Origin of the sequence: Teredinibacter haidensis (genome assembly GCF_014211975.1) — a bacterium.
GTDB lineage: Bacteria > Pseudomonadota > Gammaproteobacteria > Pseudomonadales > Cellvibrionaceae > Teredinibacter > Teredinibacter haidensis.
Map to the genome: position 1 here is coordinate 3,307,056 of NZ_CP060084.1, position 57,671 is coordinate 3,364,726.

Sequence of the window (57,671 nt, forward strand, 5' to 3'; positions counted from 1 at the left end):
GTGTAAACCCCAGCTCAGGTCGTTTTGTCCAACGGCGAACGTCTTGAATATCCACCGGCCCCTTAAAATGAATCACTGTATTGCGCCGACTATCGCCCGGCCCAAGCAGCGGGCTTTCAACGCGGGCGGCGATCGGTTTACCCCACAGCTCTCCCTCCAAATGGGCTGCACTGAGGCCTTTATCCGACTGATAACTGAGCTTGCCCTTAACCTTATTAACCGACAGGTCGATATCACGCATATCTACCCGAGCCCCCGAAAAATCAACATTGATATTTTGGTGGGCCCCTTTCGCTTTATCCTTTAACGGTAACTGCAATTGGATCGCAGCTGAAACCGCTCCCGAGAAATCCCAGGAATCGAAGGCAGAGCCCAATAGCTCTCTCACGGGGCTCTGCTGTAACAGCGCCATCGCCGCACCAGCATCGCTTTGCAGCTGGCCGTCGATCGCGAGCGCATGACCGTCATCCTCCGGATTACTAATAAGCGTGACGTCGGCCTGGTTAATCCGATTTCCCAGCAGGCTTGCCTGCTGGATATAAATATCCAGAGTATCGTTGCCCAGGCTGAGGTCGCCTTCAATATTTTTCAGCGGCGGCCACTGAGGGTCGAAATCCAAATCGGCATTATGGACGTCGCCAGATAGTAATATCGAGGGTCGAACAAGTGGTTTTTTAGAAATAGAACCGTGAAAAAGAAAGGCGAGGTCACTTACCGTTCCGCGACCAATACTGCGATCCAACCATTCCTTCAGGCTTTTCCGGACAACTTTGGGCACAAATTTTTGCTGCAGGCTAAGTGGCCCTTTTTCCAAGCCAACCGCCAGCGTCATAGTAGGCTCCCGCCCATCTCTTACTGTCGGCAACATCAGATGCAGGTATGCGTTGGCAGTTTCTTCCCCCTCAACCAGCTGAAGGCGATTGGAGTTCACATAGGCCAACTTTTCCTGGTTATCGACCAACCAACCAACCCGTCCCACAGCGGTATCGAAAAGCATAGGCTGTTCATAAACGTTGGGGAATGCAATGCTGAATCCATCCTGACTGTCGATATCCACGTAGCCATCAAAGGCGCTGGCAGAAACAAAACCATTAAGCTTTTCAATAATGGGAGAGCCGCGAAAACTCTGGACCCCCACTTCACCCAAGTCCGCCTTTAAGCGAAAATAACCCTCTTCGGCGGGCGCCAGCGTCACCTCTATATTATTCAGCAACCCCGTGGGAGAAAGCGTGTTCAGTATTTCGTCTGCTTGGCCCTGAATATAGCCAACTTTCTTCGCCAGATCGTGCCAGAGCTGTAAATCCAGATGATCAACGCCTATGGTAACGGGGCGATCCAGCCCACCGGAGAGCTGTACATTAAGAGGAGGGGACTGAAATTCAGGCCAGTCGACCGCCAACTGTTGCAACATCAGTCTCCACCCGTCTTTGGGGTGCCAACGACCACTAATATCTGACGCTAGGCCCTTCGGTAAAATCACACTTTCGGGGACTTCCAGCGGTAAACCATCTGAACGCACACGGCCGCTTAGAGACATACCCTTGCGCGTCGTCCCGTTGAACCACAGCTCCAAATCAAGCCGGTGGCCCTCTCCCCACTGCTGCTGATCCATGTTTTGCCAGTGCCTATCGGCAAACGCCGCAACGACCCTCTCCATAGGAAATTGCCTTAGAGCCAGATAGCCAACGGAATTGAAGTTTTCTGCATCCCGAGGATCACCCGTCCCCTCCATCGTTAACTGAAAATGCTGCCTCCCCTGCCCTTCAGTATCCAGCACACCAGCGGAGGCCGTCGCACGGTGAAAATTTTTGTCGTTCTCCAGAGTAATAGTTGGAATACTCAGCACCGAAGTATGGCCCGTACGAAACTCCAGGTTGAAATTGGCGTTTTCAAGTTCAATCCTGCGGCCGAACAGGAAAATATCGAGAGGATCATCGATAGTGAAACTAGCGTTACCCCGGTTTGTTATAGGTAGATGTTTCACTAGCCAGGTTCCACTCTCGGCTTGAATCAAGGTGGTTTCAAGCTGGTGAAAGGAGAGGTGTCGCCACTGAAAACTGAAACTCAGCAGGGAATCGACCAGACCCAGCTCTGCAACGGCCAAGTCGATTTTAAAAATCTTTTGCTGCTCTTTACTCGTAACAACGACATCCCGCAGTTCGATTTGGGGACGCAGGCCAGACCAATCCGCCGATAGACCGCCGACGGTAAGGTTCACTCCCAGACGCTTCCCCAGCAATTGGCTGATATCGTCGCGGTAATCATCCAGCAACGGAAAGGCTTCCCGCCCAAGCTGCACAAAGACAGCTAAAGCGATAACCAGGGTAAACAGTGCCCCCCAAAATCGTCGGGCCAGGCGCCGTAAAGTTCGTTGGCTGAGTATTACCACGGTTTCATCTCTTCTGGCCTCTAAACCAGAATAATGTCGTATTGTTCTTGATTGTAGAGTGACTCCACCTGAAACTTGATTGGCCGACCAATAAAAGCTTCTAGGTTGGCGATACTATCGGACTCTTCATCCAATACACGGTCAATCACCGCCTGGGAAACCAGCACAAGAAATCGCTCATTATCGTAAGTGCGTGCTTCACGTAGAATCTCCCGAAAAATTTCATAGCAAATCGTTTCTGCCGATTTAAGCGATCCGCGCCCCGCACATACAGGACAGGACTCGCACAGTATTTGCCCCAACGATTCGCGCGTGCGCTTGCGCGTCATCTCGACCAATCCCAATTCCGATACTCCGGTAATACTGGTTTTGGCACGATCCTTTTCCAGGTTTTTTTCCAGTGTGCGATGTACCTGGCGCTGATGCTCCAAGTCTTTCATATCAATAAAATCGATAATGATAATGCCGCCCAGGTTACGCAACCGTAATTGCCGAGCAATAGCACTGGCAGCTTCCAGGTTAGTTTTGAAAATCGTCTCTTCCAAATTGCGATGACCGACAAAAGCACCCGTATTCACATCAATAGTACTCATCGCCTCGGTCTGTTCGACAATTAGGTAACCGCCCGATTTAAGTACAACTTTGTTATCCAGCGCCTTTTGAATTTCGTCTTCCACCCCGTAGAGCTCAAACAAGGGACGCTCACCGGGATAGTGCTCGATCCGGCCACCGATTTCCGGCGCGTAATGTTTGGCAAACTTCTCCATCTTGGCGAAAGATTCGCGCGAGTCGATACGAACCCGTTCAATATTGGAACGCATCAAGTCGCGAATGGTACGCATATAAAGCGGTAAATCTTCGTAAACAATACTCGGAGCTTTGCAATGCTTAATGGTGTCTGCCAGATCATGCCAAAGCCGGTAAACAAAGGGGATATCTGCACGTAAATCCTCTTCCGTTGCACCCTCAGCCACTGTTCGCACAATAAAGCCCCCACCCTTGTAGGTGTCTGCGTGCTCCGCAGCCAGCTTTTCGACAACGCCCTTTAACCGCTCTCGCTCGCCTTCATCTTCAATGCGGTTGGAGATACCGATATGGTCGCTATTAGGCATATATACCAAATAGCGAGCAGACACAGAAAGCTGTGTAGTCAGACGAGCACCCTTGGTGCTAATGGGATCTTTAATGACCTGCACCAACAGATCCTGTCCTTCGCGCAGGTGCTCGCGAATATCAGCCTCAGCACTGGCCCGCTCTTCGATACCGTTTTCGTTGATCGGGGATATATCGGAGACATGGATAAAGCCGGCGCGTGCCTGACCGATATCCACAAACGCCGCCTGCATTCCCGGCAATACACGCACAACTTTGCCCTTATAAATATTGCCGACAAAGCCCTTAGTGCGCGCACGCTCGACAAAAACCTCCTGTAATACGCCGTTTTCAACCAACGCCGCCCGCGTTTCCGTCGGGCCAAAATTAACCAGTATTTCTTCACTCATAGCTAAAAGCATTATTCCTTAAGCTGCCAGATGGGCACATTGAACAGGCTCAACAACTGACAGGTTTCAAATAGAGGCAAGCCAACAACACCCGTGTAGCTACCGGTAATCTGTTCGACAAAAACGGCACCCAAGCCCTGAATACCATAGCCACCAGCCTTATCCCAAGGCTCACCGGTCCGCCAGTAACGCTCAGCTTCCGATTGACCAATATCGCGAAAACGAACACTTGTCGTATTAACACGGGTCTCGCTGCGCTCGGCGGTACACAGAGAAATGGCCGTCAACACCCGGTGCTCCCTGCCCGCTAAGGCCAGTAGCATCTCCACTCCCTGCTGTTGATCTTCCGGTTTTTCCAACACCTGATCACAACAAACCACAACGGTGTCGGAACCCAGCACCGGAATATGACTATCGGCCACTAAAGCCGCTCCCGCCTGAGCTTTGCTTTGCGCCAACCGGCAAACATAGTCCTGCGGTTTTTCATCGAGCTCACGTTCTTCAGGTACATCAACACTTATACACTGATATCGGACGCCGATCTGCGTTAACAGTTCACGCCTGCGGGGAGACTTGGAGGCTAGGTAGAGATTAATCGGCTCTTTGGGGGAGTCGTTCAAAAGTGGTTTCCTTTTACTCGGCGACTTTATTTTTTTAAAACACCAAAAGAAAACAGTTTATCACTCAAGCGAGACGATAGCGTACGCGAATCCGGTGAAAGATAAAAACTATCAACGGCCAGCAGAGAGCGCTCATTATCGTTGGCAGCAACAATAGCTGGGTCGGCGAGCGGTAACCGGCAATTCCTTGCACCCAATTCACGACAACCTGATGCGTACCCACCAAAATAAATATCCACATCGACTGGTGCCAGACTGAGTAGTTGCGAATACGCTGATAAGACATCAAGCAAATGTACGCCAGCAGCGTAAGCGCCAAAGCATGCGCCCCCCAGACGGTGGCCTCCACAATATCCTGCACCAATCCCACACTCCAGGCGAAGAACATGCCCAGATGCTGAGGAGATTGCATCACCCAGTAGGCCACCAGCATGCACACAACTTCAGGCCTTAAGTAAGCGATATCCGTCGGCAGTGGAAACACCGCGATCAATAGGCCGATCAGCAAACTGATCACCAACACCACGACCGGGTGCTTACGCTCCATAACCACTAGTTTTCCCCCTCCGAGGGCGGCTGATCGAAGACCAGTAAAACATGACGGCTTTTGTTCATTTCCGCCATTGGCCGGGCGAGCACCTGAGCAAAGGGTTTACCCGGATTAAAATGCACATCTACAACCTCTGCAACTGGATAGCCCACGGGAAAGCGCTGCCCTAGACCGGAACTGACCAGCAGATCACCAACCTTAATGTCCACGGTATTAGAGACATGGCGAATAGCCAGCTGATATAGACTTCCTACGCCTTCAGCCACTAGGCGCACACCGTTGCGATTGATCTGAACGGGTAATGCATGCGTTGTATCGGTAATCAACAGCACCTGACTGCTGCGCGCGCCCACTTGCACTACCTGCCCCATCAGACCGTTGGCATCTACCATGGCCTGACCAATATAGACGCCATCATTGCTGCCTTTACTGACAATCACTTTATGGATTGTCGGATCCGGCGCGATACCGATAAGCTCTGCAATAATCACCCGGTCTTCGAGCATATCCGCGGAATTGAGCAGCTGACGCAGGCGTACATTTTCTGCCGCCAGCGACGCCATCTGCTGCAGCTTGCGCTTATGAACAAGCAACTCGGTACGCAACGCTTCGTTTTCCTGAATCAGTCGACCGCGCGACATCAACCGATTGTCGGCCCAGTCGCTTGCGCGTGATGGCAAGTCGGAAACCCAGTAGAAAGGTGCGGAGAAATCGCTGGCCTGATCCTTAAGCGAGTCAAACCAGTCGGTATAGAGATAGGCGAAAGCGATGCCCAACGATGCGAACGTCAGCACCGTAACACGAACAGAAAGTGAAGGACCTTGGCGAAACAGAGGTTTAATAATGAACTCCGGTTTTTATTTTAGTTACGCCGAATCGTTAAATATGTAATCACAGCAACCCGCTTACAGACTCCGCAATAACCCCGAGCAGAGTGCATGCAGGTGTGCCGACCATTAAAGGTATAAATACGCGTTGTTACAAACCAGCAGAATCACGCTCCGAACACCAACGGCTGAGCACACCCTGTAAGCACCCACTTTTTGATCGTGACCTTAGATGCTTGCTCAAACATCTAAGGGACCTCAAACAGCGTCTAAATTAGTACACGAGATCAATGGTATGCTGATCCATCAACTCCATTGCCCGACCGCCACCGCGTGCCACGCAAGTCAGCGGATCTTCCGCAACCACTACCGGCAGGCCCGTTTCTTCTGTCAGCAAGCGATCGAGATCTCGCAGTAGAGCGCCGCCGCCGGTTAAGACCAGACCACTCTCAGCGATATCCGAAGCCAATTCGGGCGGGGTCTGCTCAAGCGCACTTTTTACAGACTGTACAATGCCGGAAAGTGGCTCCTGCAGGGCCTCCAGCACTTCATCACTGTTCAGCGTAAAGCTCTTGGGTACGCCTTCAGCGAGGTTGCGACCGCGCACATCGATTTCCAGCACTTCGCTGCCTGCGTAGGCACAGCCGATTTCTTTCTTAATACGCTCAGCGGTAGCGTCACCAATCACGCTGCCATATTTACGACGCACGTAATTTACAATCGCCTCGTCGAAGCGATCACCACCAATGCGAACCGAATCGGACAGCACGACACCATTCAGAGAAATAATGGCGATTTCGGTCGTGCCACCACCGATATCCACCACCATGGAACCCGTTGCCTCATCGACCCTCAGACCCGCTCCAATGGCGGCAGCCATCGGCTCTTCGATCAAACGTACTTCGCGAGCACCCGCCCCCAAAGCGGATTCGCGGATTGCGCGCTTTTCCACTTCCGTCGATAGGCAGGGTACACAGACCAGCACACGAGGACTCGGCTGGAACCAACTGTTCTCATGCACTTTTTTGATAAAGTGCTGCAGCATCTTTTCGGTTACCTGAAAGTCGGCGATCACACCGTCCTTCAAAGGCCGGATAGCCGTGATATTACCGGGCGTTCGACCGAGCATCCGCTTGGCGGCCATACCAACGGCTTCCACCGACTTTTGACCGTTTTGATTTCGAATGGCAACCACGGAAGGTTCGTCTAGAACAATGCCGCGCTCGCGGACGTAGATAAGAGTATTGGCAGTACCTAAATCAATAGATAGATCGTTGGAAAAAACACCGCGTAAACGCTTGAACATATTGTTTAAAACCCTATTTTTCAGCCGGAGCACTTTTGCGCAAACTCAATTACTGTCAAACGCCCGTCACTCCTGAATTGTGTGGCACTCTATCAACGCCGGGGATTTTGGGCAAGGCGCAAATATGGTAACGTAGCGCGTTTATTATAAATTGCCCCAGGGCAAACCCCCCAACGCTTTCAGGAGCTCAGTGTGAACCCCTCGGAAATTGAAAAACTGGCCAACCTGGCCCGTCTGAAAATCAGCGAAGAAACCATTGAAGAAACCGCTAACAGTATTACCGAAGTGCTTGCGCTGGTAGACCAATTACAAGCAGTGGACACTCTGGGAGCAAGCCCCATGGCCCACCCGCTGGACGCTGTTCAACGCTTGCGCGCCGATACGGTTAGTGAACCCAACTTGCGCGAAAAGTTTCAATCCATAGCGCCGGCCACAGAAAACGGGCTCTATCTCGTACCCAAGGTTATCGAATAACCAACAACATTATCATATTTAAATAAAACAACTTTCACCCCCTTATTTCAGGACTAAGCAATGCACAACCTGACCATTGCCGACATTATTCGCAAACTAGGTGCGAAAGAATTTTCCAGCGAGGAAATTACCCGCTATCTACTCGACCGCATTAAACAGTTGGATAACACATACAACTGTTTTATAACCGTTACCGAGGATCTGGCCATCGCACAAGCCAAGGCGGCTGACCAGCAACTTGCCAGCGGCAGCGCACCAACGCTTTGCGGCGTTCCTTTTGCGCATAAAGATATCTTCTGCACCGATGGTATTAGAACCAGTTGTGGCTCAAAAATGCTCGATAACTTCGTACCGCCCTACAACGCCACCGTTGTACAGAACTATCTGGATGCTGGCGCGGTTATGCTGGGCAAGACCAATATGGACGAGTTCGCCATGGGCTCATCCAACGAAACCAGCTACTACGGCCCGGTTAAAAATCCCTGGAACACCGATTGTGTTCCGGGAGGCTCCTCTGGAGGCTCTGCCGCTGCCGTTGCCGCACGACTGACGCCAGCAGCCACCGCTACCGACACCGGCGGTTCCATCCGCCAACCCGCTGCACTGTGTGGCATTACCGGCATTAAGCCCACCTATGGCCGCGTGTCCCGCTGGGGCATGATCGCCTTTGCCTCTAGCCTGGACCAAGGCGGCGTTATGGCCCGCAGCGCAGAAGACGCTGCACTGATGCTGAATGTTATGGCCAGCTTTGACAGCAAGGATTCCACCTGCGTCGATGAGCCCCTCAGCGACTACACCGCCACGCTGAATGAGTCATTGGCAGGCATCACTATCGGCGTCCCAGAGGAATATTTTGGCGAAGGCTTAGATGCCGGTACCCAGGCGGCCGTTGAGGCCGCGATTAAAGAGTACGAAAAAGCCGGGGCGACCATTAAAACAATCTCCCTACCCCATACCCATCTGGCCGTTCCCGCCTACTACGTGATTGCTCCAGCGGAGTGTTCAGCCAACCTATCGCGCTTCGATGGCGTTCGCTATGGCTATCGCTGTGACAACCCGAAAGACCTAGAAGACCTTTACAAACGCTCTAGGGGCGAAGGTTTTGGCGACGAAGTAAAACGTCGTATCCTAGTGGGAACCTACTGCCTCTCAGCCGGTTATTACGATGCTTACTACGGTAAAGCTCAGCAAGTGCGCCGTCTGATCAAGCAGGATTTTGTCGATGCATTTAAAGACGTAGACGTCATTCTCGGGCCAACCTCCCCATCACCCGCCTTTGAATTCGGCGCAAAAAGTGACGACCCGGTCGCCATGTACCTGGAGGATATCTATACCATCGCCACCAACCTGGCCGGCTTACCCGGTATGTCGATCCCCTGTGGGCTGGTCGACAACAAACCCGTGGGTCTGCAACTAATCGGCAATTATTTTGCCGAAGGCAAGCTGCTTAACCTAGCGCATCAATTCCAGCAGGCAACGGACTTCCACACCCTTGCCCCAGCATCCATCGCATAAGAGGAATAACATTATGGAATGGGAAACGGTAATCGGGCTGGAAATTCATGTTCAGCTGGCCACCAACACCAAAATTTTTTCCGGTTCGAGTATCGCCTTTGGCGCCGAGCCCAACACCCAGGCCTGCGCTATTGACTTGGCGATGCCCGGCACTCTGCCGGTCGCCAACGAACAGGCCTTCCGCTACGCCACCATGTTTGGCCTAGCGGTAGATGCTGAAATTGGCAAACGCTCGGTGTTCGAACGCAAAAACTATTTTTACCCTGATTTGCCCAAAGGCTACCAAACGACCCAGCTGGAGAAGCCAATCGTCGGCCCCGGCCATATCGATATCCAACTCGAAGACGGTACAGAAAAGCGTGTACGCATCCACCACGCCCACCTGGAAGAAGATGCCGGAAAATCCCTGCATGAAGACTTTCATGGGATGACGGGGATCGACCTGAATCGCGCGGGTACCCCGCTGATCGAAGTGGTAACCGAACCGGATATGCGCAACTCGGAAGAAGCCGTCGCCTTTGCCCGCAAACTGCACGCCCTCGTTACCTCTCTGGGTATCTGTGATGGTGAGATGTCCCAAGGCTCCATGCGTTTCGACGTTAACATTTCCGTTCGTTTAAAAGGCCAAGAAGAGCTCGGCACCCGCACAGAAACCAAAAACCTTAACTCCTTCCGTTTTATGGAACGCTGCATTCATCAGGAAGTCGAGCGCCAGATCGAAGTGTTGGAAGATGGCGGCAAAATCACTCAAGAAACACGCCTGTACGATGGCGATACCCACACGGCCAGAGCGATGCGATCAAAAGAAGAAGCTAACGATTACCGCTACTTCCCCTGCCCTGACCTACTCCCGGTTATCATCGACGACGATTATATTGAAGCACTGCGCAAGGCGTTACCGGAACTGCCGGATGCCCGCCAGAGCCGCTTCGAAGACACCTACGGCCTGTCTGCCTACGATGCAGGCAGTCTTAGCGGTGATTCGGCCACAGCGGCATTCTTCGAAAAGACCACCGCCACCTGCGGCGATGCCAAGCTGGCCGCGAACTGGATTATGGGCGAAGTATCGGCACGCCTTAATGCCGACGAGATCAGTATTGCCGATGGCAAGATCGCGGCCGAAAACCTCGGCGGCTTGATTACTCGTATTAAAGATCAGACCATCTCCAACAAAATCGCCAAGCAGGTTTTTGAAGCCATGTGGAACGGTGAAGGCGATGCGGACACAATTATTGAAGCCAAAGGGCTAAAGCAGGTCTCCGATTCGGGCGCACTGGAGAAAATGGTCGACGAAGCGATAAGCAATCATCCGCAGCAGACCGAAAACTACCGCAAAGCGGACGAAGACAAGCGACCCAAAATGCTTGGATTCTTTGTGGGGCAAATTATGAAAGCGTCCAAAGGTCAGGCAAATCCGCAACAACTGAATGCTATTTTGAAACAGAAGCTGAAAGGTTAATATCCCGAGCGGTATATAGAGAAAGACGCTTTAAGCGGCTATCTTTACACCGCCCGAGCAATGTTAACAAAGAACAACGTTAGGCTTCGGCAAAGTCGACGGCTAACAAGCACCACTGGAACAGACAAATGTCATTAAAAAAAGATAAACAAAAAGTACTCGGCGAAGTCTTCGACGATGAGCGCGTGCGCAGCTTCCTTACGGTCGAAAGTCACGATGAAATGGATGTGGACTATATTGCACTGGAGCGCGCCTACCGCGGCATGAAAAGCGAAAACTTTTCCACTTTCGTCAAATTTTTCGTCGAAGAAGGCCGTAATATCAATGCAAAAAACCCTCAAGGCAAAACCCTGTTGCAAGTCATTAGCGATCACCGTTTAGGCCGAGACTATATAAAAACGCTGGAAGCTGCAGGCGCCAAGTTCTAATGATAAACCCAATGCCCAGAAATAATTTAATCACTGGTGCCAACTATTTTTTTGAAGGCGTTAAATTACTCTGGCACCCCCAATTGAGAGCCTACACATTGGTGCCCCTGGTGGTGAATATTATTTTATTCGCCATCCTTACCAGTGTGCTTATTTCCTACCTTGGAATGTTTTCCGATGGTTTTGCCATTGAGGTTACCGACTGGTTGCGACCGGCAGTCGATTTTTTACTGGCGCTATTGGGCGTTATTCTGGTGGCGCTTATTCTTATTATCTACGCCTACAGCTTTAACGTCATCACCAACTTGATCGCAGCCCCCTTTTACGGACTGCTAGCAGAAAAGGCCGAAGAAATTTTAAGTGGTAAAAAACCACCACCAGAACCTCTTAGCCATATGATTCCCCGGGTCCTAAAGCGCGAAATCAAAAAACTGCTCTATTTTATTTTTCGCGGCCTTTTGGTCATGCTGATTATGCTGCTGATAGGACTGGTTATCCCTTTTGGCGGGTTTCTCGCACCACTTATAGGCCTGGGTTGGAGCGCCTGGTGCATGACCATTCAATACGCCGACTATCCTGCAGACAACAACCGCTGCTCTTTTACACGGGTGCGAACCAAATTGTCCAGCTCGCTGTACAGCAGCTTTGGCTTTGGCGGCATGATTACCGCCTGTAGTGTCATTCCCATTTTGAATATTTTTGCTATGCCTGCAGCGGTAACGGGCGGAACGATTTTTTGGCTTAATGAGCTGAGCGACGAAAGCGCCGAATAGCTCCACGGGGGCGCTCTGACCTAATCATCCCCCATCACAATATCACCACCAGCATCTTTCGCCCTGTGCAGACAGACACTGGCCTGGGAGAGCATTTCATCAATATCTTCTGCCAACTCACTGGTAACACCGGCGCTAAAGGTAATGCTTACACTCTCATCACCAAAACATTCCGGCTGCTCTTCCACCAACTCTCGCACCCGATCAACAAAGGCCATGGCCCTTTCATTCCCCAACCCCGGCAGCAACGCAAAAAACTCCTGCCCTCCCGCACGAGCTAATAAAAAGCGCTCAAACGATTGGTTCAAATTGCCCGCTACTCGCTGCATGACCAAATTGCCAAAATCGTGACCGTAGCGCTCATTAATCGATTTGAAGTTATCTAAATCGATTACCGCAACAGAAATAGGTGCTCCGCTCTGCACGGCCTTGTCACGTAGAATCGCACCCTGCTCAAAAAAGTACTTCCGGTTGTAACAGCCCGTCAGCTCATCGCGGCAGGCGGCATCTCGAACCTGTTCGATAAGCTCTATAAACTCGACGTGATGGGAGAGACGACAAACAAATTCTTCGTGATTAAATGGTTTGCGCAGAAAGTCGTTGGCGCCAATTTTAATAAACTTGGCAGACAAACTGCCTTCACCTTCGGAAGACAGTCCAATAATAATTAAATTCGATTTTTCGTACTTCCCTCGAATGGTTTTAATCAGCTCAAAGCCATCCATGCGAGGCATATGATAATCCGTGATTAAAATTTTGGTATCCGGGTTAGCGAGCAGTACCTTTATCGCATCGACGCCATTCTCAGCTTCAACCACTTGGTATAACTGCAACCGCAATAGCCCGCTTATAAACTTTCTCTGGGTGCTGGAATCTTCAACGACCAGAACCTTGACTTTCTGATTCTTAATCAAGCGATGAAGGACTGCCAGAGCATATTCGTAGGAGAAACGCCCTTCTTTGGTAACGTAGTCGACGATACCTTTTGCCAGCAACGTTTCACGCGTGCGCTCGTCAAGGCTTCCCGTGAAGACAACCGTGGGTAGCTTTTGGCTCAACGTATAATCGACTACTTCGCCGCCTGGGGCGTCCGGCAAACTTAAATCAACCAGGGCTGCAAAAAATTGATAATCGCCACTTCCAACCAATTTTTGTGCTTCTGCCAAACTGGCGGCGTAAACCGGCTGAATCATAGTGCTGCGCGCCAAAATATGGCGCAGCACCTTCACCACAATTGCGCTGTCTTCAATAACAAGAACGGTCTTCATATCGGAGGAGCCAGAGTAATTAAAAGGAGCGCCATCTAGCTGATGCCGCATCACCCTGAAGTGTAGACAATGGCGGGCAATCCCGGTGAACTAACTCAATTACTGAGCAGGGGGATTGGCTTTGCTGATCTAATCCAGCAAGTGTTCAGGCGGCTGCTCACAATGGAGCTTACGGCCGAGAAGCTCTTCAATTGCCGGCAGGCGGAACGCATCGTCCTCACAGGCGAAGCTGATCGATTTTCCGCTTTTACCCGCCCGACCAGTACGACCAATACGGTGTACATAATCCTCCGGCTCGTCGGGCAGAGTGTAATTCACGACATGGCTGATACCCTCAATGTGAATACCACGCCCAGCGACATCCGTTGCCACCAGCGCCTGCAGGCGGCCATTTTTGAAATCATCCAGCGTTCGCACGCGCTTGCCCTGTGGAATTTCGCCAGAGAGCAGGCCAACCTTAAAGCCTTTGTTGCGCAGACGTTCGTGTAAAACCCGACACTGATCGCGGCGGTTGGCAAAGATCATCAGATTATGGACATCTGGCTGGGTGATCAGATTCATAAGCAGGGGCAACTTTTCGTCACCCGAAACCAGATATACAATCTGCTCAACGGTATCGGTAGCAATTGATTCGGGCTCTATTTCTACAGTGATAGGCTCGTACACCCACTGCTCCGCTAGGCGTAGGACATCATCTGAAAAGGTGGCAGAAAAGAGCAGGGTCTGACGGTGAGTTTTCTGGGGCGCCATACGCACAATGCGTTTTACCTGGGGAATAAAGCCCATATCCAGCATGCGATCAGCTTCGTCGATCACCATGACTTCCACTTGGTCCAGGTACACTTCCCGTCGCTCACACATATCTAGCAAGCGGCCCGGTGTTGCCACCAACAGATCCACATGACGCGAATGCAACGATTGCAGCTGCTTACCGAAATCCATCCCACCCACTAGAGCGTGTACCTGCAAACCGGTATATTTGCCAATTTCGGTAGCATCTTTGGCAATCTGCATGACCAATTCACGCGTAGGCGCAATCACCAACGCGCGAGCCTCGCCAGCAAAGCGTTCTTCCGGTGCTGGCTGCCGCAATAAGTCTTCAAACACGGCAATTAGAAACGCCGCCGTTTTACCAGTGCCCGTCTGAGCCTTACCCAACACATCGTGGCCACTCAAGCTATAGGGCAGGGATTTGGCCTGAATGGGAGAGCAGTGGGTAAACCCTAGATCGCTCAAGGCACGATTAATCTGCTCCGTCAGCTCCAGCTCTTTGAAACCGACCTTTTCTTCCTTTTCGGTTTTTTTGGCATTGTCTTCAGCGCTTGCGGAAGGATTAGAATCGTCATTCATTGGCAGGGGATATCCCACAGGTTTTTAAAGGAGGTACGCTTTGTACACAGTCGCGACGGCATCTGCAAGTTTTTTGACCACTATCACTGGCTTGAATGGCCGCCCCCTGGCACTAACAACGCTGACAAAACGCCCTGTTCAATAATTCGCGTAGTTTTCCCAAGTCCTTATTGTTATCATGTTCCCGTCTTTTATAGCGACAATAATAACTATGCCACACGACAGTGATAACTTGCATTCGGAACCCGTTTACAAAGGTTGCTAGCGCGACCAAAACGGCGGCCATCGTTCAACTCAGGTAAGAGTCCATTCTTATGCACAATCGAATAATCTCCGTCATCGGTTTAGGCTATGTTGGCCTACCCGTAGCCGTTGCTTTTGGAAAAAACAAAGAAACGATAGGGTTTGATATTAATTCTGCTCGTATCGACGAACTTAAGAGCGGGGAAGACCGCACTCTGGAAGTCGAACCAGAAGACCTTGTTACCACGAATATTTTTTATACCTGTAATGCCGCAGACTTATCCAAAGCAGACTTCCATATTATTGCCGTCCCCACTCCTATCAACGATTCGCGTCAGCCAGATCTGAGTCCTCTAATCGGTGCATCAAAGACCATCGGCCCCCACCTAAAAAAAGGCGATATCGTAGTTTACGAATCCACCGTTTACCCCGGGGCAACAGAGGAAGATTGCGTACCCATTTTAGAGGCAGAATCCGGACTAAAATGCGGCGAAGATTTCTTCGTCGGTTACTCGCCAGAACGTATTAACCCCGGCGACAAAGAGCATACATTCACCAACATTAAAAAAATTGTGTCGGGGCAGACACCAGAGATTCTGGAAATTGTTGCCGACGTCTACAGCAGTGTTGTTACCGCTGGAGTATTTAAAGCCTCGACTATAAAAGTTGCAGAAGCCGCCAAGGTTATCGAAAACACTCAACGCGATCTCAATATTGCGTTGATGAATGAACTTTCACTAATTTTCGAGCGTTTGGATATTGATACGCTGGACGTGCTGGAAGCCGCTGGGACGAAGTGGAACTTCCTGCCTTTCCGCCCAGGCCTTGTTGGTGGCCACTGCATTGGTGTAGATCCCTACTACCTGACCCATAAAGCCGAAAAAATGGGCTACCACCCCGATGTTATCCTAGCCGGACGTATGATTAACGATGGCATGGGCGAGTTCATCGCAAACCAAGCGATTAAATATCTAATCCATGCGGGCAAAGTCATAAAAGGCGCTCGAGTCGCCGTTATGGGGCTCACATTCAAGGAAGACTGTCCTGACTTGCGCAACTCTAAGGTTATCGACGTTATCAAAGCGTTTAAAAGTTATGGTGTCGAACTGCTGATTCACGACCCTATGGCCGATGCGGCAGAAGCCTTTGAAGAATACGGTGTTGAACTTGTCGATGACAGCTCCATCAACAACATAGATGCGCTGGTCTTCACCGTTGCCCACCAACAATATAAAGCTATGTCATTCGATAATATTAAGGCAAGGCTAAACGACGACGCCGGAGTGTTCGACATCAAAGGCATTTTCGATCGCAAGACCTTTGCCGACGCAAAAGTCCATTTGTGGCGACTTTAATACTGCTATAATCCGCGCCCAAACCCACTTGCCAACCCACAGCAATACAATATGAAAATACTGGTTACCGGCGCGGCTGGATTTATAGGCCAAGCACTATCCGAAGCCCTGCTTAAGCGTGGAGATCATGTTGTCGGCATCGACAACATGAACGACTACTACGCAGTAGAACTAAAAACCTCCCGCTTGGCTCTGCTGGACAAATACGACAATTTCCAGTTCCAACAACTGGACCTCGCTGACAGAGAGGGAATTGACGCGCTCTTTGCCACCCATCAATTTGAACGGGTTATCAATCTCGCCGCTCAAGCCGGCGTGCGCTACTCCATCGAAAACCCGCGCGCCTATATCGATTCCAATATTGTTGGCTTCCTCAATATTCTCGAAGGCTGCCGCCACCACGAAGTTCCTCACCTCGTATATGCATCTTCCAGCTCTGTTTATGGCGCAAACACACTGCAGCCGTTCTCTGAACAACACAACGTAGATCACCCGGTTTCCCTGTACGCCGCCAGTAAAAAATCCAATGAGTTGATGGCTCACGCCTACAGCAACCTCTATAAGCTGCCCACCACAGGGCTGCGGTTTTTTACGGTGTACGGTCCCTGGGGTCGTCCTGATATGGCGCCAATACTATTTACCAAAGGTATTCTGGACAATAAACCCATCAATATTTTTAACAATGGCGAGATGGAGCGCGACTTCACCTATATCGACGACATTGTCGAAGGCGTGGTACGTGTGACCGATAAAATTCCCACTGCGGCTCCCGACTGGAATAGCGACGGACAAGATCCTTCCTCCAGCTATTGCCCTTTTAAAGTCTACAACATCGGCAACAACACACCGGTAAAACTGATGGATTTCGTGGGAGCCATCGAAAAAGCCCTCGGCAAAAAAGCCATCAAAAACATGATGCCCATGCAACCCGGAGATGTGCCCTCCACGTGCGCCGATGTCAGTGCGCTGGAACGGGATGTTGGTTTTAAACCCGCCACTAGCATACAAGATGGTATCGACCGATTTGTCGCCTGGTATCGTGAATACTACAACGCCTAATATCCTTGCAACGCACACCAACACGGCGATGTTTGTAAGAGCATCGCCGTTTCTGTATTAATTCGGGGTACATTTTTAGTGGTGGTTTATCCTATACTCCCGTCACACGCGAGAAAATAATAAAAAGACAGAAACACCGGAGGAACCATGAGCAGCCCATCCCATAAACAGCACACATTTTCACGTCGCCCCCTTGCCGTTGCCTTAAGCCTGGTGGCCGCTCAGTTTTCTGCCAGCGCATTGGCACAGGAAGGCACCCACCACAGGGCCCTCGAAGAAATTATCGTAACGGCGCAAAAGCGCACGGAAAACCTGCAGGAAGTCCCCCTATCCGTCGCCACAATCAGTGGTGAAAAACTTGAATCGGCTGGCATTGAAAACCTCAGTGATCTCACCGCACATATGCCCAGTATCCACTTTACCGAAACAGGCCTGAGCACACAGGTACGCGTGCGCGGCATCGGCTCGGATAACAGTCAGGGTTTTGAACAGTCGGTCGGCATGTATGTCGACGGCATCTACTATGGCCGCGCACAACTGTTTCGCGCACCGATGATGGATATGGAAAGGGCAGAGTTACTGCGCGGTCCACAGAGCACCCTGTTTGGTAAAAACAGCATTGCCGGCGCGCTCAACTTAACCACCGCGCGCCCCACAACCAATACTGAAGCACGAGTATCCCTGTCCCACGAGTTGGAATATAACACCACCGAAATCAACGGCATGCTTTCCGGCGCCTTAAGCGATACCGTGCAGGCCCGCTTGGCCGTTCGGAATCTGACAGACGATGGTTATATGTATAACTCACACCTGGACACGGACCAACCCGCCCGGGAAGAAACCAGTGCCCGGCTTACCCTGGCCTGGCAGGCAACGGATAATCTCGACCTGTCCCTCAAAGCTGAGCAGAACCAGTTCGAGACCACCGGCCGTGCCATTGAAATAACACAAGATGTCGCTGTAGTAGCGGGCAACCCGAATTATTACGAATACCTGCAAATCCTTAATAGGGAGCCATTCGACAGCGAATTGGACTATGTACGCCAAGCCGATACGGAAGAAGTCAGCGACAACACCATTAACAACCTGACCTTAAAAGCCGACTACGCTCTGGGCGATCACACCGTCACCTGGATTAGCGGGTTATTAAACTTCGACTACGAAGAACTTTGCGACTGCGACTTTGTTGCTGCCGAAATTGTACCGCTGCACCTCTCCGAAGATTACGAGCAGACCAGCCACGAAATCCGCATAGCCTCCCCCATGGGTAACACAGTCGAATGGCTGGCGGGCGCCTTCTACCAGGACTACAACCAGACCTTCTCTGACCAAATCGATATCGAAGCCGACAATCTTCTCGCAAGCACCAATCCCATACTGGCCGATACGGGCATTCGCCGCGACTTTGAGCAATCCTCATCCGCCTGGGCACTATTTGGACGCGCCACCTGGAACGTAAACGATGCGCTGCATATTACTCTCGGCGCCCGCTATACCGAAGAAAGCAAAGATGCCAGTAAGATTATAAATGCTGTAACCCTGGCAGACGGAATGCCTACTTACAACCCGGCACTCGGAGCCACCTATCAAGGTGTATTTCTGACGGAGAACGAAGCCGCCGTTGTCTCCGCCGATGGCACCCCCCTGCTACACCGAGGCTATAACGTTAAAGGCAGCCGAGACAAATCCGCCTTTACCCCACTACTAAATATCGAATACGACGTTAATGCCGATATGATGGTATACGGTGCTTTTACAACCGGTTTTAAAGCCGGCGGCTTCGACCCCCGCTCCAACCGTATTGGCCTCTTCGATTTCCGCGCCCGCAACCCAGAGCTACCAGCGCCTCCCGCAGAAGAAGCCAACCCGCTACTGCACTTCGAATTTGAAAACGAAACCGTAATCGCCTCAGAGTTGGGCATGAAAAACACCCTGTTCGACGGCCTGGCGGAACTGAACTTCGCGCTCTACCACACCAAATATAAAGACCTACAAATAAGCCAGTTCGATGGTGGCGTAGGTTTTAATGTCGGCAATGCGGAAGAAACCGTCGTAAAAGGCCTGGAAGTCGATGGCCGATGGCTGGTCATGGATAACCTCACAGCCTCCTACGGATTGTCGCTACTGGATTTTGAATATACCGATTTTAAAAACGGCAACTGCTATGTTGGGCAGACACCTGATGCCGACCTGGATGGCGATGGCACTGACGACACCTGTAACTACACCGGCAAGCGCGGCGTCTACACGCCCGATATGACACTCAATTTGTCGCTGGACTATTTCCACCCACTGACCAACGAGCTTGGGTTAGTGGCCATCTGGGATTGGCAGCATGTCAGCAGCCACCAGACTCACGTCAACCTCGACCCGGCGGGTGAGATCGACGCTTACGATATGATGGGCCTGCGCCTGGGTATTGAAGGGGAAAACTGGAGCCTTGGTGTACTGGCCAAAAACCTACTTGATGAGCACGTTATCAGCTATAGCGGCAACGCGCCGCTCTCCGACAGTCAGTTCGGCACCAACACCCACTACAGTTTTATTCGCCGCCCGCGAACAATTTCACTGGAAGCGGCCTACAATTTTTAATCGCTTAAATAAAGCCCATAAAAAAAGCCCCGCAATAGTTTCTATCGCGGGGCTTTTTTATAAGAGCAGCCGGAACTAACGACCGCAACAATTACAGCCAGTATCTTTTGCAATAGTGAGATAACGCCATTGATTCGCGCTGCCATCAAAAAGGCCCAACTGCCCGACCAGAGGCTTGCCAAAATCAGCGACCAGTTTCAGCACCTCCAGCGACTGGGAGCAGCCAACAATCCCGACAACAGGGGACAGCACGCCGTTTTGTGAACAGCTCAAATCCTCATCGCCGGTTAATTGATATAGGCATTCGTAACACGGGCTTTCTTTACTGCGAAAGTCAAACACCGTCAACTGCCCTTCCAATCGAATAGCCGCACCGGAAACCAAAGGAGTCTGCAACTTATAACAAGCTTCGTTTACCTGCTTTCGGGTTGCAAAATTATCGCAGCAATCCACCACAACCGTTGCCAACCCCACCTGATACAGCAACTCCTGCCGGCTTAATCTTTTATCAAAGGCGGTAACTGAAACAGCGGAATTTAATTTTTTTATCCCATTTTCTGCGGAGGCCGCTTTTGTACTGCCGACATATTTTTCCGTATGAATAATTTGCCGCTGTAAATTGCTTTCATCAACAACGTCATCATCAACAACCACCAGCTCGCCAACACCAGAGGCGGCGAGGTACATTACCACTGGCGAACCAAGCCCCCCCAAGCCAATGATCAGTACACGGGAAGCCATGATTTTTTCCTGCCCCTCAACCTCTAGCTGAGGAAGCAAAATATGGCGGCTATAGCGAAGCAATTGCTGATCGTTCATATTGTCACTCCGGACTCAACGCAAAGGTCACCCGATCATTGCCGCCGAGATCTTTTCGCGTTTCTATTTTCTGATAGCCTTTTTGACGAAACAAAGCCTGAACCTCATTCGCCTGCTGCCAACCGTGCTCTAACATCAAGGTCCCGCCCGGCGTTAGGTAATCGATAGCCGTTTTAATAATATGGCCAATATCCGCAAGACCACTATCGCCTGCAACCAGAGCGCTGACCGGTTCAAAAACCACATCCCCCTGCAGCAAATGGAGGTCACTTTTTTCGATATAAGGCGGGTTGCTTACGATAATGTCGAACACGGTATTCTCAACAGACAAAAACCAATCACTTTGCCGAATAACAACATTAGCAAAACCAAGCCTCTCCCGATTACGTTGCGCCAGCTGCACCGCCGCTAGGGAGCGATCGACGGCAAGAATATCGGCTGTCGGCAACTCACTCGCCAGCGCCAACGCAATTGCCCCCGTGCCTGTGCCCAAGTCGAGAATTTTTTTCTTTTCGCCAGCCAGCTCCAAAACGGTTTCAACCAGCAGCTCAGTATCGGGACGAGGGATTAGTGTCGAGGTATCAACAAACAGCGGTAATGACCAAAATTCTTTTTCGCCCAGAATATGGGCAACCGGTTCGCCATTTAAACGCCGCTTGAAAAATGCATCAAACTGAACGCTCTGCTCTGAAGACAATAATGACTCCGGCCACGTAAATAACCAAGTGCGATCTTTTTTCAGCACATGCCCCAGAAGCAATTCGATATCCAAACGAGCGCTGTCACTAACAACGCGCAGCTCCTGGGCACGCTTTATACATTCAGCGACAGTCGCCATGAAAAACCTCGAGAAGAATTACACCGTCGGCATGCGAAGTTAGCTCGCCAATGCGGCCAGCTGATCTGCCTGGAACTCATTGACCAAAGGCTGCACCACATCAGCCAAACCGCCGGCCATAATTTCATCCAATTTATAGAGGGTTAAATTAATGCGGTGATCCGTCACACGTCCCTGAGGATAATTATAGGTGCGAATACGTTCAGAACGGTCGCCGCTGCCCACCAGACTTTTACGCTCACTGGCCTGCTCCGCGGCGGCCTGCTCCTGCTTCGCATTATTTAATCGCGCGGCAAGTAAGGACATCGCCTTGGCTTTGTTTTTGTGCTGCGAACGCTCGTCCTGACACTCCACCACAATACCCGTGGGAATATGGGTAAGACGAATAGCAGAATCCGTTTTGTTTACGTGCTGACCACCAGCGCCCGAAGCGCGGAAAGTATCGACGCGCAAATCACCCTTGTTAATATCCACCTCTTCCGCTTCATCAGCCTCGGGCATAATGGCGACCGTACAGGCAGAGGTGTGAATACGCCCCTGAGATTCGGTTTCCGGCACACGCTGAACGCGGTGAGCACCAGATTCAAATTTCATTTGCGAGTAAACGCCCTGCCCCACAATGCGCGAAATAATTTCTTTATAACCGCCGTGGTCACCCAAACTTTCACTAATAATTTCTACCCGCCACCCGCAATTTTCTGCATAGCGCGAATACATACGAAACAAGTCGCCAGAAAAAATCGCCGCTTCATCGCCACCCGTTCCAGCGCGAACTTCCAAGAATACGTTTTTACTATCGTTTGGATCCTTTGGCAGCAGTAATTTTTGCAAATTAAGCTCTAGCGGTTCGATCTGCGCCTCATTGGATTTAATCTCTTCCTGTGCCATCTCGCGCATATCCGCATCGCCGTCATTCATCAGCATACGCGCGTCTTCAATATTTTCACTAACGGCTTGATACGCCTGAAAGCACTGCACTACCGGCTCCAACTCGGCGTACTCTTTACCCAGGTCGCGAAATTTATTCTGGTCGGAAATAACACCAGCGTCGCCCAGCAAAGCACCGACTTCGTCGTAACGCTCTACTAGGTGTTCCAGCTTTTCTTTAATGGAATCTTTCATTGAATATCTCGGGTTTACTCGTCGTCGGACAAGCCAAATAATATTTTAAAATCCTGCATCAACTGCTTTTTCCCCTCCACGCTGGCGCGTTTAAGTTCGGACGTCGGCTGATGTAAAAACTTGTTTGTTAGATTGCGCGCCAAACTATTCAACACCTCTTCCGGACTACCGCCCGCCTGCAGCGCTTTAAGGCTTTTTCGCAACTCTTCTTCACGTAAATTATCCGTTTTCTGCCGAAAACTTTTGATCACATCTACAGCCGACTGGGCGCGCAAATCATGTTCGTAACGGTTTACGCCCTGCTCGATAATCTCACGCGCAATTTCAGCGGCCTGCTCGCGGGATTTTTTGTTCTCATCGATAACCTCTTTCAGGTCATCAACGGTATAGAGAAATACGTCGGCAAGATCGCCTACCTGAGACTCAATATCGCGGGGAACCGCAATATCTACCATAAACATAGGTTTGTGCTTGCGCGCTTTTAGCGCAGCTTCCACGGCACCCTTACCCAACAGGGGCAACTGACTGGCGGTGGATGATATCACGATGTCGGCTGCGGGCAGGTACTGCGGAATATCCGCTAACAATATGGCCTGAGCATCCAACTCTTCCGCCAGATGATGCGCTTTTTCCAGAGTGCGGTTTGCCACGATTAAACGCTTGATACCCTGGTTTTTTAAATGTCGCGCCACCAGCTCGATGGTCTCACCGGCACCGATCAGCAGGGCGGTATCCTGCTTTAAATCAGAAAAGATCTGCTGGGCCAGTGACACCGCAGCGTAGGCAACAGATACGGGGTTTTCACCAATCGCCGTCTCCGAGCGCACTTTTTTTGCCACCGCAAATATGCGCTGAAAGGCATCGTGCAAACCGCTTCCCAGCGATCCAGCCTCCCGCGCAACCGCGTAGCAAGACTTCATCTGCCCCAGAATTTGCGGCTCACCCAATACCAGCGAATCCAAACCGCTGGCCACACTCATCATATGGCGGGCGGCATCATTACCACAATGCAGATAATGACAGGCCTGCAACTCTGCCCGATCAGCCTGTTTCTGGTCAGCCAGCCACTGCAGTAAATCGGCCGCAGCATCTCCCTCACAGTAGACCTCGGTGCGGTTACAGGTGGACAGAATAGCGATTTCCGTCACCCACTCCAGGCGCCGGGCATTCTGCAAAGCAGACCCCAGCTCGGCGGGCGAGAAAGCAACCTTCTCGCGTACATCGACGCTAGCAGTATTATGGTTAATGCCCAGAGCAATAAGAGTCATGGCGCCTTTTATAAGAAATTTTCAAGAAATCGCGGAAAAGCCGCCCATTTTCTGTGTTGCAGCCGAGTAAGGCAAGTTATCCCGACAGAAAAGCTTGGCGCCTTATAAACGACCAACCGGCTTCCGGCTTGTTATACTCCAACTAATCCCCATTAAGAAACCGGCTGACAAAAAAGTTGTCCACTGTTTACAGCGGTAAAGAACCAGCCCAATTATTATAAATCTGCACGCATTCAGCGCAGTAGGAAAGAGAGAGTTACTACCACCCCATGATCGAGTTGATATCCCGTTTCGGCAATAAACTGCTATTCACGCCAAAACGCTTAGCTATAAGCACACTTCTAGCGGCCTCGCTCCTGCAGGGGTGCACCTTCTCGCAGCAAAAAGCAGATAACGTTGTGGAAGAAACCCCCTCAAAACCTAAAGCGCCGACCAAAATTGCCGATCGCAGCTTTTCCACCGATACGCTATACGCATTGCTGGTTGCGGAAATGGCCATTGACCGCAAACGCTACGATATAGCCCTTAACAACTACGTGCAGCAATCGCTCTCAACCCGCGATCTGGAAGTAACAGCACGCGCCACACAGATTGCCCGAATTCTAAAAGCCCACCAGCCCGCCCTAGAAATGGCGGAACTGTGGGTGGAATTGGAGCCCGACAGTGAAGACGCGCTGCTAATTGCCAATGCAGAACTGATTGAAGCCAACCGGCTCGAAGAAGCGGTTGAACTCTCTACCCGCATTTTGAAGAATGGCGGAGCCACAGCCTTTGATGCCATTGCTGTACGCGCAACCGAAGGCGATATAGAAACCGTAAGAAAACTTTCCCACAATTATGCAAAGCTGCTGCAACAATACCCCGAAGAACAGCAACTGCTGCTGGGCAACAGCGTACTGCTCCAACAGGATGGTCGCTTCCATGAAGCGCTTACCTCCATCACTCAGGTACTAAGGCAAGACCCCAACCATCTCCGCGCAGCCTTCCAGGAAACCCGCATTTTGCAGCAAATGGGCAAACAGGATCTCGCACTGAAAAAACTGGCGGCACTAGTTGAAAACAATCCAGATAACGTCACCCTGCGTGCCCGCTACGCTCGCATCGTTGCCGCCACCGACTTAAATGAAAGCCGAAAGCAATTTGAAGCCCTGCACAAACAAGCGCCTTCCGACCCAGAAATTCAATTTTCACTGGCGATTGTAGAAAAAGAAAGCGGCCACTTGAGCAGCGCCGAGCAACACTTTAAAGCGCTTATCCTTAGCGGCTACTACCTATCGCCAGCGCACTACCACCTGGGCGATATTTATGAAAATCGCAACCAGGAAGAGCTTGCTCTGGGACACTACCAAAGCGTGGGCGCAGGCCCGCACTACCTAGGGGCAATGGCACGCGCGACCGGCATACTTAGCAACAGCGATCGTGAAATAGATGCACTAAATATGATCCGCGACCAAAGAAAACAGGCTGAAGGCAGCGATAGAGAAGGCCTATTTATTCTCGAATCAGAAGTTATGTCCACTGCAGGTCAAATGAGTGCAGCAGAAACAGTACTCAGCAACGGCTTATCAGAATTCCCTGAAAGCACACGCCTACTGTACTCCCGCGCCATGCTCTACACCCGCATCGACTATATCGCCGCTGCCGAGCAGGATCTAAAGCTCGTTATCTCACTCACACCGACAAACGCCGCCGCCCTCAACGCGCTGGGCTACACACTGGCCGACAGAACAGAACGCGTTGAAGAAGCCTATTCCTACATTATGAAAGCTTACGCGCTCACGCCGGAAGACCCCGCCGTTATCGACAGCCTGGGTTGGGTGGAATATCGTCGAGGCAACTTCCAAGCTGCACTGGTACGCTTGCGCCAGGCCATGAAAGTCATGCCCGACCATGAAATCGCCGCTCATCTGGGCGAGGTGCTCTGGGTAACCGGTGGCGAAGCCGAAGCGGTCAAAGTCTGGAAGCAGGGCCTGCACCTCAACCCCCAAAGCAGCGTAATTCGAGACACCCTGCACCGCCTTAAAGTAGACCTGGATTAACCCCCCTGTGCGCACCCTACTAAAAGCTTTCATACTGACAACGGTACTAATTGCCAGCGGCTGCGCCGTATCCCCCACCAGCAAAAACCTGCTATCCAGCCCGGAGCAAATGCAGCAATGGCGACTAGAAGGCAAGCTTGCGATAAAATTTAACGGCAAATCCCAAAGCGCCTACTTTCAATGGGAACACCACCTGGACGACTACAGCATTCGCCTCCACGGCCCCCTTGGCCAAGGCGGCGCCAAGCTAGAAAAAAAACATAAACAGGTAAGTCTGGAAGCCGAAGGCGCGAAACACACCGCCGCAAACGCAGAACAACTGATGGAACAAAGCCTGGGCTGGTCCTTTCCCGTTAGCGATATGAACTGGTGGATTCGTGGTCTCGCCTCCCCCAACACCCCAGTCACCTCACAAACTCACGATGATGCCGGCAACCTGAAACAGCTGGAGCAACAAGGCTGGATGATTCACTACCGCAAGCACCAGCCCGTCGGTCAATTGACTCTGCCGTACAAGCTGATAGCCTCGCGTGACAATATTCGCATCACGCTACTGCTAAAAAAGTGGGAGCTGTAACGCCTTGCCCTCCGCCACCCTGCCCAGTCCAGCCAAACTGAACCTATTCCTTAATATCACCGGCCGCCGCGAAGATGGTTACCACCAACTGCAAACCCTGTTTCAACTACTGGATTTTGGTGATCAACTAGAAATAGAGACCAACAGCAGCGGTGACATCCTACTGCAGCCGCAACTGCCTGGCCTTGCGCAGAAAGACAACCTCATCTACAAAGCCGCCAAACTATTACAGCAAGCATCCGCCTGCTCCCAGGGCGCAACCATTCGCACAAATAAAATATTACCCATGGGTGGCGGCATCGGCGGTGGCAGCAGTAATGCCGCAACAACCCTTGTCGGCCTGAACTATTTATGGCAATGCGGGCTCAACGAAAACCACCTTGCAGAACTGGGGCGTCAGCTGGGCGCCGACGTGCCCGTTTTTGTCCGAGGTAAAACATCCTGGGCCGAGGGCGTGGGCGAACAACTCAGTCCTATCGAAATGCCTCCATACTGGTATCTCGTTTTGGCGCCAAACTGTCACGTTAGTACTGCAACAATTTTTTCACATAAAGATTTGACAAGAGATTCGCTCGCCATTACAGTAGCCGCCTTCCTCGAGAAGGGCGGGAAAAACGACTGTCAACCACTGGTTGAACGACTGTTCCCGCAGGTGAGAGATGCGGTTGATTGGCTTAATCAGTATGGCCCGGCGCAGCTAACAGGAACCGGAAGTTGTGTATATGCAGCATTCGATTCCAAACAGCAGGCACTGGATGTTTACGCCAAGCGACCAAAGCATTTGAATGGCTTTGTGGCCCAAGGCGTTAATAATTCGCCACTGCATCAATGCCTCCCATGACTAACGGTCTAATCGGAAACGATTCTACTGGGGTGTAGCCAAGCGGTAAGGCAGCGGGTTTTGATCCCGTCATGCGAAGGTTCGAATCCTTCCACCCCAGCCACTTTACTCTTCCAATCGCGCCTCCTGCCACTTCTTCCTTTGTGTCTAAACCTGCAAAAGGAGCAGAAAAGTGCCTGACTTGATGGTATTTAGCGGCAATGCCAACCTTGAATTAGCTGAAAAAGTTGTAGCCAATTTAGGAATGCCTCTCGGGGACATCACCGTCGATAAATTTTCAGACGGTGAAATCATGGTGGATCTGAACGAAAACGTGCGCGGTCGCGACGTATTCGTCATTCAACCCACCTGTGCCCCCACCAACGACCATATTATGGAATTGATCGTTATGGTGGACGCATTGCGGAGATCATCCGCCGGCCGAATTACTGCCGTCGTACCCTACTTCGGATACGCCCGCCAGGATCGCCGAGTAAGATCTGCCCGCGTACCTATCACTGCCAAAGTTGTGGCCGATATGATGGTCACCGTTGGCGTAGACAGAGTACTAACCGTGGACCTGCACGCCGAGCAGATCCAGGGCTTTTTCGATGTACCGGTAGACAACGTCTACGGCTCACCTGTACTGCTACAGGATATCGAAAAACAACACTTTGAAAATCTGGTCGTTGTATCACCAGACATCGGCGGCGTTGTTCGCGCCCGAGCAGTTGCCAAGCAGCTGGGTATCGAACTCGCCATTATCGATAAGCGCCGCCCCAAGGCCAACGTGGCCGAAGTAATGAATATTATTGGTGAAATCGAAGGCCGAACCTGCCTGCTAGTAGATGATATGGTCGACACCGCTGGCACCTTGTGCAACGCAGCCAAAGCGCTGAAAGAGCACGGCGCCGACAAAGTCGTGGCCTACGCCACGCACCCGGTACTCTCTGGCCCAGCCATAGAGCGCCTGAACAACTCGATGATGGATGAACTGGTGGTTACCGATTCCATTCCCTTGTCGAAGGCAGGTAAAGAGTGCACCGTCATCCGCACCCTTACATTGTCCAACATGCTGGCCGAAGCCATGCGCCGCATCAGCAATGAAGAATCGCTGAGCGCCATGTTTAGCGAGTCAGTTAAGTAAAGAATTTTTCACCCAACGGTGAAAGCCAGCGTAAACAAACATTGCGCTAAACCAATACCCTATCGTTCCTGGTCGCGGGACAGTATGGTTTTTACTATTTATTAGCTACAAATTTAGGAGCTACACAATGTCTAACGAAGACTTCACACTTTCTGTAGTGCTACGTGACGAGTCAGGGAAAGGTGCGAGCCGCCGCCTGCGTCGCGAAGCCGATTTAGTGCCCGCCATCATTTACGGCGGCAGCAAAAATCCCGTAAACATCTCCATCCCTCATAACGAGCTGCTCAAGCACCTCGAGAATGAAGCATTTTACTCTCACATTATTTCTTTGGATGTGGCAGGTAAAAGCGAAGATGTGATCTTAAAAGATCTGCAGCGCCACCCGGCTAAACCCACGGTTCTGCACGCAGACTTCCTGCGCGTATCCAAAACCAAGAAATTCACCACTCGCGTACCACTGCACTTCACCAACGAAGAGAATTGTAAGGGCGTTAAAGTACAGGGCGGCGTAATTTCCCACAACATGACCGATGTGGAAATCAGCTGTTTGCCAGCCAACCTGCCAGAATTCGTTGAAGTGGATCTAACCGACCTAGAAATGGGCCAGGTTGTGCACATCTCCGACCTCAAACTGCCTAAAGGCGTTGAGTCTGTTGCTCTGGCACACGGTACCGACCACGATCTTCCTGTTGCAAACGTCAGTAAAAGTCGCGCAGTTTCAGCTGACGGCGACGACACCGAAGCCGAAGGCGAAACCGAAGCCGAAGGCGGCGACGAGTAAGCTTCCGAGCTTTGTACCGGGGCAGCCAATGGCTGCCCTTTTTGTATATCGTGTCCCTATGAATTGAATACAGCCACCATGAACGCAAGCGTGCAAATGATTGTGGGCCTGGGTAACCCCGGTGCCGAATACGCCAACACCCGCCATAACGCCGGCCAGGATTTTGTCGAAGACCTCGCCCGCGCCAACGGCCAAGTCATGAGCAATACGCCAAAGCACTTTGGCCTTACCGGCCGAATTACCCTCGGCGGCAAAGATGTTCGCCTACTGATCCCCACCACCTTTATGAACCGAAGCGGCCAAGCAGTAGCATCGCTGGCAAATTTCTTTAAAATAGCGCCGGAAAACATATTGGTCGTTCACGATGAGCTGGATCTTTCCCCCGGTATTGCCAAACTAAAGATAGGGGGCGGTCACGGCGGTCATAATGGCTTGCGCGACATTATCAGCTCTCTCGGCAACAACAAGAATTTTGGCCGCCTGCGTGTCGGCATCGGCCACCCGGGCAATGCCAATCAGGTTACAGGCTACGTGCTGAAAAAAGCACCGCTTGCCGAACAAAACATGATAGAAGATGCAATTCGAAAAAGTGAAAGCAGCATTCCAGACCTAGTCGCTGGCGACTGGGAAAAGGCCATGCGGGAATTGCACACTAACTAGGAGCATTCACGTTGCAAGCTGCCGGGAGAAAAAACACCGTCCCCGGAAGCAAAGCGCTCCTTAAAAACAGAATTTACACACATAGGACATTCTAAATGGGCTTTAACTGCGGCATCGTCGGCTTACCCAACGTTGGGAAATCAACCCTGTTTAACGCGCTGACCCAAGCGGGCATCGATGCGGCAAACTTCCCTTTCTGCACCATCGACCCCAATTCTGGAGTGGTCGCAGTGCCTGATCCGCGCCAGGATAAACTGGCCGAAATCGTCAAACCGGATCGCGTTGTACCAACGACCATGGAATTTGTCGACATCGCCGGCCTCGTTGCAGGCGCCTCGAAAGGCGAAGGCCTGGGCAACAAATTTCTCGCCAATATCCGGGAAACCGACGCCATTGCCCACGTTGTGCGCTGCTTCGACGATCCCAACGTAATCCACGTTGACGGCCGCATCAACCCTCAATCCGATATCGAAGTTATCAACACCGAACTGGCGCTGGCCGACCTGGACACCGTCGAAAAGGCCCTGCAGCGCTACAGCAAAGCCGCCAAAGGCCAGGACAAAGATGCCATTCGCATGAAAGCCCTGCTGGAAGAAATTCTGCCGCACCTGAATGAAGCCAAACCCCTGCGCTCTTTCGGCCTCGACAAAGACAGCTTAAAGCAGCTGAAAGAGCTCAGCTTACTCACCCTTAAGCCCACCATGTATATCGCCAACGTGGAAGAAGACGGCTTTAAGCACAACCCCCTGCTGGATGCGGTAATAGAAATTGCCGAAGAAGAGGAGGCGATTGTCGTGCCCATCTGCAACAAGCTGGAAGCTGAGATCTCCGAACTCGACGACGAAGAGAAACTGGAATTTCTGGAAGAAATGGGCATGGACGAGCCGGGCCTAAACCGCGTGATTCGCGCCGGTTACGACCTGCTTGATCTGCACACCTACTTCACCGCTGGCGTAAAAGAAGTGCGCGCCTGGACCATCCCCGTTGGCTCCACAGCACCGCAAGCCGCCGGAAAAATTCACACCGACTTCGAAAAAGGCTTTATCCGTGCAGAAGTCGTTGGCTATGACGATTTCGTCAACCACAACGGCGAAGCCGGAGCCAAAGAAGCAGGGAAATGGCGACTGGAAGGCAAGGACTATATTGTCAAAGACGGCGATGTTGTACATTTCCGCTTTAACGTCTAAATCCCCCTTGACATTAAAGGGGCGACTAGTGAAAATAGCCGCCCTCTCGAACCCGGCCAGACGTCATCGTAACCCGATACTCAGCCAACCCTCTCGAAACCGCAACGTTTAGAGAACAAAGGGTTCGATACGCAAAGCCATCGGCAATGCGAGCAAGCTAGAACCAGCAAAGCCACGCCTTTGTGCCAGCTCTAGCGAAGCGACATTTATAAAAATCAGGACGATTTTTATAAATAGTAGGTAACTAAGGGCAGGAGCCCGAACCATTGCCATCGGCAATGCGAGCAAGCTAGAACCAGCAAAGCCACGCCTTTGTGCCAGCTCTAGCGAAGCGACATTTATAAAAATCAGGACGATTTTTATAAATAGTAGGTAACTAAGGGCAGGAGCCCGAACCATTGCCATCGGCAATGCGAGCAAGCTAGAGCCAGCAAAGCCACGCCTTTGTGCCAGCTCTAGCGAAGCGACATTTATAAAAATCAGGACGATTTTTATAAATAGTAGGTAAAAAGTGGCTAGGTAGCTCAGCTGGTTAGAGCGCAGCACTCATAATGCTGAGGTCGGGAGTTCAAGTCTCCCCCTAGCTACCACTTTTTACTACTCTTCTCCGGTAAGCGATCACTTACACCCACCTGAAAACATCCACATAACATCCTCCAAGACTGTAAGACGACACATGGTATGAGATACCCCGGAATAAGTGGAATTGAGCGTAATTAGACACGTTTAGTAGGCCCTCACACAGTCCCTGAGCGAACAAAAACTACCGACTAATGCTTACCCACCCTCGACTACTACAGAAAAACATTCGAAATATATGAGCACATATTCCTGAAAATGTGCGGCGGCTAAATGTTGGAAAAACCACTATGGTGAGCTAAACGCATGCTAAGAAATTTGTTTTGTATTGATGTTTACGTAAAGGTTTACCGAAATAAATTTGTAATTCGACTCCTTGATGGATCCGAAATCCAGAAGGTAAGCGTACCTAGCAAGGCATTTACAACTGAAAGGTTGTTAGTGGGCTCATTCTCTGCAGCGGAATCTTGCTTAACCAAAGAAATCAAAGCGATTATTCCGAAAAGAATTTTTGCTGCAAAGCCCGCTATTTTAATACAGCCAATGGAAATGGTTGAGGGTGGCTTATCCGAAATTGAAGATAGAGTGTTTAGAGAATTGGCGCTAGGTTCTAGCGCCTACAGAGTTTCGCTTTACACTGGCAGGGAGTTATCTACATCGGAAGCGGTGAGTTTAATACATAAAAACCGGTAAGACGCATAGAATAAATAAAATGGTATCCGTAGAAACATGGCTGACTTATGTAGCGGCATTTTAGCGGGAAAATTATCAGCGCTGCGCACCTTATCTGGCTCGGACTAAAAGCCTTAAAGTTACGGGATTCAATCTCGTTATCAAAAGCCAATCACTCACCATTAAAGTCTGTATTCACAGAAGGCTTCCTCACCAGCGTATTGAACCCTAAGCCAGGCGCAAAGACGGGCGTTCAAACTATAGAAATGCAAAGTCCACAATTAATTATTCTTTATAGACAATGATTTAATCAAAAAAAGAATCTACATACATCATTCGAAAACCTTCCCTTCGAGACGAGATCGTATTCACATAGAACCTCGTCGTAAGACGTAGAACTTACGTTAGGCCCACGGCCATTCCACATTTAACGGCTTAAATTTCGGCAAGCCGATGTTTTTTGGGTGTCTAGTTTCAGGCGCGCGCTTTGCCACTCACCCACCGTAAATCCATCCATGGGGGTTTCGCGGCCTGTAGGTGCGTTTTTCTATTTCGACTTTAGCAGTATCGATCATTGCAGCTTCTCACCTTTCACAGCTCTTGCAGTTCGAATACTGGAATACGTTGTGGCCAGTTGTGCTTCTTGCATGGCGCAAGGCCTTCTCGGGCATGCTTTTGCTTCAGGGGGGTACCTTCAAGACCCCCTCCCCCGTCATTAACATAGCCCCTGGGCCTCTTTTAGCTTCAAGGGGGGTATCTTCAAAACCCCCTCCCCCCTGATTAACATAGCCCCTGGGCATGTTTTAGCTTCAAGGGGGGTATCTTCGAAACCCCCTCCCCCCTCATTAACATAGCCCCTGGGCCTCTTTTAGCTTCAAGGGGGGTATCTTCAAAACCCCCTCCCCCCTCATTAACATAGCCCCTGGGCCTCTTTTAGCTTCAAGGGGGGTATCTTCAAAACCCCCTCCCCCCTCATTAACATAGCCCCTGGGCCTCTTTTAGCTTCAAGGGGGGTATCTTCAAAACCCCCTCCCCCCTGATTAACATAGCCCTTGGGCATGTTTTAGCTTCAAGGGGGGTATCTTCGAAACCCCCTCCCCCCTAGTCCCTAGCCCCTAGCCCCTAGGCCTGTTTTAGCTTCAGGGGGCTAACGTTTAGGTAGAGGGGGAGCGTCTTTTAGCTGCCAAAGGATGGCGGAAAGGTACTCTTAGATCTTATTGAATGCCGAAATTAGCCACCGTGGGAACACCAGTTGCGCTTGCGGGTGATTTTTTGTATCGAAAGTCAGATGCTGTGCCGACATCCATTGCGCGCTTGCCCCATAAACCCGCCATAAACCCATCCATGGGGCTTCACACCCGCATCCCTGCGGGCGAGAATTTGTGGAGCAAGCCCTCAATTCATGTTGCGAGTAATGGTAGGCTTCCCTGGAAAGAAAAGCGTACTAACCCGTGCGCATCAGGATTTATATCACGTCGAAAAACATCATCAACTTCGCATGTATAGTTAACCAGCATAACAATTGCATAGGGGATTTTCAGCGAGTAGGATAATGGGCAAATAACAAAAAAATTCTATAACTGATTGATTCAAGAAAAACCCCTGTCCAGTTTGCAATATCATCTATCACATAACGGACAAAAGAGGCCTAAAAAATATAATTAAATGGCAAAATGTTAAAGTGTCCGTCATAACTTAGTTGAGCAAAGCCATGGACATATTCTTAAAGTTAACTGAAAACCCCCATATTCTTATTGTGGCGACGCTTTTTGCTGCTTGTACTTGGGTGGCTAGGGGATCAATTGTTATTCGGAATCTTCTTTAAAAAGCACGAAGATGAATTGATAAAGCTAAAGTTATAGATTAACGCTTCATATACGCAAGAGTTTGAGGGTAGTGTTCATTATTCAAAGGAAAACATTTGTGCAGCAATAGATAAGACAAAATCACCAAATTTAGCTGTAAAGCTGCGGTTTAAAATTTATTCAATAGTAATTGCTGGTGCTTTAATGGTTCGGTTTGACTATTGGTTATGTTATGGGGTTTATCATGGTTGCAGACATTCCATTGGCGTTGTGGTTTCAAGACGAGGTTACGTTTCTTCAGGCGTTTACGATTTTTGTAGTGGTTATGCTAGTGGGAGTAGGCTTTATACAGTTGTCAGGTGTTTTTAGGGAACTTAGCCGAAATTATGCTAAAAACGCTTAACAAATGTAGGCACCTGACACAAACTGCTACAGGCGTTAGGCAAATTAACCTCCCCCCTCATGCCAAGATTTATTGCACAGGGATTTAGAAGATGAATAACATACAAGAAGACCATCATTCACAAGAACCCGACAGCTTCGAAACTTGGATTAATGAGCGCCCTAAGTGGCTACAATCCGCAGCGCGATTACTTATTGACTCAAAAAGAATGCCTAATGACGCTGAAATAACGGAGCTTGCAAGACTATGCTTTAAAGAGGCGTCGGGGGCAAAGGAAGGTTACTCTAAAATTGTACCTGGTGCTTTAGCGCAGGCAGCCCAGCGCCCAGAACTACGTATCAATAAAATTTCTGGCGTCTCAGGTATTAACGCAATCAAAGCAGATGCAACTCTTGCATTTGGCAATACAAACCTTACAGTTATATATGGTGCAAATGGATCAGGGAAAACAAGCTTCTCTCGCATTCTAAAACAGGCATGTGGCTCAAGGGCTAAGGATGAAATGCTAGGCAACGTATTCTCTAATGAACCACCACCCGCTGCGGCCGATATAGAGTTATCAATAAGTGGAAAAGCACAGTTAGTTTCTTGGACCCTTAGTGGAGGGGTCTTAGCACATCTACGTCATGTTCATGTTTTCGATACAAAGGCTGCACAGATGTACATGGGGAAAAACGAAGCCACATACGAGCCAAGTCGTATGCGTTTCAATTCATCTCTAATTGTAATTTGTGATCGTGTGTCAACATTTCTGAAGCAAGAAAAAAAGACGCTCGCGTCGAAGCTCCCTAGTACCCCACCTATATTAATCTATGCTGCACCAATCCAATGGTTAAATACACTTAAGGCCACCACCAAGCTAGAAGTTATTGAGCAAAAATGTGAGTTCTCTAAAGAGCTTGACGATGAACGCGTTGCAACAGAAACAGCTTTGGCTCAAAAGGACGTGGAAGGCCGCCTTAAAGTTATTACGCAGGATAGACTTGTTTATAAAAGGATAAAAGATGGGATCGATAGCCTAAAATCCGCTTTGGTTGATGAAGCAATTCAAGCTGTAATTACTGCGAGATCCGATGCTAACAAGAAGCGAAATATTGCGAACGAAGAGGCTAAAAAGGTCTTTGCTAACGTTGCCCTTGATGGTGTAGGGCAAAGCACATGGATGTGCACTATGGAAGCATGCAAAAGAATTCTCTGAAAAGCACGCATATCCAAATGTCAATTTTCCATCTACTGGTGATGGATCTCGCTGTGTTCTATGTCAGCAAGAATTCACAATTGATGGAAAAGAGCGCATGGATCACTTTCAGGTATATGTTCAAGGGAGGCTTGAAGCAGATGCCAAAACAGCCGAGAACCTGAGAGATGAGCTAACGAAGAGAATGCTTAGCCTACCATTGGAGCATGATTGGTTGATACAAATGAATCAATTGAAAGTGCCAGAGGAAGTAGCAAAGCAATATATGACAGCGCTAACGCTACGGCGAAAGGCTGTTGATACTGCTGATAGTCTTGCGGCAGTCCCTATATTTGAGTGGAGCCCTCTCGATAAAGCATGTCAACATATATCAAATACTTTTGATGTAGAGGAAAAGACCCTAAAAGAATTACAACAGGATGGGCAACGGCTGAAGCTAGAAACACGACTTAAAGAGCTGCAATCCACTCAGTGGCTAAATCAAAATAAAGCCGCGATTCTAGAGGAGAGAAAAAGACTCAACTCTATTTCTACTTTCGATTCTGCAATTAGACTTACAAGCACTAATGCCCTGACAACAAAAAGCAATGAATTGGCAAAAGTTGAACTTGATGCGGGCTATCAAGAACGCTTTGCCAAAGAGCTAAGTGTGCTAGGGGGCATTAGACTCCCGGTTAAGCCAGAGAGTAAACAACAAGGAAAAGGGAGAATAACATTTGGGCTGACACTGCAAGGTAGCAAATCAGCTGTCCCAGCAGAGAAAATCTTGAGCGAAGGAGAAGTCAGAGTTGTAGCTCTAGCGGCTTTCCTAGCTGATATCACAGGATCTGGCCAAAAATCTCCATTCATATTTGATGATCCAATATCTTCTCTTGACCAAGACTTTGAAGAAAAAGTTGTAGCTCGACTTGTTGCTTTAGCGATGGATCGTCAGGTTATTATTTTTACACATAGGCTATCCCTTTTGTCTCAGGTTGAGTCAGTGACTAGGAAATTAAACGACCAAGCTCGTGAAAATGGACTTTCATCCCCGATTTCTGTAGCTGTGGAAACGTTACGAAAGCTCGGAAAACACTCGGGAATTACAGCTAAATTAAGCCTTCGTGATTCGAAACCAATAAAAGCTGTTGCGCGCATAAAAAACGAATTCCTTCCCCAGTTAAGAAAGCATGTTGATAATGGTGATGCAGATACTTTTGAGAGAGAGGCATGGCAAACCTGTAGCGAGTTTAGGATTTTGCTGGAGAAATGCGTCGAAAGCGTGCTATTGAATGAAGTTCTTGTCAGGTTTAGACGAGACGTTCAAACGAAGGGTCGGCTGTCAAAGTTAACTAAGATAGAGCAGAGCGATTGTGACCTTATTGATGATCTGATGACTCGATACTCAGTTTTTGCGCATTCTCAATCGGATGAATTACCTGCCCCATCCCCAGATCTTCAACAGATAGAACACGATGTTGATGCATTATCCTCTTGGATTAATACATTTTGACGAACTCATTAAGACTAGAAAATTTTAATTGCGCATCGTCTACAAGGCCTAACAGACGCAAGCACTCGGAATAATTTTCCGCTACGCAGCGAAGCTGCGCCGGTGTTTGAGGCGTTAACTTTCCCCCTGATATCAGTCTGCGTTATATTATGTTAAATGTGTGCAAACAAAGGAGCGAGATTCAATGAAGATAAGCCTGATCGATCAAACCAAATACCCTAAATTCACGCAGTATATAAGGTTTCAATTTCCAAAATTAATTAAAAATTCAGTTGTCGTTAAAAACGCAGCTAAATACGGCAATCTCAGCTTTGTGGAGTTCAAGAATACGATAACGTGGGGAACGTCACCTGAAATCGTGATAACTGATTTGCATTCAGGACAATGTGGCGTCCCGAAAGCCTATGGTTGTTTTAGGCATTCTAATCCAGGAAACATTGAAATCCATATCGGTGTTATAAAGGACTTCGAGAAAAACTCAGCTAACACTATCGATAAGAATAAAGCGGGTAATGCTGTGTATGTTGCTGGCGCAACCATTTTACACGAGCTTTGTCATTGGGGTAATCATAACAATATACCTCCTATTCCTGAGGTGATTGAAATGGGCGCCGAATTCGAAAAATCTACTTATGGGAAGGTGATATATTAAAATGAAATATTTCCCTAAAAAATACTATTTAGCCGTCATTGGATTATTTATAGCATTTAATGCTTTCGCCACTAAAATAGCACCTATATCTATTGAAGAACTACTGAGCGATTCATCAGTCGTAACAATTATTAACGTTAAACAAGCTAGCTTATCGGTTGATCAGTATGAAGTTATCTATTCAGGAGAAAAAAAGAATTACCTAAATCATGAGGCAACTATCGTTGACCCTATTAAAGCAGGCTATGCTGATAAAACTATAAAATTTTTGAGCCGTAAACCTTTACTTGTAAATCAAGAATATTTGGTATTCCTGAACTCTTCAGAATCTGGCGAACTATTTGTTGCTCAAGCAGGATTTGCAGCGTTCGAAAAAACATATATTTCCTTCGCGCAGGGCATTAAAGAAAGTATTCGAGTCCCTTCAAGCTATATTTCTCTTTCGAAAGATGTAGCGACAACTCCTGGGGTTACAAAGCTTAATGAGCAGTCTTCTTATGTCTGGGCCGAATGGTTGCCGTTTAAAAAGTGGATGATTAGCCATCTAGATTCTCTGCATTCTGTAAAATAACTAAAGTGCTACTACGTACAATGTCAGAAAATTCATGTTATTTAGTATGTTTGATCACCTGCAAAGTTAACAAGGCTATCAATATGACCGTTATGGTACCAAGCATGTCCACCTACCATTTTTTTTGTGCGATCAAACCTTGGCTCTCAAGAAGCTCTTTCAATATTGCCATATTCACTCCTTATGTCCTTGAGCTATACCAATAACTCTTACTTGATATCCCACAGGAAATCGCAAGATTTTGGGCGCACTTTGCGCCGGTGTTTTCAATAGTTCATACGCAACTCTGTTCGATTCCATGCGTCAAGGTCAATACACTTTTGAAGCGCTTTGGCGATACCAAAGTAATTGAGAGAACGTGCTGCTTGCTTTCGTACGGTGTCTTTGAATTTCGCCAGTGAGCCCTTCTGCCAAATTGTCGCCGTTCCGTGGAAGGGGAACCCCAAGTATTTATATTTTTCGCGCAGGGCCTCTTTTCTATTGCTCTAGTTCCTCTTTCGTTAAATCTCTATATCCCGCTTCATCTAGTTCACGCAACATAATATTGCCTACTCTAAAACGATGAAGGGTTAATACTTCACTTTGAAAGTGGCCGAACATTCTTTTTATTTGATGGTAACGGCCTTCAACGAGTTCGACGATGGCTGTGTGCGTATTGGTTGGGGTGAGTTTGGCGGGGCGGGTCGTGAGTTTTTCGTAGGCAAAGTAAATGCCTTGGGAAAAAGCCTTTACCATGCCGTCTGTAATCGGCTTGCTGAGCGTTACCTGATAGTGCTTGGTGATATGATTTTCTGGCGAAAACAAGGCACGCGACCAGGTGCCGTCGTTGGTGAGGAGTACGATTCCTGTTGAGTTAAAATCTAGTCGGCCTGCGATATGGAGTTCGTTTTTATTGGGGGTATTGAGTAGATCGATAACGGTTTTGTGTTGCTTGTCTGTGGTTGCACAAACCACCGCTTTCGGCTTGTTGAGCATAATATAGCGTGGCTTTTTGTCTTGCAGAACTTCGCCGCTAAGCGTTATGTGTGAAAACTGGTTCACGATCATTTTTCTATCGTGAGCGATACTTCCATCCACCGTGATCTGTTTTTTTGCCAGTAGCAGCCGCACGTCACCGAGGGGTGTTTGGGTGTGCTGACTAATCAGGCGGTCGAGCCGTGAGTGCGTGGATTTCATATTACCGCGTCGCGTTTGTGAGATTAAGATTTTAACAAATATTCGCGCCTTCGTTACTGTTACCGGCGTTTGGGGCCAAGCGATAAATTTGAATTCCACTAGCCGCTTGTTGCAAAACGTAAGCGCGGCGTCAGCCCTTTTTTAAGGTTGCGCTGGCAGCGACCAACGATTAACACTCTCGCCTTTCATAATCGTACCGTTGCACTCAGCCTAGCCGGGCGACGGTTCTGTAAACCACGTCTCGAGCAACGCCTCTAGTTGCTCATTTTCAAACGGTTTCTGCAGTACTGCATCGGCCCCCATCGACAGGGTTTTTGACAGGGCTTGTTTATCTAACCCCGATATAACAACGATTTTTCCGCACTTTTCGGCGGCGACTTTTTCCAACACCTGAAAGCCGTCCATCGTTGGCATCTGTAAATCCAGCGTCATTAGTGCGGGCTTCTGGCTCGCATAAAACAGACCCGCGCTAAAGCCATCGTTGGCGACCGAAACCTCAAAGCCCTTGCCGCGTAAAATACGCTTTATGGCATTGGCCATCGGTATTTCATCGTCTACCACAAGCGCTGAGCGTAGCGTCGGCTGAAAGATGTCCGGCAGGGGCATTTTGTGTGCGTTCATAAAGGCAATAAGGTCACCCCGCATAATGCGGTTGTCCCCTCGCGCGCCGGGCAGCTGGTGTGCCTCGAGCCAGCCTTTAGCAATCCAATTCAGCACGGTACGCAGCGATACGCCACACAGGCGGGCAACCTCGCCAGAGCTGTACATCTCTTTATTAGAACCGGTCATTTAGCCACCTACTTTTTATAACCAAGGTGAAATTTTAGCCAATCACCCATAACAAACGAATCTTTCTGAGGTTCATGATATTCATGTTATAAATGATATTACACTTACAGTGCTTATTATTTAACCAGAAATACGCCAACATAAACGACAACTGAGGAAACCGTGATGCAAATCACTCATTTGCCGCCCTGTATTCTGTTTGTAGATGACGAAATTCCGATTTTGAGAGCCATGAAGCGCCTCGCCCGCGACGAACAGTGGCAGGTTCATTGCGCCAGCTCGGCCGAGCAGGGGCTCGAGATCATTAAGAGACATGCTGTAGATGTGGTTGTCTCCGATATGCGTATGCCGGGTATGGATGGTGCGGAATTTCTCTCGCAAGTGCGGCGCGAACGGCCCAACACGGAACGGATATTGATTACCGGGTACTCGGATATCCATGCCCTGGAAAAGGTCGTCAACGAAGCGAAGATTTTTAATTACATCTCAAAGCCGTGGGATGATCAGGTGCTCACTAGCGTTATCCAGAGCGCTATTGAATTCCAAGCCTCGCAGAAAGAGCGTCGCCGCCTGGAAAAACTTACCAGCACACAGAATCGCAAGCTTGGACGCTTGGCGCTCAGCCTAGACTGCCGGGTGAAGGAAAAGGATATAGAAGTACAGCAGGCGCTATCGCTCCTGCAAACGGAGCACGAACGCGCGCAATCACGAGCTCGCCAGCTATTACACGCCGTGTCGAACCTGGTTGAACTCAGCGGCAAGGGTGATGGCAATGCGCAATTTATTACGGATAGCGCCGCCAAGGTTGCGAGCCAGCTAACACTACCGGAAAGGGATCTCGACAATTTACTGCTGGCTAGCCAGCTCCATAATATAGGTAGCCTGGCCACCGCAGATTATTGGTCTTACCGTGTTATTTCAGATATGGATGACAACGAACTGAAACGTTACCAAGCCCAGATCAAACTTAGTGAAGCGGTGCTCAGCGGTTTAAATTCCCTGGCTGGGGTGGCGGAGATTATCGGTAAGCATAAAGAACATCTGGATGGTAGCGGCTACCCTCGCGGCTTAAGCGCCGAAGCGATACCGCTGGGCGCCAGAATTATGTGTGTGGTAACAGAATACGTGCTGCTTTGCGAAGGCCGACGCACGAAAGGCGTTGCCGGACACAAAGCTGCCCGACGCTATATCGAAAACTTAGTCGGCACCAACTTCGACAAAGGTGTCGTCGGGGCTTTCTTCTTTATCGTCGATGAAAACACCTTACGCCGGGACTCAACTATACTCACCAAAGACCAGCAACAGCTGATACCCGGGATGGTCTTGGCGGCGAACATTTATACCCCCAACGATGTGCTACTTCTTAAGTCGGGAACCACGCTAAGCTCAGCCCATATCGATAAACTTTGGGTTTACGAAAACAGTACTGGTGATCATTTGGATATTCACGTCTGTAGACCGTTTAGCTAGGAGCTTATATGAAAGGCGCTGTATTTATCGCCCTCAACGATATGATTGAAACCGAGTATGGAATTAATGCATGGGAGAGCATACTCGACAAAGTAAAACCCGAATCAGAGGGCATTTACGCATCCGCATCCAGTTACAGAGATGAAGAAGTTGTCGATTTGGTGGTGGCCATTGCGGAATATCTGGGTGCCGACCCCCACTTGGTTACGCGAAAATTTGGCCACTACCTGTTTAGCCAGCTCAACTCAAAATTCCCCATATTCACCAGCCTGCACACGCAATATTTCAATTTTCTCTCCAGTATTGAAGGCGTGATTCACAAAGAAGTGAGAAAGCTTTATCAGGATGCGGCACTGCCCAGTATTCGCTGTGATCAACTCAACGATAGCCATATACAAATGCACTACTCTTCACCGAGAAAACTCTGCTTTCTGGCGGAAGGTCTGGTGAGTGGAGCTGCGGAACATTACGGCGTCAATGTCGATATTAATCAACAGCAATGCGTCCATAAGGGCGCTAACACCTGTATTATTGATATTAAACTGGTATGACAAATATCGATTACAAGGCTGCGTACCAACGCCAAAAAAAAGCGCGTGAATTGGCAGACAAACTGCTAGAGGATAAATCCCGCGAGCTTTACGAAGCCAACTCGACACTTACCTCCGCTTACAATCGGTTGAAACATCAGAAAGCCCAGTTGCTGCACCAGGAAAAGCTCGCTTCTATTGGCCAGCTTTCGGCCGGCGTTGCCCACGAAATCAATAATCCCTCGGCCTATGTTAAAAGTAATCTCTCCGCTTTAAAAAAATACCGGGAATCTCTTACCGGCTTTATCGCCGATATCGAACACCTTTGTGCTAACCAGCATTCAGAAAAGCAATTCGCACAGTCAAAATCGCAATACGATATCGATTTTTTAATGGATGATTTCGATGATATTCTTATTGACTCCATTTCCGGCATGGAAAAAATCGCGGGCATTGTGCGCAGCCTTAAGGATTTTTCTCGCCCGGATCAAGACGAAAAACAATTTTTCTCCGTCAATGAATGTATAAGAAATACACTGAAGCTGGTATTAAATGAAATAAAATACAAAGCGGAAATTGTAGAACACTATGGCGACACCCCAGACGTTCTAGGTTATTCCGGTGGGTTTTCCCAGGTGGTGCTAAACCTTCTGGTAAATGCAACCCACGCTATTGAAGAAAAAGGCACGATCACCATCACCACAGGCCAGTCGGACGAAGGTATTCGAATCGATATTGCCGATACCGGCAAGGGCATTGCCCCCGCAGACCTGCTGCGTATTTTCGACCCGTTTTTTTCCACCAAACCCGCCGGCCAGGGCACCGGGCTTGGCTTGTCGATATCCCATGGCATTATCGAAAAATTGGGAGGAAGGCTCAGAGCCAGCAGCGTGCTACAGCAGGGCTCGACGTTTACCATTCTGTTACCCCACACCCCGAACGATGCCGAAGCACCCTAACTTACCTTACGCAGCTTTAATTCGTTTATAGCCTCCGAAACAGTCATCGCCGCCGTTTCCATTGCGCTATACCAGGCCTTTGGCAGCAAGGTAAGAAACGAACAGCCCAGGGTTACCAGCGTGCGAGCCGGTTCAAATTTAACGATGCGCCAATTTGATAGCAATGCCGAAAAACTCAGGCTCAAGGCTTTAATGCTGTTGCGCGACTGAATGGCCCGTCGTGCTAAATATCGCTTTTGGTAGGCCTCGGCAAGGCTATACCACTGTTTGAAAAATGCCGGGTTTAGATGCTGATTTTTAAGCACGGATTTATTCCAGGCTTCAAACTGCTTATCGAGATTCGCAGATAGGCCACCAGAGTTAACGCGGTAAAGTGTCAGCGCCTCGCCAATGCCGCCAAACTGCCAAGCGGTTTTTAGGGCGGTACGCAGCCAGAATTCAACATCTTCCGACTGCCGAAAGGCCTCATCAAAATAGACTGTCCTATAGTGTCCATCATGCTCGCGTATTTCAGAAATTTGAGTTAATACACTATGGCGGATAACGGCGGCAGAACCGTTACCAATGGGGTTGCGGCAAAAAATATCTGCTGCGGAAATGTCCTTCAGTTTGGGATACTGCCCTATGCCCATATCGTTACCCTCTTCATCAATAAAACGAGAGGCACTGTAACTAATACCCAAGCGCGGGTTATCACGAAAGTGGCGAAGGTGGCGATGCAATTTATTGGGCGCCCAGGCATCGTCTGAATCCAATAGGGCGATGTAGACACCACCAGCGTGATTAATACCGGTGTTTCGAGCTGCGGCAAGCCCCATATTCTGCTGGTGAACAACTTTAATACGCGTATCCTGGTAGCTATTGACAATATCCAGGGTGCTATCGGTGCAACCATCGTCCACGCACAAAAGTTCGAACTGTGTATAGGTTTGAGACAGCACTGAATCAATCGCTGTTGCAACATATTTTTCAACATTATAGAGCGGCATAACTACCGAAAAAATGGGTTTGCAATCGTTACTCATGAGAACACCTTTTGATTAATCATTTTATTGCTGTGGAATATTTTTAGCTGTAGCAGTAGTGGCAATAGGCAACTAAAACTTGCCAGCAGCGTCACCCAGGCAAGCGCCAAAGACGTGGAGGGCTGAACCAGGATAATCGCCAGTGCTGCAGACACCACGGTAAACGCGATAAGGAACACTTCGCGTAACGTTTCCCTGCGCGCGCGCAGAAAAACCGAGAAGGTATCGGTAAATATGGCTGACACGCCGGTGATACACAGAATCGAAACCAAAGCCGCAGAAGACTCCCACTTCTGCGGGAATAGCAGTGCGATATACACCGGGGCAAGCAGCGATTGAGCCACAAAAACGAGTGATATCGCTGCGGCAAAGGTCAGCGATTTACGCAACACCTGCGGCCCCATTCCTCGTCGCAACTGCTCACAGACGTAGGGGTACAGCCCCGAGATATAGGCCGTAATTATCGACTGGCTTAAACCGACCCCGGCATTTTTTGCAAAGCTGTAATAGCCGAAGGCTAAAGGGTCCAATAGCCGCGCGGCAATAAGTACATCCAGTTGCGCGCGCAAAACACGCAAGCCCTCTGCGGCAAATATATGGCTGGAGGTTTTCGCCAAGGGGAAAAACAACGAAGCTTTAAATGCGGGGGCATAGGTTTTAACCGAGGCCACGCCAAAGATAACAACCCAGCACACAGCGGTAATAATTTTTGCATAGGCAACGGAAAACACACCCTGATCAAGTAAAAGAAATACGGCAATGCTCAGGTTATCAACGCTTACGGTTACGGCATTCGCTAACGAAAAATAACGGAAGCGATTTTCACGCTGCAGCATAAATACTTTCACAGCAACAATGGGGTAACACAGGTAGGTGATCGCCATAATTTGCAACAGCGGCTTTAATTCCTGCTGCTGGTAGAAATCGGCAATACTTTCGGCGGCCAAAAACTGTAACAACGTTAGCGCAACGCACACGCACCACTGCAATAGCGAGGCATTGCCAGCGGTTTCACTAAGCTCTGCGTGACCACATTGAATCACTACTGCCCCCGCACCCGCGCGGCTGAAAATTCTAATCAATTCGTGGCAGGCAAGTGCCAGGCAGGCAATACCAAATATTTCCGGGCTTAGGCAGGCCGCCATGGCGATAACCGTGATCAAGCGACTCACTTTTGCCACCGCCTCGGTAATAAGCATCCAGCTGGTATTACGGAAAAGTTTATCGGCAATAAGATGTTGCAGGGCTGGAGGCATTGTGGATCTCGGTTGATGTATTTTCATCTACACAGAGCAAACACCCTGCCAGCTACAAAAATTCTTTACGAATCAGAGCATTAGATAACAACAGAGAAACCGCCACGAAAATTTCGGCTACGTTATTTAGCAAGCTGCGAATAGTTTCGCATTTTAGGAAGCACAACTGCGCAGTAAAACGCTGTGTCTGGGTATGGCGACCGGGCGGGTTTAGCCCGCCTGCGTCTCCCAATTCTGGATTTTCCGGTAGAGCGTAGAAGGGCTTACCTGCAACGCACTGGCCGCGCGCACGACGTTGCCCTGGCAGTGGGTAATCGCATATTCAATGTAGTCCCGCTCCACGTCTGCCAACGAACGAAGATCACCACCGCCCGATACCGGTTCGGCACCGCCACTGGAGACTAGAGCTACCGGCGCGATGGAGGAGGGAACTGCGGCAACGGGTTTAATTAAGTTTTCGCGCTCGCCTTCCGGCAACTGTAGTGCTGACGCGAGATCTTCACTGGTGATCATGGGGCCGGGGCTCATGACTACGGCGGAGTGCACGCAGTTCTCCAGCTGACGCACATTGCCCGGCCATTGATACTGGTTGATTAAGAGCGCAGCATCGCGGCTGAAATCGGCCAGCTCTTTATGTTCCTGCTCGGCAAACTTCGCCAGAAAATGCCGCGCCAATAATAGCGGATCACTTTCGCGTTTAGCCAAGGGCGGCATGGCAATTGAGACCACGTTCAGGCGATAGTACAAATCCTCGCGTAGCAACCCTTCAGCAATGGCCTCTTGAGGCAAACGATTTGTCGCGCACACAAAACGAATATCAACGACTTCCGGGCGCGAGCCACCGACTTTTTGAAAACTGCCTGTTTGTATAAAGCGCAGTAACTTCGCCTGCAAGGAAATGTCCATTTCTCCCAGCTCATCCAAAAAAAGCGTGCCGCCATTTGCCTGGGTGGCTGCACCATCGCGATTGGATATCGCGCCCGAAAAGGCTCCTTTTACATGCCCAAAAATTTCCGACTCCATTAATTCACCGGGAATCGCAGCGCAGTTGAGCGCAATAAAAGGCCCGTTACCACGAGGGCTAAGCTGATGTAGCGCCTGGGCAGCCAGTTCTTTACCGGTACCGCTGGGGCCGGTGACAAAAACCGAGGCGTTGCTGGGCGCCGCGCGCTCTATTTGGTTGTATACCGTTTGCATGGCCGTTGAGCTGCCAATGAACTGACAAAAGCCAGCCTGGTGCTCGCGCGTAAAGCGCGCCACGGTGTGCCTGAGCAGCGCACGCTCGACCATAATTTGCTGGGCGGCAATGGCCTGCTGCAGGGTCACCAGCAGATGGGTGTCTTCCCATGGTTTATGGATATAACCCCAGATTCGGCCCTCGTTGATGGCGGCCATGATCAGCGCATCGTCAGAATAACCGGAAAGCACCAGGCGCATGGTTTCGGGATAAAGCTCTGCAACCTTGGCCAGCAGTGTTGCGCCATCCATATTCGGCATACGCATATCGGAAACAATCACGTCGAACGGCGTTTCCTCCAGCAACTCAAGCGCTTTACTGCCAGCGTCTACAAATACACACTCCGTATTTAGCGGACGAGTGGTGCGGCTAAGACTTTTTAAAATCGCTGGCTCATCGTCTACAAACAAGATTCTCGCCGGTACAGATGAACGATCAAACATTTAAATTGAGCTCCCGAATCACATTGGCACCAAAGCTGCTGGCTGTTTTCTTACTTCAATTTATATAACGCTGAATGAGCGAAAGGAAAATTCGTATGGCTAAAGTACTGATTTTTACACTCGCCGCCCGAGGTTATCACTGGCAGTACCGGCGTATTATCGAGTCCCAGCGCGCTTATGCCGAAAAGCACTGTTATTCCTACAGTGTAGTAGACCGACCGCGACTCACCACCGTCGGGCTGGATATTGCCTGGCTTAAAATTTACCTGCTGCAAAAAGCCCTCGCAGGAAATTACGACTGGGTGATGTTTGTCGATGCCGACGCGGAAATAAAGGACGTATGCCCAGCGATAGAATCGCTAGCGCAGGAAAACAAAAGTATCTATGTCGCCAAAGGACACAGTGGTCGGATCAATTCTGGCGTGCTTATTTTTCAAAATACGCGTGCCAGCAGAGACTTTATCGACACCGTTATCAACAACTGTCGCAGCGCTCTGCCGCCCGAGGACGATGTCGGCTGGGGAGAAAATGGCACCATTATTCATTATGCCAAAAACAATCCATCAGTCGCTATTCTCGACCAGCGCTGGAATAACAACAGCGATCCACGCCTTACGGACTATATACGGCATTACAGTGCCGGGCCAATGAGACAGCTTTATAAGCCCCGCAGAGTAGATTACCTAAAATTTCGCGGCCTGCATTATTGCCTGGCTTTGGCTAAGCGCGTTCAACACATTCTCGGAGGCGCACGCCACGCTTCCATCTCAATAAAAAGCCTCTCCGTTCAGTTGCAGCGCGAGTTCCCGTTATTTAAATAGGCGAATTCACTTTTTCGTTTTCATAAAATGGAAATTCCTCTTTTGCAAAATGCATCGCCGTTTAAAAAACCTGGTAACGGATCCTCTATTTCTACTGGAAAATCAATAACTTAAAAATCAATCCAAACTGGCACAGCGGCTGCAATACCTCATTTATAGATAAACGAAAATTGAGGTAGTTGCTATGAATGTTTTTGCCAAACAACGAAAGACTAAGCCCCTTACGTCTGCGGACGTTTTAGATATTTTTACTGCGTTAGTAACACTTTTTATTCTCACCCCCATATTTTTTGTCAACGCCTCAATTGCACTGCTAAAAAACAAAGCCATAGCGAAAGAAACGGTTATTCAGGATGCCGTTGGTCGCCCCCTGTATTTTTACCAATGGTCTTTTGGCGGATTCAAAAATAGCTTAATGCTGTTAAATATTCTCTCGGGAGACCTGGCGCTTTGCGGCGTTAGTATCCGAAGGGTATGCCTGAATGATTCCATTGCTACGCTAACGCAGCTAAAGCCAGGACTATTCAGCGTTTACGAGGTTCACCAAACCATTGGCTATATTGAAATGAACCATGGTGAATCTATTCGTCACCATGAAAAAAACAACACCGCTGGATTTAACCTTTCTCTCATGGCCAAAGCTTTGTTATGCCGCCTTATTTACGGAAACAAAAACGGCAAGAACTTAAAATGTTTCAATCTATTTGGAATAAGAATTGACAACGTCACATTAAACGATGTGGTCAAGCAGATATTCCATCGAACACAACATTCTTGTCAGTCCATTTTTTTTGTTAACGTAAACTCTGTGAATATTGGTTTTACGCATAAGCGTTTTCGCGAAACACTTAACCAGGCAGACTTGGTGTTGGCCGATGGTTCAGGCGTGCGTCTCGGCGCAAAGCGCATGGGTTTTCAATTACAGGAAAACATTAACGGCACCGATCTTTTACCTCATATTTGTGAAAACGCTCAACACACCGGGCAATCCTTGTTTTTACTGGGATCAAAACCCGGTGTTGCCGAGGAAGCCTCACGAAAATTACAGCAGCAATACCCGCGGCTCGTTATTGCAGGAACTCACCACGGTTATTTCGATACTAGCGCGTCGGATGACATTATTGAAAAGATTAACCACTCAAAGGCCGATATCTGCCTGGTAGCCATGGGCTCGCCGGTTCAGGAACAGTGGGTGGAAAACAATAAACAGCGGCTGCAGACGCATACGGCACTAGCGGTAGGAGGCCTATTTGATTTTTACTCCGGTAATATTCGTCGCGCTCCGCGCTGGATGCGCGAAATAGGCATGGAGTGGCTGTATCGTTTAGCCATGGAACCAAAAGCGAAATTCAGGCGCTATGTACTTGGCAACCCACTCTATATTTTCCGACTTTTAGCTCATTAATAAATAGTTATTCCCCAACAGCACCTGTTTACAGGTGTTTTTTTTATTTTGAAAAAAACGTTTTTGCAATTTCATAAAACACTTGAAAAATGCGCTTAAAAACTCTCGTTTTCCCGCATAAAACACCAATATTTTTTGGCATTCTAGTTGCAACTCCTCCTGTCTATACCATCGACCAAGCGTTATTCGGAGTTCATATTATGTATCAAATACACTACAGCCCAGCGTCCAGAATTTATTCTCTTCTCTCGTCCTTACCGTTTCTGCATCATTCACAATCCACTCCCGGTTTGGCTCCCTTGTTACAGAGGCTAACTGCCATGGCTGCCTTGCTGGCAATCTCGCCACTACTGTTGCTCACCTACGCCATAATCAAACTGGAAAGCCGTGGCCCTGCCGTTTTTTTTCAAACACGCGTGGGAGAGAACGGCATGCCTTTTACACTTTATAAATTTCGCTCCATGTATTTGCAGGACGATCCAAAGTATGTGGATCTTAGTAATGTGAAAAGTGACCGCGATGGCGTGTGTAAAAAGTTTTTTTCCGACCCGCGCATCACGCGCTTTGGGCGGATTATGCGTAAGCTTTCTATCGATGAATTACCGCAACTGTGGAATATTGTAAAAGGGGATATGTTATTGGTAGGCCCCAGACCTGCGTTGCCATCTGAAGTATCCAGCTACGACTACCGGGCAAAGCAACGCCTCTGCGTTAAGCCTGGCTTAACGGGTTTATGGCAGGTTTCCGGCCGTGCAGATACCACATTTGAACAACAAATCAGCCTGGACCTTCGCTATATTCGAGAAAAAAGTGCATTTATGGATTTACGAATCATTTTCCTCACCGTACCTGCCGTAATTACTGGTAAAGGCGCCTACTAGAAATGGTGCCAAATGTTGTTTTGGCGGAGCCGCCGCCGCTACCGGCTTCGTTAAAACAATAGATCAGACAGATGCTGATCCGAAAAAATATCGATACCCAACAGGGATTTTAATAAGTACAACACCAAGAACAACAACGGTATTGCCGCCGCAATAAACGTATACACAAAGGCAAACGCACCGAGTCCTTTCATGTACCGCAAGCGCAGGCGCTCGCGTTCGCGAGTTGCAGAGCGCCGATCCTTCCCCATTAAAAATACAAAATAGTATGTTAAAAAATACAGGGGCAGCGTGCCTCGTATATCCACCGGGTGTTTGCGAAATGGCGCATTGGCACAAATCGCTGCCCGTATCCCCTGCAGTTGTACAAGGTTGAGCGTTTTAAACACCTCGGGGTCTATTGCGCCCATAACATGCTGCGTATAGGCATCGGTTTCTGTGCTCGAAGCTTTAGTCACCATCGTAAAACATTGCCTCACTTATAAGTGCATTCTCTTCGTAAGCCTAGCTCATCCCCTCGGGTTATAAGAACGGTGTGACATCGCTATTCAGATTCTTACCATCTTTTGCATTTGGAGAAATTCTCCCTTTGAAAATATTCCCATTTTAAAAAAAACGACTTGCTATATGGCTGGAAGATATATTTTTCCCTTACCTTTCAACAAGTTAAAAACTGGCACAGCTACTGCAAACACTTTGCTGTTCTCGATAAATAGGCACCACCATGAATAACTTTCGCCCCTGTAGAATTCTTATGATTCTAACCGCCAGCCTGCTGGCGAGCGCCTGCACCCAGCATCATGCGATGCAATCGCCAACCGACCCGGAGCAGGGCTTTTATGGTCAAACAGGTGCCAAGGGCCATCATGTCAGCCATGCGAACCCAGATAAATTTGTGTTTGCCTCAAAGCTTAATTGCGAGAAAGTGGAAAGCCTGAACCAGACCGTACACTACCGCGCAGATCACGCGCTTATTCCCAGTAACAACGAACACAACGGCACACCACCCACCAGCATATTCAATCGCGACCTGCCACTGAGCCCCGGTGATATGCTCAACCTGCAAATCGAAAACGGTGAGGGCTTCAGCGGCGAGTACGTACTCAACCCTGATGGCTCGCTACAACTGCCACTGCTCAGCCCCATAAATGGCGCGGGCTTAACGGTTGAACAGCTCAGCTTAAAAATCGAAATGGCGCTGGTTAGGGCTGAAATATTTCGCCCCTCTGCAGCCCGCGCCAGTGTGCGTGTAAAACAATGGGCACCGGTAAACGTAACGGTAAGCGGTGCGGTGTTTCAGCCCGGCCGCGTCACTATTAACGAGAACCGACAGGAAAGTGTGATAGCCGAACGCCTAGCGGCTGTTGGTGATTACGCAACCAAGCGTTCGATTATTGAAGCCTTGCGCAACGCCTCCGGGGTTCGTCCCGACGCAAAACTGGATCAGGTCATTCTGATACGCCAGGGCTGGCAGATAGAGCTTGATCTATCTGGCGTTGTAAAAGGCCTGCCGGTGCAGGATGTATCGCTGGTGGACGGTGATCAGGTCATCGTTCCCACAACCGGTTGTTTCCAGTCGGCACTGGTGCGCCCCTCACAGGTAACACCTCGCGGCTTCCGCGTGTTTATGTCCAACCTCACCTTGCCAGCGCTCGATAACGCGGGCTCTGCCGCAGGCCGTTACAGCAGCAACCTGCCTTACGGCTCTACCTTGCTGCAGGCCGCCGTTTCCAGTAACTGCGTTGGTGGAACACAGCTAACCAATGCGCCACGCAAAGTCGTGCTGGCGAGTAAAAATCCGGTTACCAAAGAATTCCAGATTATCGAACGTTCCATTGAAGAGCTTATGCGATCCCCCCATCGCGAGGATATAAATCCTTACCTAATGCCCAACGACGCACTGGCCTGCTACGACTCCGATATCAGCAACCTGCGCGATTTCGCCCGCAGTCTTGGCGATATCATCGGCCCAATGAAACTCTTCTTCTAAACGGATAGAACAGGCTTACCGTTATGAATACGCTCCCCGTCCCCGTTACCTCCCGCGACCAGTTTCGCCGCGCGGTTTGGCGTATGCGCAGCTTCCGCTACGTTTGGGTTACGCTGCTGGCTATGGTTGCCATCGCCGGCATGGTGGTGCTTTATCTATCGCGGCCACCGGTATTCGCCAGTGCGCTCAGCGTGGTATTGCCGGGATCCGGTAGCTCCAGCAGCTTTAATATCGAAAACGTGGGTACCGCCAGCCAGTCTACTCGCACCCCCTTTTCCAGCATGGCGTTTAACCCTCTGGTGAATTACAAAGAGATCTTTAAAAGCCGCGAAGTACTCAACAGCGCAGCAGATCGCTTAGGCACAAGCTACGAAGCCCTCAACTCACCGAGAGTAGAGCTGCGTGAGCGCACCTCCATTATTTACCTGCACGTGGATGGCGGTTCGCCGGAGCGCGCTCAGGAATACGGATGGGCGCTATACGATGCTTTTCAGGAGGCGCTGGACAAGCTGCGTGAAGATGAAATGTTTCGCCGCGATAACAGTATTCGCTCTGCTCTCGATCAGTACCGCAACCGTCTAAACCAAACCCGCAACGCTATCGTGGAGTTTCAACAGCGCTCCCTGCTCGTGTCTCAGCAACAGGTCGCCCAGTTGATGAACACCATTACGCTTGTGAACGAAAAGAAAATGACCGCACAATCCAGCGCCCGCAATACCGAAGACTTTGTTCGGCAATTGGGCCTGGATCTAGGTATTTCACCCGCATTGGCCGGGCAGGCTTTCCGTCTGCAGAGTGACCCGGAGTTTCGCGGCTATTTGAAGGCGCTGGATGCCAGCGCCATGAAAGTTGCGGAATACTCTTCCCTGTGGGGCGGCAACCACCCGAAAGTGGTTAGCCAGAATCTGCGTTATGAAGGCGCAAAACAATCGCTTAAATTGCGTAGTGCCAAACTGGTGGGCTCCCAGGCCGCCGATATTCTGCATTCAATGGATCTGCAAGCCAGCATCCATCGGGCAGAACTGTTTGCCTCGCTTATGGACAATTACGCCAGACTCCAGGGCGTAGAGGCCGAAATTAATGAAATGGACATTATCGAAGCCAAACTAAAAGACCAGCTAAAAGTGTTTACCCGCGAATCGGCGGAGCTTGAGCGACTTGAGCGTGAACACCAACTGGCAGAAGCGGTATTTACCTCCGCAGCGGCAAAACTGGAGGCCGGTAAATCCGATATTTTTGCCTCTTACCCAGCCGTGCAATTGCTCTCGGTTCCCTCTAAACCCGCTTCACCCAAAAGCCCCAATACCGCCATTGCTGTCGCCGTAGGTGTCATGGCAATGATATTCGTTATCTTTGGATTATTTACCGCATGGCACAGACAATATTTAATCGGCTTACTGCTGAAGAACAGTTAGTGTTCTACGGCTTGGCAATGAGCTACCCGGTCTATCTGCTGGGCGGACTCTACGTACTTGGCTCGGTAATAGGCTGGGCGATTCTCGCGGTGTTTGCGCTCAAGGTTTATCTATTGGGTCGGCAAAAATTCCCCATCAACCCTCTGCTATTGGTGTCTCCTGTGGTTTGGCTTTGGATACTGGCCATGCTGGTGATGCTGGTGGCTTTAATCAGCGCGCATATCGACCGCCAACTGGGCACCGGATCGACGATTAAATCGTCCATTGGTTGGGCCAAGGGCTGGGCTCTGCTGGCACTGTTCCCGCTGCTGGGCAGTATGATCTCTATTCGTCCGCAGGTGCTGGTAAGAGGCGTTTGCATCGCTGCCGCCAGCGCCATCCCCTTCGGCCTGTTAGGCGTACTGGCCTACATCGGCGGGCTGCACGGAGACCTGTTTGTCTCGCCACTTAAAGCCATTGGAGGGCCAGAAGAGGTGTTTATCATCCGTCTGTTTGGTATGAACCCCGAAACCGGTATGGCGCGCTGGCAGTTTATCGGGCCATGGGCTCCAGCCGCCGGCCTGCTCAGCTGTATCTACCTGGTGCTGTGCTTACAGGAAACCGACTCCCGCTGGCGCGCCCTGGGAGTGACGGGTGCACTAACGATGTGTCTGCTGAGTCAGTCCCGTGCCGGCTGGGCCATTTTTATGGCGATCGTTCCCATCATGATCGCCCTCGGCTCACTCAGGCACCCACTCGCCTGGATCGGCCTGGGGATTACCTTACCGGCGCTGATACTGCTTGGTGAGCCGGTGTACCAATGGGTAATGGAATCCTACACCCAGGTAAAGGAAAGCCGACCCGGCTCCACGCGCGTGCGCGGGACACTGGCTCGTCTGGCTCTGCAGCGCTGGGAGAATGAAGCGCCTATCTGGGGCCATGGTGTGGTCGAGCGCGGCCCTAAAATTGTTGAACACATGCCCATAGGCACACACCACTCTTGGTACGGCCTGCTGTTTGTAAAGGGGATTGTCGGCATGTTCGCACTCGCACTGCCGCTTGCATTCACCACCCTACACCTGCTTTTTGCCGCGCAAAAATCCAAGACTGCGCTCACCGCACTTGGTATCTGCGTGATTATGATCAGCTATAGCTTCTTCGAAAACCTGGAAATACTGGCCTACGTTTACTGGCCTGCCCTGCTCTGGATTGGTATTAGTTTGAAACCTGCCACACCGGAAAAAACAACATTACGAGGTAACTTATGACTCAGCGCGCGTTTCTATGTGGCTACTACGGCATGAAAAATTCCGGCGACGATGCACTGCTGCTGGCAACGGCCTGGGGTGCAAAAAAATTTCTGGGGAATTCACGTTTCGCTATCAACTCGCCCGTTGATTTAAGCATTCCAGGCCTCGGTGAATTTCCCCCCAGCCTTAAACCTGAGCAAAGCTTTCGCGGCGAAAACCGTCTGCGACAATACAGGGCTTCGCTCGCATCTAACCGGGTTATTTTTGGCGGCGGTTCGGTACTGCATAACGCTCACGATATTGGAATTAAACGGCATATGATCAAACTGAGCGGCCGCAAGAAAGCACTCGCACTCGGCATTGGCATTGGCCCTTTTCGCAACAAAGAAGCAGAAAATGCCTGCGCAAAACTTCTAGACGAATGTGCCTTCGTCGGTGTCCGCGACCGGGAAAGTCTGGATATCGCAAACAGCATTGCCCCCGCTGCCAACGTAGAGCTGACTTTCGATCTGGCGCCGCTGTTGCTGGCACACAATTTTTATCCGCTGCCCGCCTCACAGAGAGAAGGTATTGCCGTATGCCTGTGCCCAAATGAGCGTTTTAGTGGAAACCTGATGGCCGAACAAAACCGGCTAAAAGCACTGGCAGCTTCACTGCTGAAAATTCATCGACAAACCGGCAAGCGTATTACCCTGCTCGACTTTAACGGCCACCCAACATTGGGGGATACACAAGTCCACCAGGAACTCCTGCAACAATTACCGTCGGGGGTTGTGGCAGAGCATATTCACTACAACCCCAATCCATTAACCGTCGTGCACACACTATCGCGCTTCGAACTGGTTATTGGTATGCGCCTGCACGCCGCTATTTTGGCTTTTATTGTCGATACACCGGTAATCTCGCTCAACTATCACAGCAAGTGCTACGGCTGGTGTAAACAAATCGGTATGGCAGAGAATTTGCAATTTAATTCTTCACATATCGATCCCGAACGTTTAACCGCTTCTGTCATACAGGGGCTCGACAAAGGCTTTCCCAAGCCAGTATTAAATCGCAAAGACGCCTTCGATCTGGCGCTAAATAACTGGAGATGTTGAGATGAATAAGACACTAGCGAGCATTTCATTGGTCATTCCGCTATACAACAAGGCCAACCATATTCTGCACACACTGGAATCAGTACTGAACCAAAGCGAGCCGGTACTTGAAATTATTATTGTCAACGATGGCTCTACCGATCGCGGCGAGAAAATCGTTCAAGCCGCTATTGAAAACCAGCCCCAGCATTCTCAGGTACGGTTAATTAACCAGAAAAACGGCGGTGTTTCACGCGCGAGAAATACCGGCATCGCCGCAGCAAGAGGGACTCACGTGGCCTTTATGGATGCCGACGACTACTGGCTACCGGGCGCAACAGCAGAGTTTTATAAGTTAATCCAAATGTTTCCCCATGCGCGAGCACAGGCGACTAATTATATAAAGGTCGAGGGCGAGCACACCATCCAGCCTAAAATACGCTTTGCGCAGCAGATGGAAGGCCCCTGCTTGCTCGACCATTACTTTTCTATTTGCGCTCGCGGCGACCTGCCTTTTTTCTCGTCATCTATTTGTGCAGAAAAATCGCTACTGCAGGAGGTGGGCGGCTTCCCCGTGGGCGAAGCCATGGGCGAAGATCAGGATGTATGGTCGAAAATTGCCTTGCAAACCGATATTGCCTACAGCCCGAAACAACTCGCTGCATACGTGTTAGATTCAGACAACCGCGCCTGCAAACGCCTGACAACCACCGAGGAATGTCCCTTTAGTAAACGCCTGCACAGGGCGGTTCAACAGGGAGATATTCCTCAACCGTTATCCGCGCCGGTACTTACCTACACCGCCACCCACTTACTCTACCTGGCCGCCGATTTAATTCGCAGCGGAGAGCTGGAACCTGCAAGAACACTGCTCAACGATTCCCGCTGCGCACTGCTGCCGCTGAAGCGCTCGCGTCTTCTTTTACACATGAGAGTAAAGCAGCTGACGCAATGGCTACCCCCCTCACTACAACCTCATTGCTAGCCAGTACAAAACGCAGGGAAAAACGGGCACGAAAGTGCCTTTTTTTATTTTGTTAAAACCGGCATCCACATTTTTTATTTTGCGAATCATTTTTCAAAACGCGCACTAGCCCCATCGCCATCCACACCATTTGCCCATCCTAACGCCTTAATTTAAAACCATTTTTTTAGTCTGGCACGAAACTGGTAATAGCTTAAGAAGCCTTCCCTCATACACGCATAAAAGGTTTCATTATGTTCACCAAGGAAATGAAAATTTTGCTTTTTGCCATCGGTTGTATTTTTACAATACAAAATGCAAAAGCCGTAAATCTACAAGACGGTCAATATATCTGGGAGTTTCACTCCGGTATGCCCTGGCCTGGTGGTTACAACCAAAACACCGGAAAACCCAAAAAACTGATCTATGCCCGCGATCAATACCCAGACAGCTTTTTTGACCGCATCGCCAATTCTCTGCCGGAATCAACAGTTAACGAAGCGTTTCTTACCGGAGATAACGGCGCAAATATTACCCTGCAGGAAGACAGTGAGATTTTCATTACCTTTCTGCACGAAGGTGCCGGTTATCAAAACGCCTTCGGCTTCTTCACCTTCGACAGTGCAAGCCCACCCACTGCCGTCGATCAGATCGGTGAAACG

Annotated in this window: 52 protein-coding genes and 2 tRNA genes (2 of these 54 cut by a window edge); 35 read left to right on the top strand and 19 right to left on the bottom strand. The window is 49.7% G+C overall.

Annotated features, from left to right (window positions below):
* From H5715_RS13195 to H5715_RS13220, 6 genes are all read right to left on the bottom strand, one after another.
* A protein-coding gene (locus tag H5715_RS13195; RefSeq protein WP_075187251.1) for a YhdP family phospholipid transporter crosses the window boundary here: on the bottom strand, positions 1 to 2,389 show its 5' portion. 1,787 nt of this gene lie to the left of the window's left edge; 2,389 of the gene's 4,176 nt are visible here — the first part of the coding sequence; it begins with the start codon at positions 2,387 to 2,389; its stop codon lies off the left edge, out of view.
* A 20-nt stretch (positions 2,390 to 2,409) separates the two neighbouring features.
* Positions 2,410 to 3,891 carry a ribonuclease G gene (rng, locus tag H5715_RS13200; RefSeq protein WP_075187302.1) on the bottom strand — a complete coding sequence of 494 codons (1,482 nt, stop codon included), beginning with the start codon at positions 3,889 to 3,891 and terminating at the stop codon, positions 2,410 to 2,412.
* A gap of 11 nt (positions 3,892 to 3,902) precedes the next feature.
* On the bottom strand, positions 3,903 to 4,511 hold the full coding sequence (locus H5715_RS13205; RefSeq protein ID WP_075187250.1) for a Maf family protein: 609 nt from the start codon (positions 4,509 to 4,511) through the stop codon (positions 3,903 to 3,905).
* A 64-nt stretch (positions 4,512 to 4,575) separates the two neighbouring features.
* Complete coding sequence (gene mreD, locus H5715_RS13210; RefSeq protein WP_075187301.1) at positions 4,576 to 5,058, bottom strand: rod shape-determining protein MreD; 483 nt, start codon at positions 5,056 to 5,058, stop codon at positions 4,576 to 4,578.
* A gap of 5 nt (positions 5,059 to 5,063) precedes the next feature.
* Positions 5,064 to 5,894, bottom strand: a complete 831-nt coding sequence (mreC, locus tag H5715_RS13215; RefSeq protein ID WP_075187249.1) for a rod shape-determining protein MreC — start codon at positions 5,892 to 5,894, stop codon at positions 5,064 to 5,066.
* Positions 5,895 to 6,162: 268 nt separating this feature from the next.
* A complete protein-coding gene (locus H5715_RS13220) occupies positions 6,163 to 7,194 on the bottom strand; it encodes a rod shape-determining protein (protein ID WP_075187248.1) in 1,032 nt (343 codons plus the stop codon).
* 192 nt (positions 7,195 to 7,386) lie between these two features.
* On the opposite strand from H5715_RS13220, the gene gatC reads away from it, so the two are divergent.
* The 5 genes from gatC (at position 7,387) to cysZ (ending at position 11,843) form a co-directional block, all read left to right on the top strand.
* The gene (gatC, locus tag H5715_RS13225; protein ID WP_075187247.1) at positions 7,387 to 7,668 is read left to right on the top strand and encodes an Asp-tRNA(Asn)/Glu-tRNA(Gln) amidotransferase subunit GatC; all 282 of its coding nucleotides are present in this window, start codon (positions 7,387 to 7,389) and stop codon (positions 7,666 to 7,668) included.
* Positions 7,669 to 7,728: 60 nt separating this feature from the next.
* Positions 7,729 to 9,183 carry an Asp-tRNA(Asn)/Glu-tRNA(Gln) amidotransferase subunit GatA gene (gatA, locus tag H5715_RS13230; RefSeq protein WP_075187246.1) on the top strand — a complete coding sequence of 485 codons (1,455 nt, stop codon included), beginning with the start codon at positions 7,729 to 7,731 and terminating at the stop codon, positions 9,181 to 9,183.
* Between the two features lie 13 nt (positions 9,184 to 9,196).
* Positions 9,197 to 10,642: an Asp-tRNA(Asn)/Glu-tRNA(Gln) amidotransferase subunit GatB gene (gene gatB / locus H5715_RS13235; protein ID WP_075187245.1), complete on the top strand. Its 1,446-nt coding sequence runs from the start codon at positions 9,197 to 9,199 to the stop codon at positions 10,640 to 10,642.
* Positions 10,643 to 10,770: 128 nt separating this feature from the next.
* A complete protein-coding gene (locus tag H5715_RS13240) occupies positions 10,771 to 11,070 on the top strand; it encodes a PA4642 family protein (protein WP_075187244.1) in 300 nt (99 codons plus the stop codon).
* Positions 11,071 to 11,081: 11 nt separating this feature from the next.
* Positions 11,082 to 11,843 (top strand): sulfate transporter CysZ, encoded by a 762-nt coding sequence (gene cysZ / locus H5715_RS13245; protein ID WP_075187299.1) that lies wholly within the window; start codon positions 11,082 to 11,084, stop codon positions 11,841 to 11,843.
* 20 nt (positions 11,844 to 11,863) lie between these two features.
* On the opposite strand, the gene H5715_RS13250 is transcribed toward cysZ, so the two are convergent.
* Both H5715_RS13250 and rhlB read right to left on the bottom strand, forming a co-directional pair.
* Complete coding sequence (locus tag H5715_RS13250) at positions 11,864 to 13,111, bottom strand: response regulator (protein ID WP_075187300.1); 1,248 nt, start codon at positions 13,109 to 13,111, stop codon at positions 11,864 to 11,866.
* Between the two features lie 129 nt (positions 13,112 to 13,240).
* A complete protein-coding gene (rhlB, locus tag H5715_RS13255; protein WP_075187243.1) occupies positions 13,241 to 14,461 on the bottom strand; it encodes an ATP-dependent RNA helicase RhlB in 1,221 nt (406 codons plus the stop codon).
* 314 nt (positions 14,462 to 14,775) lie between these two features.
* On the opposite strand from rhlB, the gene H5715_RS13260 reads away from it, so the two are divergent.
* The 3 genes from H5715_RS13260 (at position 14,776) to H5715_RS13270 (ending at position 19,710) form a co-directional block, all read left to right on the top strand.
* Positions 14,776 to 16,059 (top strand): nucleotide sugar dehydrogenase, encoded by a 1,284-nt coding sequence (locus H5715_RS13260; protein WP_075187242.1) that lies wholly within the window; start codon positions 14,776 to 14,778, stop codon positions 16,057 to 16,059.
* A 51-nt stretch (positions 16,060 to 16,110) separates the two neighbouring features.
* The gene (locus H5715_RS13265) at positions 16,111 to 17,118 is read left to right on the top strand and encodes an NAD-dependent epimerase (protein ID WP_075187241.1); all 1,008 of its coding nucleotides are present in this window, start codon (positions 16,111 to 16,113) and stop codon (positions 17,116 to 17,118) included.
* Between the two features lie 147 nt (positions 17,119 to 17,265).
* Positions 17,266 to 19,710, top strand: a complete 2,445-nt coding sequence (locus H5715_RS13270) for a TonB-dependent receptor (RefSeq protein ID WP_075187240.1) — start codon at positions 17,266 to 17,268, stop codon at positions 19,708 to 19,710.
* A gap of 75 nt (positions 19,711 to 19,785) precedes the next feature.
* On the opposite strand, the gene H5715_RS13275 is transcribed toward H5715_RS13270, so the two are convergent.
* Genes H5715_RS13275 through hemA form a run of 4 tightly spaced genes read right to left on the bottom strand, consistent with a single transcriptional unit; the run spans position 19,786 to position 23,757 of the window.
* Positions 19,786 to 20,529 (bottom strand): HesA/MoeB/ThiF family protein, encoded by a 744-nt coding sequence (locus tag H5715_RS13275; protein WP_075187239.1) that lies wholly within the window; start codon positions 20,527 to 20,529, stop codon positions 19,786 to 19,788.
* A 4-nt stretch (positions 20,530 to 20,533) separates the two neighbouring features.
* Entirely contained in the window at positions 20,534 to 21,367 is an 834-nt protein-coding gene (gene prmC, locus H5715_RS13280) for a peptide chain release factor N(5)-glutamine methyltransferase (RefSeq protein WP_075187238.1), read from the bottom strand.
* A 39-nt stretch (positions 21,368 to 21,406) separates the two neighbouring features.
* A complete protein-coding gene (gene prfA, locus H5715_RS13285) occupies positions 21,407 to 22,489 on the bottom strand; it encodes a peptide chain release factor 1 (protein WP_075187237.1) in 1,083 nt (360 codons plus the stop codon).
* A 14-nt stretch (positions 22,490 to 22,503) separates the two neighbouring features.
* Positions 22,504 to 23,757 (bottom strand): glutamyl-tRNA reductase, encoded by a 1,254-nt coding sequence (gene hemA, locus H5715_RS13290; protein WP_075187236.1) that lies wholly within the window; start codon positions 23,755 to 23,757, stop codon positions 22,504 to 22,506.
* 269 nt (positions 23,758 to 24,026) lie between these two features.
* Here hemA and H5715_RS13295 point away from each other — a divergent pair, with 269 nt between their 5' ends.
* From H5715_RS13295 to ychF, 8 genes are all read left to right on the top strand, one after another.
* On the top strand, positions 24,027 to 25,796 hold the full coding sequence (locus tag H5715_RS13295; RefSeq protein WP_075187235.1) for a tetratricopeptide repeat protein: 1,770 nt from the start codon (positions 24,027 to 24,029) through the stop codon (positions 25,794 to 25,796).
* 7 nt (positions 25,797 to 25,803) lie between these two features.
* Positions 25,804 to 26,373 (top strand): lipoprotein insertase outer membrane protein LolB, encoded by a 570-nt coding sequence (gene lolB, locus H5715_RS13300; RefSeq protein WP_075187234.1) that lies wholly within the window; start codon positions 25,804 to 25,806, stop codon positions 26,371 to 26,373.
* A gap of 4 nt (positions 26,374 to 26,377) precedes the next feature.
* Complete coding sequence (gene ispE / locus H5715_RS13305; protein ID WP_075187233.1) at positions 26,378 to 27,214, top strand: 4-(cytidine 5'-diphospho)-2-C-methyl-D-erythritol kinase; 837 nt, start codon at positions 26,378 to 26,380, stop codon at positions 27,212 to 27,214.
* A gap of 28 nt (positions 27,215 to 27,242) precedes the next feature.
* Positions 27,243 to 27,317 (top strand) — tRNA-Gln (locus tag H5715_RS13310).
* Positions 27,318 to 27,398: 81 nt separating this feature from the next.
* Positions 27,399 to 28,340 carry a ribose-phosphate pyrophosphokinase gene (locus H5715_RS13315; RefSeq protein ID WP_075187298.1) on the top strand — a complete coding sequence of 314 codons (942 nt, stop codon included), beginning with the start codon at positions 27,399 to 27,401 and terminating at the stop codon, positions 28,338 to 28,340.
* A gap of 127 nt (positions 28,341 to 28,467) precedes the next feature.
* Positions 28,468 to 29,121, top strand: coding sequence for a 50S ribosomal protein L25/general stress protein Ctc (locus H5715_RS13320; protein ID WP_185906533.1), 654 nt, complete (start codon positions 28,468 to 28,470; stop codon positions 29,119 to 29,121).
* A 78-nt stretch (positions 29,122 to 29,199) separates the two neighbouring features.
* The gene (gene pth / locus H5715_RS13325) at positions 29,200 to 29,781 is read left to right on the top strand and encodes an aminoacyl-tRNA hydrolase (RefSeq protein WP_075187297.1); all 582 of its coding nucleotides are present in this window, start codon (positions 29,200 to 29,202) and stop codon (positions 29,779 to 29,781) included.
* Between the two features lie 95 nt (positions 29,782 to 29,876).
* On the top strand, positions 29,877 to 30,968 hold the full coding sequence (gene ychF, locus H5715_RS13330; protein WP_075187231.1) for a redox-regulated ATPase YchF: 1,092 nt from the start codon (positions 29,877 to 29,879) through the stop codon (positions 30,966 to 30,968).
* 108 nt (positions 30,969 to 31,076) lie between these two features.
* On the opposite strand, the gene H5715_RS13335 is transcribed toward ychF, so the two are convergent.
* The gene (locus tag H5715_RS13335; RefSeq protein ID WP_185906534.1) at positions 31,077 to 31,514 is read right to left on the bottom strand and encodes a hypothetical protein; all 438 of its coding nucleotides are present in this window, start codon (positions 31,512 to 31,514) and stop codon (positions 31,077 to 31,079) included.
* On the opposite strand from H5715_RS13335, the gene H5715_RS13340 reads away from it, so the two are divergent.
* The 7 genes from H5715_RS13340 to H5715_RS13370 all read left to right on the top strand — a co-directional run bounded on the left by H5715_RS13340 (position 31,482) and on the right by H5715_RS13370 (position 38,340).
* Positions 31,482 to 31,558: transfer RNA gene (locus tag H5715_RS13340), tRNA-Met, on the top strand. The genes H5715_RS13335 and H5715_RS13340 overlap by 33 nt on opposite strands.
* A 295-nt stretch (positions 31,559 to 31,853) precedes the next feature.
* Positions 31,854 to 32,240, top strand: coding sequence for a hypothetical protein (locus H5715_RS13345; RefSeq protein WP_075187229.1), 387 nt, complete (start codon positions 31,854 to 31,856; stop codon positions 32,238 to 32,240).
* A 1,200-nt stretch (positions 32,241 to 33,440) separates the two neighbouring features.
* The gene (locus H5715_RS13350) at positions 33,441 to 33,725 is read left to right on the top strand and encodes a hypothetical protein (protein ID WP_185906535.1); all 285 of its coding nucleotides are present in this window, start codon (positions 33,441 to 33,443) and stop codon (positions 33,723 to 33,725) included.
* Between the two features lie 793 nt (positions 33,726 to 34,518).
* Complete coding sequence (locus H5715_RS13355) at positions 34,519 to 35,625, top strand: AAA family ATPase (protein WP_083608183.1); 1,107 nt, start codon at positions 34,519 to 34,521, stop codon at positions 35,623 to 35,625.
* A 97-nt stretch (positions 35,626 to 35,722) separates the two neighbouring features.
* The gene (locus H5715_RS13360) at positions 35,723 to 37,117 is read left to right on the top strand and encodes an AAA family ATPase (protein ID WP_083608182.1); all 1,395 of its coding nucleotides are present in this window, start codon (positions 35,723 to 35,725) and stop codon (positions 37,115 to 37,117) included.
* A 184-nt stretch (positions 37,118 to 37,301) separates the two neighbouring features.
* A complete protein-coding gene (locus H5715_RS13365; RefSeq protein ID WP_075187228.1) occupies positions 37,302 to 37,769 on the top strand; it encodes a hypothetical protein in 468 nt (155 codons plus the stop codon).
* 1 nt (position 37,770) lies between these two features.
* Entirely contained in the window at positions 37,771 to 38,340 is a 570-nt protein-coding gene (locus H5715_RS13370; RefSeq protein ID WP_075187227.1) for a hypothetical protein, read from the top strand.
* Between the two features lie 477 nt (positions 38,341 to 38,817).
* On the opposite strand, the gene H5715_RS13375 is transcribed toward H5715_RS13370, so the two are convergent.
* Together H5715_RS13375 and H5715_RS13380 are read right to left on the bottom strand one after the other, a co-directional pair.
* The gene (locus tag H5715_RS13375) at positions 38,818 to 39,516 is read right to left on the bottom strand and encodes a pseudouridine synthase (RefSeq protein ID WP_075187296.1); all 699 of its coding nucleotides are present in this window, start codon (positions 39,514 to 39,516) and stop codon (positions 38,818 to 38,820) included.
* Positions 39,517 to 39,726: 210 nt separating this feature from the next.
* Positions 39,727 to 40,305 carry a response regulator gene (locus tag H5715_RS13380; RefSeq protein WP_083608181.1) on the bottom strand — a complete coding sequence of 193 codons (579 nt, stop codon included), beginning with the start codon at positions 40,303 to 40,305 and terminating at the stop codon, positions 39,727 to 39,729.
* 165 nt (positions 40,306 to 40,470) lie between these two features.
* On the opposite strand from H5715_RS13380, the gene nosR reads away from it, so the two are divergent.
* From nosR to H5715_RS13395, 3 genes are read left to right on the top strand one after another with little or no spacing between them, the layout of a single operon-like run.
* Positions 40,471 to 41,775 (top strand): response regulator c-di-GMP phosphodiesterase, NosR family, encoded by a 1,305-nt coding sequence (gene nosR, locus H5715_RS13385; RefSeq protein ID WP_075187226.1) that lies wholly within the window; start codon positions 40,471 to 40,473, stop codon positions 41,773 to 41,775.
* Between the two features lie 8 nt (positions 41,776 to 41,783).
* On the top strand, positions 41,784 to 42,326 hold the full coding sequence (locus H5715_RS13390; RefSeq protein ID WP_075187225.1) for a heme NO-binding domain-containing protein: 543 nt from the start codon (positions 41,784 to 41,786) through the stop codon (positions 42,324 to 42,326).
* Positions 42,323 to 43,264, top strand: coding sequence for a sensor histidine kinase (locus H5715_RS13395; RefSeq protein ID WP_075187224.1), 942 nt, complete (start codon positions 42,323 to 42,325; stop codon positions 43,262 to 43,264). Before H5715_RS13390 ends, H5715_RS13395 begins: the two co-directional genes overlap by 4 nt.
* Here the strand turns inward: H5715_RS13395 and H5715_RS13400 are convergent.
* The 3 genes from H5715_RS13400 to H5715_RS13410 form a co-directional block, all read right to left on the bottom strand.
* The gene (locus tag H5715_RS13400; RefSeq protein ID WP_075187223.1) at positions 43,261 to 44,289 is read right to left on the bottom strand and encodes a glycosyltransferase family 2 protein; all 1,029 of its coding nucleotides are present in this window, start codon (positions 44,287 to 44,289) and stop codon (positions 43,261 to 43,263) included. The genes H5715_RS13395 and H5715_RS13400 overlap by 4 nt on opposite strands.
* Positions 44,286 to 45,545 carry an oligosaccharide flippase family protein gene (locus H5715_RS13405; RefSeq protein WP_075187222.1) on the bottom strand — a complete coding sequence of 420 codons (1,260 nt, stop codon included), beginning with the start codon at positions 45,543 to 45,545 and terminating at the stop codon, positions 44,286 to 44,288. The genes H5715_RS13400 and H5715_RS13405 overlap by 4 nt, the downstream gene beginning before the upstream one ends.
* A gap of 210 nt (positions 45,546 to 45,755) precedes the next feature.
* On the bottom strand, positions 45,756 to 47,225 hold the full coding sequence (locus H5715_RS13410; protein ID WP_075187220.1) for a sigma-54-dependent transcriptional regulator: 1,470 nt from the start codon (positions 47,223 to 47,225) through the stop codon (positions 45,756 to 45,758).
* Positions 47,226 to 47,320: 95 nt separating this feature from the next.
* Here H5715_RS13410 and H5715_RS13415 point away from each other — a divergent pair, with 95 nt between their 5' ends.
* From H5715_RS13415 to H5715_RS13425, 3 genes are all read left to right on the top strand, one after another.
* Entirely contained in the window at positions 47,321 to 48,046 is a 726-nt protein-coding gene (locus H5715_RS13415) for a glycosyltransferase family protein (RefSeq protein ID WP_075187219.1), read from the top strand.
* A gap of 184 nt (positions 48,047 to 48,230) precedes the next feature.
* Positions 48,231 to 49,451, top strand: coding sequence for a WecB/TagA/CpsF family glycosyltransferase (locus tag H5715_RS13420; RefSeq protein ID WP_075187218.1), 1,221 nt, complete (start codon positions 48,231 to 48,233; stop codon positions 49,449 to 49,451).
* Between the two features lie 200 nt (positions 49,452 to 49,651).
* Positions 49,652 to 50,332 (top strand): sugar transferase, encoded by a 681-nt coding sequence (locus H5715_RS13425; RefSeq protein ID WP_075187217.1) that lies wholly within the window; start codon positions 49,652 to 49,654, stop codon positions 50,330 to 50,332.
* A gap of 50 nt (positions 50,333 to 50,382) precedes the next feature.
* Here the strand turns inward: H5715_RS13425 and H5715_RS13430 are convergent, their stop codons facing one another.
* A complete protein-coding gene (locus tag H5715_RS13430; protein WP_075187216.1) occupies positions 50,383 to 50,793 on the bottom strand; it encodes a hypothetical protein in 411 nt (136 codons plus the stop codon).
* 263 nt (positions 50,794 to 51,056) lie between these two features.
* Here H5715_RS13430 and H5715_RS13435 point away from each other — a divergent pair, with 263 nt between their 5' ends.
* The 6 genes from H5715_RS13435 to H5715_RS13460 form a co-directional block, all read left to right on the top strand.
* Positions 51,057 to 52,322, top strand: a complete 1,266-nt coding sequence (locus tag H5715_RS13435) for a polysaccharide biosynthesis/export family protein (protein WP_139309878.1) — start codon at positions 51,057 to 51,059, stop codon at positions 52,320 to 52,322.
* 23 nt (positions 52,323 to 52,345) lie between these two features.
* Entirely contained in the window at positions 52,346 to 53,737 is a 1,392-nt protein-coding gene (locus H5715_RS13440; protein ID WP_075187214.1) for a GumC family protein, read from the top strand.
* On the top strand, positions 53,692 to 54,984 hold the full coding sequence (locus H5715_RS13445; protein ID WP_075187213.1) for an O-antigen ligase family protein: 1,293 nt from the start codon (positions 53,692 to 53,694) through the stop codon (positions 54,982 to 54,984). Before H5715_RS13440 ends, H5715_RS13445 begins: the two co-directional genes overlap by 46 nt.
* Complete coding sequence (locus H5715_RS13450; RefSeq protein WP_075187212.1) at positions 54,981 to 56,066, top strand: polysaccharide pyruvyl transferase family protein; 1,086 nt, start codon at positions 54,981 to 54,983, stop codon at positions 56,064 to 56,066. The genes H5715_RS13445 and H5715_RS13450 overlap by 4 nt, the downstream gene beginning before the upstream one ends.
* 1 nt (position 56,067) lies before the next feature.
* Entirely contained in the window at positions 56,068 to 57,030 is a 963-nt protein-coding gene (locus H5715_RS13455; protein WP_075187211.1) for a glycosyltransferase family 2 protein, read from the top strand.
* A 233-nt stretch (positions 57,031 to 57,263) separates the two neighbouring features.
* Positions 57,264 to 57,671 carry the 5' end (the start) of an LruC domain-containing protein gene (locus H5715_RS13460; RefSeq protein WP_075187210.1) on the top strand. 1,563 nt of this gene lie beyond the right edge of the window, so the window shows 408 of its 1,971 coding nt (coding positions 1-408); it begins with the start codon at positions 57,264 to 57,266; the stop codon falls past the right edge of the window.

What these genes read in the sequence shown, in the direction of transcription:
- nosR (WP_075187226.1), top strand. Translation starts at nt 40,471, where the DNA reads ATGCAAATCACTCATTTGCCGCCCTGTATTCTGTTTGTAGATGACGAA.
- H5715_RS13220 (WP_075187248.1), bottom strand. Translation starts at nt 7,194, where the DNA reads ATGTTCAAGCGTTTACGCGGTGTTTTTTCCAACGATCTATCTATTGAT.
- H5715_RS13365 (WP_075187228.1), top strand. Translation starts at nt 37,302, where the DNA reads ATGAAGATAAGCCTGATCGATCAAACCAAATACCCTAAATTCACGCAG.
- ychF (WP_075187231.1), top strand. Translation starts at nt 29,877, where the DNA reads ATGGGCTTTAACTGCGGCATCGTCGGCTTACCCAACGTTGGGAAATCA.
- H5715_RS13425 (WP_075187217.1), top strand. Translation starts at nt 49,652, where the DNA reads ATGTATCAAATACACTACAGCCCAGCGTCCAGAATTTATTCTCTTCTC.
- H5715_RS13275 (WP_075187239.1), bottom strand. Translation starts at nt 20,529, where the DNA reads ATGAACGATCAGCAATTGCTTCGCTATAGCCGCCATATTTTGCTTCCT.
- H5715_RS13360 (WP_083608182.1), top strand. Translation starts at nt 35,723, where the DNA reads ATGGATCACTTTCAGGTATATGTTCAAGGGAGGCTTGAAGCAGATGCC.
- H5715_RS13400 (WP_075187223.1), bottom strand. Translation starts at nt 44,289, where the DNA reads ATGAGTAACGATTGCAAACCCATTTTTTCGGTAGTTATGCCGCTCTAT.
- H5715_RS13250 (WP_075187300.1), bottom strand. Translation starts at nt 13,111, where the DNA reads ATGAAGACCGTTCTTGTTATTGAAGACAGCGCAATTGTGGTGAAGGTG.
- H5715_RS13420 (WP_075187218.1), top strand. Translation starts at nt 48,231, where the DNA reads ATGAATGTTTTTGCCAAACAACGAAAGACTAAGCCCCTTACGTCTGCG.
- hemA (WP_075187236.1), bottom strand. Translation starts at nt 23,757, where the DNA reads ATGACTCTTATTGCTCTGGGCATTAACCATAATACTGCTAGCGTCGAT.
- H5715_RS13265 (WP_075187241.1), top strand. Translation starts at nt 16,111, where the DNA reads ATGAAAATACTGGTTACCGGCGCGGCTGGATTTATAGGCCAAGCACTA.
- H5715_RS13390 (WP_075187225.1), top strand. Translation starts at nt 41,784, where the DNA reads ATGAAAGGCGCTGTATTTATCGCCCTCAACGATATGATTGAAACCGAG.
- rhlB (WP_075187243.1), bottom strand. Translation starts at nt 14,461, where the DNA reads ATGAATGACGATTCTAATCCTTCCGCAAGCGCTGAAGACAATGCCAAA.
- pth (WP_075187297.1), top strand. Translation starts at nt 29,200, where the DNA reads ATGAACGCAAGCGTGCAAATGATTGTGGGCCTGGGTAACCCCGGTGCC.
- mreD (WP_075187301.1), bottom strand. Translation starts at nt 5,058, where the DNA reads ATGGAGCGTAAGCACCCGGTCGTGGTGTTGGTGATCAGTTTGCTGATC.
- H5715_RS13430 (WP_075187216.1), bottom strand. Translation starts at nt 50,793, where the DNA reads ATGGTGACTAAAGCTTCGAGCACAGAAACCGATGCCTATACGCAGCAT.
- H5715_RS13355 (WP_083608183.1), top strand. Translation starts at nt 34,519, where the DNA reads ATGAATAACATACAAGAAGACCATCATTCACAAGAACCCGACAGCTTC.
- cysZ (WP_075187299.1), top strand. Translation starts at nt 11,082, where the DNA reads ATGCCCAGAAATAATTTAATCACTGGTGCCAACTATTTTTTTGAAGGC.
- H5715_RS13440 (WP_075187214.1), top strand. Translation starts at nt 52,346, where the DNA reads ATGAATACGCTCCCCGTCCCCGTTACCTCCCGCGACCAGTTTCGCCGC.
- prfA (WP_075187237.1), bottom strand. Translation starts at nt 22,489, where the DNA reads ATGAAAGATTCCATTAAAGAAAAGCTGGAACACCTAGTAGAGCGTTAC.
- H5715_RS13270 (WP_075187240.1), top strand. Translation starts at nt 17,266, where the DNA reads ATGAGCAGCCCATCCCATAAACAGCACACATTTTCACGTCGCCCCCTT.
- rng (WP_075187302.1), bottom strand. Translation starts at nt 3,891, where the DNA reads ATGAGTGAAGAAATACTGGTTAATTTTGGCCCGACGGAAACGCGGGCG.
- H5715_RS13350 (WP_185906535.1), top strand. Translation starts at nt 33,441, where the DNA reads ATGCCGAAATTAGCCACCGTGGGAACACCAGTTGCGCTTGCGGGTGAT.
- H5715_RS13445 (WP_075187213.1), top strand. Translation starts at nt 53,692, where the DNA reads ATGGCACAGACAATATTTAATCGGCTTACTGCTGAAGAACAGTTAGTG.
- H5715_RS13410 (WP_075187220.1), bottom strand. Translation starts at nt 47,225, where the DNA reads ATGTTTGATCGTTCATCTGTACCGGCGAGAATCTTGTTTGTAGACGAT.
- H5715_RS13345 (WP_075187229.1), top strand. Translation starts at nt 31,854, where the DNA reads ATGCTAAGAAATTTGTTTTGTATTGATGTTTACGTAAAGGTTTACCGA.
- H5715_RS13315 (WP_075187298.1), top strand. Translation starts at nt 27,399, where the DNA reads ATGGTATTTAGCGGCAATGCCAACCTTGAATTAGCTGAAAAAGTTGTA.
- H5715_RS13370 (WP_075187227.1), top strand. Translation starts at nt 37,771, where the DNA reads ATGAAATATTTCCCTAAAAAATACTATTTAGCCGTCATTGGATTATTT.
- H5715_RS13375 (WP_075187296.1), bottom strand. Translation starts at nt 39,516, where the DNA reads ATGAAATCCACGCACTCACGGCTCGACCGCCTGATTAGTCAGCACACC.
- H5715_RS13240 (WP_075187244.1), top strand. Translation starts at nt 10,771, where the DNA reads ATGTCATTAAAAAAAGATAAACAAAAAGTACTCGGCGAAGTCTTCGAC.
- gatB (WP_075187245.1), top strand. Translation starts at nt 9,197, where the DNA reads ATGGAATGGGAAACGGTAATCGGGCTGGAAATTCATGTTCAGCTGGCC.
- H5715_RS13395 (WP_075187224.1), top strand. Translation starts at nt 42,323, where the DNA reads ATGACAAATATCGATTACAAGGCTGCGTACCAACGCCAAAAAAAAGCG.
- prmC (WP_075187238.1), bottom strand. Translation starts at nt 21,367, where the DNA reads ATGGCGACTGTCGCTGAATGTATAAAGCGTGCCCAGGAGCTGCGCGTT.
- H5715_RS13455 (WP_075187211.1), top strand. Translation starts at nt 56,068, where the DNA reads ATGAATAAGACACTAGCGAGCATTTCATTGGTCATTCCGCTATACAAC.
- H5715_RS13450 (WP_075187212.1), top strand. Translation starts at nt 54,981, where the DNA reads ATGACTCAGCGCGCGTTTCTATGTGGCTACTACGGCATGAAAAATTCC.
- H5715_RS13380 (WP_083608181.1), bottom strand. Translation starts at nt 40,305, where the DNA reads ATGACCGGTTCTAATAAAGAGATGTACAGCTCTGGCGAGGTTGCCCGC.
- H5715_RS13320 (WP_185906533.1), top strand. Translation starts at nt 28,468, where the DNA reads ATGTCTAACGAAGACTTCACACTTTCTGTAGTGCTACGTGACGAGTCA.
- H5715_RS13415 (WP_075187219.1), top strand. Translation starts at nt 47,321, where the DNA reads ATGGCTAAAGTACTGATTTTTACACTCGCCGCCCGAGGTTATCACTGG.
- gatA (WP_075187246.1), top strand. Translation starts at nt 7,729, where the DNA reads ATGCACAACCTGACCATTGCCGACATTATTCGCAAACTAGGTGCGAAA.
- H5715_RS13295 (WP_075187235.1), top strand. Translation starts at nt 24,027, where the DNA reads ATGATCGAGTTGATATCCCGTTTCGGCAATAAACTGCTATTCACGCCA.
- H5715_RS13435 (WP_139309878.1), top strand. Translation starts at nt 51,057, where the DNA reads ATGAATAACTTTCGCCCCTGTAGAATTCTTATGATTCTAACCGCCAGC.
- H5715_RS13405 (WP_075187222.1), bottom strand. Translation starts at nt 45,545, where the DNA reads ATGCCTCCAGCCCTGCAACATCTTATTGCCGATAAACTTTTCCGTAAT.
- H5715_RS13260 (WP_075187242.1), top strand. Translation starts at nt 14,776, where the DNA reads ATGCACAATCGAATAATCTCCGTCATCGGTTTAGGCTATGTTGGCCTA.